The following is a 44,502-nucleotide window of genomic DNA, read 5'->3' on the forward strand; positions in this document are numbered from 1 at the left end:
GCGACCGACGAGGCGGCACGGCGCAAGCACGAGGAGTACCTGTCCTACGCCAGTGTCGAAGGCGGTTTGGTGTTCATGTCCGGCTGGATGGGCATCGACCTGTCCCGCTACGACCTCGACGACCCGATCGGCCAGGTGGAGAGCAACGCGATCCAGTCGGCGGTCGCGGCGTTCCAGGAATTCGACGACGACGGCCGGGAGTGGACCGTCCGCGATATCGGCAAGTGGGCCGGGATAGGCGGCATGGGTCCGGTGTTCGTCGGCTCCGGGGAGACGGTCGCCGATCTGCTCCAGGAGTGGGCCGCCGAGACCGATCTGGACGGATTCAACCTGGCCTACGCGATCACCCCGGGCTCGTTCGAAGACATTGTGCAGCATGTCGTTCCGGTATTGACCGCCCGAGGCGCCTACACCGAGGAATACGTGCCGGGCACCCTGCGCAATGCGCTGTTCGGCGCGGGTGACCGGTTGCCCGCGGAACACCGCGGCGCGAGCTACCGGTTGGGTGGCGCCGGCTCGACCGCTTTGCCGGACGCGGTTTCGCGAGCGGGGGCAACGGCCGAGACGCACTCGTAACGTAGTCGGACGGCGCCGGAAGCCCCCCGGTCCGGCGCTGCCCGGCGACGCGATCAGAGAGCGGCGAGGAATATCCCGGCTACCGCCTCCAGCCCCGCTCGATCGATGTCATCGAAACGGGCCGGCCGCGGACTGTCGAGATCGAAAACCCCGATCAGATCCCCGTCCCGGACCAGCGGCACGACAATTTCCGAACTCGTGTCGGCATCACAGGCGATATGGCCGTCGAACGCGTGCACATCCGGCACGAGTTGGGTGGTCCTGGATTCGGCCGCGGTGCCGCACACGCCTTTTCCGAGCGCGATGCGCACACACGCGGGCTTGCCCTGAAACGGGCCGACCACCAATTCCCGCCCGTCGTAGAAATAGAAACCCACCCAATTCACATCGGGTAGCGCGTGGAATACCAGCGCGGAGAGATTGGCGGCGTTCGCGATGCGGTCGGTCTCGCCCGCGACCAGCGCCTCGGCCTGCGCGGCGAGCTGTCGGTACTGCTCGGGGCGGTCTCCGGTCAGATCGGCGGCGACGAACGACATGGCCCGAATGGTACGCGCTCGGAATTCGCTGTCTGCCCATTCATTCTCGGTGATCGCAACACTCTGCCCGCACCTGGCGGGCATCGCATCATCCCTGCATGACATCGCAGCAATCCGTTTCCCGTTCCACTCGTTCGGCCGCGGTTATCGGCGCCGGACAGACCGGCGTCACTGCGGCGCTAGGACTTCTCGACGCCGGTTTCGACGTCACCATCTACAGCGAGCGCGATCAGCGCTCCTTGCGTGACGATGTGCCCGCCACCGGCACCGCGCTCGAATTCGGTGAGACCCAGCAGGCCGAGGCCGCGCTGGGATTGGACAGCTACACCGCGCGGGCGCCCCGGCACACCGGCCTGAGTGTGCGCATCGCCGGACCCGGACCCGATCGTCCCGAATTGATCCAATTCGACGGTCATTTCGACGGATACGTCGGCGTGGCGGTGGACACCAGGCTCAAGGCCGACGAGCGGCTCACCGCGTTCCTGGAGCGCGGCGGCCGGTTCGTGGTCGAGCAGGTGACGCCGGAGACGCTCGACGGCATCGCCGCCGCCAACGACCTCACGTTGGTCGCGACCGGACGTGGCGGACTGTCGGACCTGTTCCCCGTCGACGCGCGGCGCACCCCCTACGACGCGCCGCAGCGCTCGCTGCTCACCGTCACCGTGACCGGAATCGGGCACGACGAGAACGTCTTCGCCCATCGCAGCGTCGCGGGCGGCGCGCACAGCGGCTTCTCCATCCTCGCCGACCAGGGTGAAGGGTGGTGGGGCCCCTATCTGCACAAGGACGCGGGGCCGAGCTGGGCGTTCCTCGGCTGGGCGCGTCCCGGCAGCGACTGGGAGAAGCGTTTCGCCGCGGCGGACTCCGCCGAGTCGGCGCACCGCATCGTGCAAGACCTCTACCGCGACTACATCGACTGGGATCTGCCGGAGGTGCTGGCCACCAAGACCATCCCCGAGGACCCGCACTCGTGGCTGAAAGGCGCGGTGCGCCCGGTGGTGCGGTCGGGTGTGGGGCGCACCGCGGGCGGGCACGTAGTCGCCGCGCTCGGTGACACCGCCATCGCCTACGACCCGATCGCCGGGCAGGGCGCGCAGAGCGGCCTGATCCAGGCTCAGCGGCTGGTCGCGGCGGCCGCCGTGCACGAAGGGCCGTTCGACGAGGCGTGGATCGAGCGGCAGTACGCGGCGTTCCTGGCCGCGCGCGCGGACGCCGCGAACAAGGTGACCAGGCTGTTTCTGAGTGATCCGGAGCTGGGCGAGATCGGCAACGCGTTCTTCGCGGCGGCGGCCGTCGACCCGGCGTTCGCCTCGGCGCTGGTCGGCCTGCTGCATCGCCCGCAGCCCTTCCTGCCGGTCGACTCGCCGGAAGCGGTCAACGAGTTCATCACGCGGGTCACCGGCGAGGACGCGGCCGCGCTGCTGGGCCGTTTCGCCCCCGCGGGCAAGTTCGCCAGGTCGAACTATTCGCCCGCACTCGCCGACGCCTGATCCGAATCCCACAGATTCAAAATCTCGTACCAACCGGGGACCGGTGCTGGAGTGGAAGGAGCGCCGGACGCCTGCGTGGCGTCCGGCCTCCGATTCCGACGGCTACCCCCGATAACCATGGAGCAGCTATGACCACGGAGCAGATCGCCGAGCAGATCCGGTTCGCCTACTGGGTGCCCAATGTCAGCGGGGGACTGGTCACCAGCGACATCGAACAGCGCACCGGCTGGGATTTCGAGTACAACAAGAAGCTCGCGCGGACCGCGGAGAACAACGGCTTCGACTACGCGCTGTCCCAGGTGCGCTACACCGCCTCCTACGGCGCCGAATACCAGCACGAATCGACCTCGTTCAGTCTCGCGCTGCTCGGCGCGACCGAACGGCTGAAGGTCATCGCGGCCGTGCATCCCGGGCTGTGGCACCCGGCGGTGCTGGCCAAGTTCGGCGCCACCGCCGATCACTTGTCCAACGGACGGTTCGCCATCAACGTCGTCTCCGGCTGGTTCGCCGGAGAATTCACCGCGCTCGGCGAGCCGTGGCTCGAGCACGACGAGCGCTACCGGCGCAGCGCGGAATTCCTCGAGGTGATCCGCAAGATCTGGACCGAGGACAACGTGAACTACGGTGGCGACTTCTACCGCATCCGGGACTTCACCTTGAAGCCCAAGCCGTTGAACACCCCCGAACGCCCCAATCCCGAACTGTTCCAGGGCGGTAACTCGACCGCCGCCCGGCGCAACGGCGGGCGCTACGCCGACTGGTACTTCTCCAACGGCAAGGACTTCGACGGCGTCACCGAACAGCTCGACGACCTGCGCGCCGTCGCCCGCGCCCACGACCGCGAGGTGAAATTCGGGCTCAACGGCTTCATCATCGCCCGCGATACCGAAAAGGAGGCCCGCGATACCCTGCGCGAGATCGTCGCGAAGGCGAACAAGCCCGCGGTGGAGGGTTTCCGGGACGCGGTGCAGCAGGCGGGCGCGTCCACCAAGGACCGCAAGGGCATGTGGGCCGACTCGACGTTCGAAGACCTGGTGCAGTACAACGACGGTTTCCGCACCCAGCTGATCGGTACGCCGGAGCAGGTGGCCGAGCGGATCGTCGCCTACAAGCAGCTCGGTGTCGACCTGATCCTCGGCGGCTTCCTCCACTTCCAGGAGGAGATCGAGTACTTCGGCGCGAAGGTGCTCCCGCTGGTGCGCGAGCTGGAAGCCGCGCAGCGGCCTGTCGCGGCGGTGAACTGATGACCGCGGTCGCCGCCGATCGCATCCTGTCGGCGGCACAGGCGTTCGCGGTCGCACAGCGGCTGGCGGCGGACTTCGCGCCGGGGGCCGCGGACCGCGACCGGGATCGTGTGCTGCCGTACGCGGAGGTCGATCGGCTGGCGGCCAGTGGTTTGCTCGCGATCACCGTGCCCGCGGCCTACGGTGGCGCGGATCTGCCGCCGAGCGCGGTCGCGGAAGTGACGCGCATCCTCGCCACCGCCGACCCCAATATCGCGCAGATCCCGCACAGCCACTTCGTGTATGTGAACCTGCTCCGGCTCGCGGGCACTCCGCAGCAGCAGGAGCGATACTTCGGCCGGGTGCTCGACGGTGGGCGCATCGCCAACGCGCAGTCCGAGCGCGGCGGCGCGACCGTCGCCGACATAGCGACCACGTTGCGGCCGGTCGATGACCGATTCCGGGTCGACGGCGTGAAGTACTACTGCACCGGATCGCTGTTCGCCGACCTGTTCGCGGTGCTGACCCGGCTGGACGATCCCGACGAGCGCAGCGGCCTCGAGCCCGGTGAGTACATCGCCTACCTGCCCGCGAACACTCCCGGTGTGCGCGTGGTGGACGACTGGAACGGGCTCGGGCAGCGCACCACCGGCAGCGGAACAGTGTCCTTCGACGAAGTGCTCGTCGACCGTGACCAGGTGATTCCCCGCTCCGGCGCGGTGCGCGCGCCCACCGGTTACGGCGCTTTCGCGCAGTTGCTGCACGCCGCCATCGATACCGGCATAGCGCGCGGCGCCCTCACCGCGGCAACGGAATTCGTGCGCACGAAGAGTCGTCCATGGTTCGAGGCGGGGGTGGCGAACGCGGTGGACGACCCGCTGTTGATCCAGCGCTTCGGTGAGTTGTCCGTCGCGGTGACCGCCGCGGAGGCGACCCTCTCGTCGGCCGGATGGGCGTTGGACGCGGCCATCGGGATCGATCCGAGCGTCGCGAACATCGCCACGGCGTCGCTGGCCGTCGCGACCGCCAAAGTGCTCGCCGACCGCGCCGCCAACGACGTGTCCGCCGCGTTGTTCGAGGTCAGCGGAACGCGCAGCGCGGCGGCCGATCTCAATCTGCACCATTTCTGGCGCAACGCGCGCACGCACACCCTGCACGATCCGGTGCGTTGGAAGTACCAGCACATCGGCAGGGCTCTGCTGCACGACGCCGCGCCGCCGCTACACGGTGTGATCTGAAAGGAGACGAAATGACAGTCACTGTCGTCGTCGGCAATCCGAAACCCGCCTCCCGCACGCTCACCGCGGCCACCTCGGTCGCCAGGGGACTGCGTCCGGAGGTGGAACCCACCGTGATCGACTTGGTCGAGTTCGGTCCCGCCCTGCTCAGCTGGGGTGACCCGGCCGTGGCCGAGGCGGTGCGCACCGTGGCGGGCTCGGAACTCGTCGTCTTCGCCAGCCCCACCTTCAAGGCGACCTACACCGGTCTGCTCAAGCTGTTCCTCGAACAGTTCGAGGGCGGAACCGGCCTGGAAGGCGTGCTAGCGGTCCCGGTGATGCTCGGCGCCGGACCGGCCCACGCCCTGGCGCCCGACCTGTTGCTCAAGCCCGTGCTCGTGGAAATCGGGGCCACCGCCGCACTGCCCGGGCTCTACCTGTCCGATCGCACATTCGCCGAGGATGGCGTCATCGACCGGTACAGTGGTCGGTGGCGTTCGGTCGCCCAGGCACTGGCCCACAGCTCGAAGGCTGCGAATCATGCATGACCTGTTCGAATTCCCCGCCGACGGAGCCGGTCTGCGTCGCGCGTTCGCGAATTTCCCCAGCGGTGTCGTCGCGGTGTGCGCCGAAATCGACGGAACGCCGCACGGTCTGGCGGTGAGCACGTTCGTTCCCGTCTCGCTGGACCCGCCCCTGGTCTCGTTCTGCGTGCAGAACTCCTCGGCCACCTGGCCCAAGCTCGCCGCCGCGAGCCACCTCGGCCTGAGCCTGCTCGGCACCGACCAGCAGGCCGCCGCCCGCACGCTGGGCACCCGCGACGGCGACCGCTTCCGCGACATCCAACTGCACCGGGGGTCGGGCGACGCCGTGTTCATCGACGGCGCGTCCGCTTGGATCGAGGGCGTTCAGGAGGCGCACGTCCCAGCGGGCGACCACGCGGTCGTCATCCTGCGTATCCACCGCATCGCCACCCGCACCGACGTCGACCCTCTCGTCTTCCACGGCAGCAAGTTCCGGCGGTTGCACGCCGAAACGGCGAACGGGGCGGCCTGAATCGCGGGTGAGAACCGCCCGGCGACCGCTTCCGGGCGCGTAGGGTGATGCTGTAGCGCTGTCGGCGGTTCCCGAGGTGGCCCGTGAAGATCCCCGATCATCCGAGAGCTCTGAGCGAGAGCCGGATTCGGCGCGAACGGGCCGCGGCCGCGATCGAGATGCCGCACGTTCGCGCGCTCAATCAGCTGGTCGATCGCATCGAAGCGGATACCCGTTTCGAAAATCTACCCTACATCGATCCGCTGTTCGGCGGTGTCGAGGCGGAGCTGTTGTTCGTGCTGAAAGCCCCCGAGGGCGACGCTGATCCCGACCTGCTCGACAGAAGGTTTCTCAGCTGGGACAACGATGACGTGGGTGCGGAGAACTTCTTCCGCACAGGTGCCGCGACCGGTCTGGACCGGGCGCGGTGTACCGCCTGGAACGCCTGTCCGTTTCCGATCACGGGTGGCGCCCCCTCCCGTTTCGAACTCGGCAGGGCCGCGCCGTACACGCGCCGAATGCTCGAACTGCTTCCGCGGCTGCGCGTGGTCGTCCTGCTCGGCCGTCCGGCACAGCATGCCTGGCGGAAAATGTCGTTGACCGGCGCGGATATCCACTTGGTGCACGGAGCCTCGCCTTCTCCGCCCGGCATCAACCATCCGGACAATCGCCGCAGCTTCGAAGCGGCGATCCGCACGGCCGTCCGGTTGCTCGGCTGAGGGGCTTTGCTCCGGTAGTCGCCGCTGTGGGAGACTCGTGCGTCTCCCTCGGAAAGGTCCTGGTCGTGACGCTCGGTATGGTTCTCGGTGATTCCTCGCGCACTTCGGCGCGGGTGTAGCCAAACCAGGTGATTCCTGTGCGGTAGCCGCACAGCTCTGTTCGCGACCCTGCGGCGAAGTGCTCGTCGTGCCCATGCACGTTCGATCACGAGGAGTTCGTGGTGTCCACCGTTTCCTGGACCGAAGACGACATCTATACGACCGCCCGCTGGCATTCGGCGAATGGCGCGCCGCCACCTGACCCGGTCGTGGTGGTGAACGACCGCACGACCGCCGCCGCGGCTTGCCGGCTGGCGCGAACGGGAACCGGCCTGCTGTGGCGCGGTGATTTCCACAATGCGCGGCAACTGCTGCGTGCGATGGGCCGACGGGTGGACCGGAAGGTTCCGCCGGGCGATGATTCGGCCGAAGCGTTCCGGCGGTATCGCGCGTCGCGTCGTCGGCGCGCGGAAGTGCTCGGCAAGTTGCTCGTGCTGCTGGAAGACGACTATTCCCTGGCGCTGCGCCGCGCACCCGACGTGCGCCGCGCGTGCACCGAGGCGTACGGCCTGCCGCAGGGGCGTACGGTGGTCGCGCTCACCGAACTGCTCGGCGTGCTCGGTGCGGCGCAATGGCGAGAGAAGGGCGTGTACGTGCCCGCCCTAGGCGACCATATCCATCCGCACTACGGCGTGTTCTCCCCGGTGCGGGGCGAGTACGTCGACCTCGTCGCCACCGCGCCCCTACCCGAACGCGCCGATACCGCCTTCGATCTCGGCACGGGAACCGGCGTGCTCGCCGCGATCCTCGCTCGACGCGGGTGCCTCCGAATCATTGCCACTGACAAGAGTTTTCGCGCACTTACCTGCGCTCGTGCCAATCTCGACCGGCTGGGCCTGTCCTCCGTTGCCGTGAAAGGCCCCGCTCTCTTCCCGGACGGCAAGGCCGACCTCGTGGTGTGCAACCCACCTTGGCTCCCCGGCACACCCACCTCGGCCCTGGAAAGCGGTGTCTACGACGAGAACTCGTCCATGCTGCACGCCTTCCTCTCCGGCCTCCCCGCCCACCTGAACCCAGGCGGCGAAGGCTGGCTGATCCTCTCCGATCTCCCCGAACACCTCGGCCTGCGCACCCGCGAGGAACTACCCACCCGCATCACGGCCGCCGGCCTCCGAATAGTGGCTCAAATGGACACCCGCCCCAGCCACGGCCGGGCCCACGACCCGGATTCCCCGCTCGCCACCGCCCGCGCCGCCGAAACAACGTCCCTCTACCGCCTGGTGCCGCGTTGAGCGGCACATGACGGAGGGGTCTCTCGCGATTCGCCTCAGCCACGTGCGACTCGATAGATGAGTGCCTACCGGTCGAGGTTCCTCTAGCGTGGTTGGGATTTGCCGGGTGATCGCCCGGCGGCCGACACCTCAACGCAGACGATCGAGTGCGCCGCGGCGCACTCGATCGGGTTCTGTCGTTCTCACATGGTTGGGTGATCTGGTTCGTGGTCGCCGTAGCGTCGGGGGCCGGGTGCGGCGGTGGCGAGTTCGGTTGCCGCCTGTTGCAGCGCCACCGCCGCCGGATGCGCAGCACCGAGCAGGGCCGCTACTTCCTCGTAGATCGGTTGGACCTTGTCCCGCAATTCCCGGGACTTGCTCACGTCAAAGTTCGGCACCAGAGATCCTTCTCATCGGCTCGGGCATTGGCTGATCGGTACCTCGCGCGTTCTCGAGTGGTCGCTGAACACGAACGGGTTGCCCTGGATGCGGCCTGTCACGCTCATACTGACACGCCAGGTGCCCGCGTAACAGGCTGCGCTCACCTCGTACCTCCTGGATTTCGGCGGGGTCGCCGGGATCGCGGCATCGGTGATGTGCGCGGCGTTCACCCACCTACCGCCCTGCTGGTATTCCAGCGCCAAAGTCAAGATGTGCTCTTCGGGCGGCCCGTCGCACTGGGCGACACCGTCTCCCGTGATCTTCGGCGGGTACACCGACGGCCGACTGTAGGTGAATTCGAAACCGCAAGATTTGGCAGCGATGAACTGCGGGTGAGCGCTGGTCGTAGCCCCGGCCGGTGCGGTGCCGAGCACCGCAGAGCAGAGGAGCCCGACGAGAATTATTGCGTTGAAGCGAGACAGCATGGGATTCCCTCATTCTTTCTTCTACCTGAGCGACCTGCGCGCTCAGTACTCCCGTGAGGTGTCAGGTTTCATCCGGCCCGCGCTTATCAGGACTTGCCGTGCCGCCGCCTTACGTCGGCACTCGTCTGCGTTGCACCCGCGATGCCGCTGCATTGCCATGTGCGCCTCGTGGATACCGAGATCCCGCTCCGGCGCATCGTTCTGAAATCCCCTAGCCCACACCGTGTTGTCCATTCGCTGCTCAGCGACGCGCGCCTCGGCGGCCTCGCGGTCGGCGGGAGCCTGCCACCACATCGAGGCCGCGACTACCGGCACCATGACCACGAGCGCGGCGCCGAGACCGATTGCGAAGGTGACCCACCCGTTCACTCGGCATCACCCTCGTGCGGCTCCGATGCGCCGAACGTCGGACCGACGCTGAACTCTTCTCCCGGCGTGCCGTCCTCATCGACCAACACCCATGTCTGCGGCTTGTCCACAGCCATCCACAGCGGACCCTCGGTGCGTGCGATAGCGAGCTTCGCCGCGTCGTCGGCCTCGAATGCGGCGCGCACGGCGTCCAACGCGGGCGAATACTCGTACTCCATCGCTCGCCCCTCCGGAGACTGGACGTGACGGGGGATGTTTTGGACGGGCGTAACGACACTGCACACCGCGGTGATCGCGTCGATCACCGGCTCCGCCATGTGGCGCTGGTCCGCGATCACCACTGCCGCGGCACGGTGGCGGTGGATCCGGGCAAGTAACCACGTGGCGGGTTCGGGCTCGACCTCGTCACCGGGCGTGAATATTTCGATGAGCGTGTGGCCCACTCGCTCGGCAAGTTCGCGGATCGTCGTTGCGTCTCGCAGGGGGTCCGTTGCCAAATCCTTTCGCAGGAACCCGATCGCCTTTGCGGTCATACCGTCCTCACTGCTGGGTGCGTTGGTGTGCACCCGGCGCCGGGGCTCTCGCCATCGGCTGGCAGCTCAGTGCTGCCGATGGGCTGGCATCACCCGGCGCCGGATGCATAGATCAAGGACACGTCGAGTGGGCGCCCCGCCATAAGGCGTGCATGCTGGGCGGGCGTGTGCACACGGGGTGTGCACGGGCGCGAATTCATGGCGTGCCAGGCATTTCGCGTGCCACACTCCGGAAATGGGACGGCAGCCCAAGCAGCCCAACACGCAACTTGCCGAACTGCTCGAGGAGACGGGCCTACCGAACAAGGCGCTCGCCCGCAGAGTCGTCGAGCGCGGCCGCGCGGTCGGCGTCGAGTTGCGCTACGACCACACCTCGGTCGGGCGCTGGCTGGCAGGCGAACAACCCAATTCACCAGGGCCCGAGTTGATCGCGGAGTGTCTCACTGAGGTCGCGGGCCGCCGGGTTACCGCTGCCGACTGCGGGATGGCCGGCGGAGGAGAGGGGGCCGATCTCGGACTGGAGTTCTCGTTGAGTCTCGCCGAGGCGACCGCTTCGGCAACAGCGCTGTGGAGGAGCGATGTGGAGCGCAGGCGGTTCCTAGTCGGCGCATCGTACGCAGTCGCGGTCTACCCGGCCGCGTCGATGCGGTGGCTGACCTTGCCGGGACCCGAGCACCCGGTCTCCGCCGGAACTCGTCGTATAGGACAGGGCGACGTCGATGCCGTGCGGACCATGACAACTGCGTTTCGAGACCTCGACAACCGTGTCGGTGGGGGCAAGGTGCGCTCGACGATCGTCCACTACTACCTACACAGTTCCGTTGCCCCACTGCTGCGCGGCAGCTACAACGAGCGCATCGGGCGGCAGCTGTTCGCCACCACTGCCGAGCTCACGAAGCTGGCGGGCTGGGCCGCCTACGATCTCGAGGAACATGGAGTCGCGCAGCGCTACCTCATACAGGCGTTGAGGATGTCGCGCGCCGCGGGCGACGCCGGACTCGGCGCGGAGATCCTTGCAGCGATGAGTCACCAGGCGACGTACGTCGGCCGCCCGGGCGATGCCGTCGACCTCGCCCGCGCCGCGCAGATCGCAGCTCGAAACGCCGGCTTGGCCGCGCTCGAATCCGAGTGCCTGATGGTCGAGGCGCACGGCCACGCCGCGCGATTAGACAAATCGTCTTGCGCAACATCTTTGAACGCAGCTGAACGCGCGTTCGGCCGCGGCGATTCCGGTCGGCCGGAGTGGCTGAACTACTTCGACGGCGCCTACCTGTCGGCCAAGACCGCTCACTGCTTCCGGGACCTGGGAGACCTTGCCCGGGCGGCTCGCTACGCCGAGCAATCCCTCGACATGTCCGACGGCTATCTGCGGGGTCGAGCGTTCAACCTGTGCCTGCTCGCATCTGCCGTCGCGGATGTCGACCCGCATGAGGCGGCGCGCATCGGCGGCGAGGCGCTCGAACTGGCGGGCGGACTCGAGTCGCGACGCAGCTATTCCTACCTTCGCGAAGTCCGGTTCCGACTCGCTCCGTACGACGAACTCGATGGCGTTGCGGAGTTCCGGCGGCGGGTGGTCGCCGCGACTAGAGCGACAGAGTGAGAGCGCGATACAGCGCGACGACTGTTGCTGCGCCGACGATCTCCCCGCTGTCGATCATCGCGATCGCCTCGGATAACGGGATCCAGTCGATCCGTTCGGCCTCGTTGATGTCCGGCGGGTTGTCGGTCAGATCGGCGCCGTGCGCAAGGTAAATCTGCTGCGGTTGGTCGAGCGTGCCGATCGCTGGCTGGTAGGTGACGAGGTGTTCCATGGTGCGCGGACGCCAGCCGGTCTCTTCCTCGACTTCGCGAGCCGCGGCGAGTGCTACGTCCTCGGCACCGTCGACGTAGCCTCCGGGTAGTTCCCACACCCATCGGTCGATGATGAACCGATGCCGGTACATCAGCAGGGCTTCGCGCTTCTCGTTCAAGACCAGTGTCATTGCGCATCGCGGCATCCGGGCGACGTACTGCGTGAACCTCACGCCGTCAGGCAATTCGACGTCAACGGTAGAGAGTCGGATGTGTCGGTTCTCGTCGACGAGGTGCTCGCCGTGGATAGTCCACTGGGTTCGGCTCACATGTCGAAGGTAGCAACCAAAGACCACAGCGGGGATCGCGAGCAACTCTTCCGTGTGCTCTGACCTGGGGTGATTCGACCGATTCCGGTGTGCCGCCACTACCGAATGCCCATTGGGTACAGTGCCCACTCGACCGCTGATCTCAAAAACAAACCCGCCCTGATCAGGGCGGGTTTTGCGGTGGAGCCGATGACGGGAATCGAACCCGCGCTGTCTGCTTGGGAAGCAGAAGTTCTACCATTGAACTACATCGGCAAGGTACCCGAGACTTTAGCAGACGACGAGCGGGTGCGGTAAAGGCCCTGGTAGACGGCTCTGACCTGCGGGGATGTCCTTCCGATACGAGTCGGTGGTGAGGGAGAGCTGATCTTGCGTTGAGCCGCGTTCGGCGGCGTTCGGGCGGGTTCCTTCACAAAATCCCTCCCAAAATCCTCCCAAAAACCAGCTCTGGAGATCCCTGGTCGAAGGGGTCTCGAGCTGTGCGCTATCAACCGGTAGCCAGCCCGTTGCGGAAATTCTTCGCCGGAAATCGGCGTGTTGCGCGGTCGGGCGCGGCGCGGACGCGTGAAAAGCTCGCTCACTCAGGGCCGCTGAGTGCGGTCGAACGCTCCGGCCGCGACACCGTCCGAGGGCGGGTTGATCCGCGTGTGCTCCGAGACGACCGACGATCTCGGGCGCGCGAAAGGGATTGCGGAGGCCGGGATCACGCGCCTGCTCGAAGAGATGGCCGAGCCGCGATGACGCGCGCAATCGGCGGCCTCGGGTCCATCAGCCGGGCCGGGCCGCGCCTATTTCCGGTGTCTGGCCGTTCGATCTCGAATCGGGCTGCTGACGAGCTGCTCGGACCTCAGTACGGCCGCCGGGTAGCTACTCCGGACTAGTCTGCTCGATGGCCGGAGGAGTCACGGTCTTGTCCGTCTCTCTGCTCGAAAGGTGGCTCCTGGACGCGCCCGGCTCGCCGGACATCAAATGCCGATGAACAGTCAGGCAAAGGATGAGCCACAGCGCGCCGAAGCACCAGCCGCCGACGACGTCCGTGGTCCAGTGGACGCCGAGATAGATGCGGGACAGGCCGACCGCGGCGACGAACAAGGCGGCGACGATCGCCGTGCCCGCTCGGAGGGCGGGTCCGTGGATGCCGGGCAGCGCGACCACCAGAACGATGCCGACCACGACGAACGAGCCCAGGCTGTGCCCGGACGGATAGGCCTGGTTGGACACGTTGATCAGGTGTTCCTCGACGGGCGGGCGGTCCCGGTCGGTCAGCCGTTTGCCGCCGCGCACCAGTAACCCACCGCCGAGCCCGGTGATCGCGACGAGCGCCGCCGACGTCCAGCGCCGCCGCCAGGACAGCACCAGGCAGGCGGCGGTGGCCAGGGCCGTCATGGCGAGCGTGCCGCCCAGCACGCTGACGACCACCGCGACCGGGGTGAGTGCGTCGCTGCGGTGCGTGATCGCCCAGTCGGCGATGCCGCGATCGACCTCGCCGGGGCCGCCGCCCCCGACCACGCCTGCCGTGAGAACCGCGGCGCACACCACCAGCAACGCGGTGAGTATCACGATGACGTTCCGGATGCGGGAGGAGGTCACCACTCCACGTTGCCACGCCGGACGCTGCGAGGTAACCCGGTCCGCTTCCCGCCCCGGATGACACCGGCGAGGTCGGCGAACACCAAAGCGATCCGCGCCGGCGCCAAGTGCTTCCTGCGCCGGGGCGACAGCGTTGGGTACGGCGGATGTATCCGAGGCCGACCATCGTCACGTTGTGGCCTGGGCCTCTCGAGGGAGGCGATGACAGGGGTCGGCCATCCTGTGACGACCGCCACTGCCAGTCGACACTCCGAGCGCAGGTCGGCGGATCAAGCGCCGCATCTCCGACGCGGATAGACCTCAGAACTTGCTGTAACCGCCGTCGATCAAGAGAGTATCGCCGGTGTGGTAGGCGCTGGCGGGGCTGGCGAGGTAGACGGCGACGGATTCGAAATCGCTCGGCAGGCCCCAGCGGCGAACCGGGATCCTCGGGTGGACGCGCTCGCGGAAACGGTCCCAGGCGAAGGCCCCCTCGGTCATCGGCGTCTCGACCCAGCCGGGCAGCACCGAGTTCGCGCGGATGCCGTGCTTGGCCAGCTCCACCGCGATCGAGTTGACCATGGCGATCAGCCCCGCCTTGCTGGCCGCGTAGGACTGTCCGCGCGGAACACCCTGCTGGGCGGCGAGGCTCGCGGTGGCGACCAGGCTGCCGCCCTCACCCTGGGCGAGCATGACCTTCGCCGCTTCGCGCAGCGTCACGAACGCGGCGTCGAGGTTGAGGGAGGTGACCCGGCGGAATTCCGCGAGATCGGTCTCCACGAACGGGATGAAACCCTGACTGACACCGGCGTTCACGAAGCAGGAGTCGATGCGGCCGAGTTCGGCGGTCGCGCGCCCGAAGGTGTCGATCACCTGCTGCTCCTCGCCCACGTCGCAGCTCAGCGCCAGCACGCGGCCGCCGAAGGCGGTCAATTCGGCGGCGGCGGCCTCGTTGCGCTCGGCGTTGCGGCCGACCACGCAGACGTCGGCTCCGGCCTGCGCGAGCCCACGGGCGAAGCCGAGACCGATGCCGGAGTTACCTCCGGTGACGACGGCGACGTGGCCGGTCAGGTCGAACAGCGAGCCCTCGGCCATGGTTCATCCCTTCGATCGCGGGCGGCGCCGCCCGAATGAATGCGAGGATATCGCCCTCTCTATATCACTGTGCGGCTGAGGAGCCCCGGCGAGCAGGCGCTACGCTCGTCGCGTGCTGCTTTCCGATCGTGACATCCGCGCGGAGATCGCCGCTGGGCGTCTCGGGGTCGAGCCACTGCTGGAGAACCTGATCCAGCCGTCGAGCATCGACGTGCGCCTGGACCGGATGTTCCGGGTGTTCAACAACACCCGCTATACCCACATCGATCCCGCGAAGCAGCAGGATGAGCTCACCAGTCTGGTCGAGCCGGCCGACGGTGAACCGTTCGTGTTGCACCCCGGCGAGTTCGTGCTCGGCTCCACCCTCGAGGTGTGCACGCTGCCGGACGATCTGGCCGGACGGTTGGAGGGCAAGTCCAGCCTGGGCCGATTGGGCCTGCTGACCCACTCGACCGCGGGCTTCATCGATCCCGGGTTCAGCGGGCACATCACGCTGGAACTGTCCAACGTGGCCAATCTGCCGATCACGCTGTGGCCCGGTATGAAGATCGGCCAGTTGTGCCTGCTCAGGCTGACCAGCCCGGCGGAGCATCCGTACGGCAGCGCCGTGGCGGGTTCGAAGTATCAGGGCCAGCGCGGGCCGACTCCGTCGCGGTCCTATCTCAACTTCCCGATTCCGGCCGCCGCGATCGACGCCGCCGAAACACGCTGACCGCCGGGTCCGCTTCGTCGACTGTGGAGGACAAGCGGACCCGGCGGACGGCAGCGGGGATCTGACCGCGGAGGTGATCAGTCCCCGCCGCCCGCTCCCACCGCGAGCGCCGTAGTGAGGATGACGGACAGCGGTGGAAGCGCGTCGCCGCGGCTCGGTGGGTTGACCCAGAAGCACCCTTCCCGGGTCCAGCGACCGAGACCAGTCGGCAACATCACGGCGCTGCCCACGGCGGGCAGGCCGATATCCAGCCGATTGAGCACCTCGAGCACCTGTGGCCCCGGTCGACTGTCGGGCTCGGCGAGGAAACTCCATCGGATCTGCCTGGCCAACATGGGACCCCTCGTCCCCTGCTGTTCCAATGCGACGCGGACCTTTTCGGCACGCGCGGTCGGCAGGTGGACTACGCAGACGCGACTGGTGACCGGCAGCATGGCGAAACCGCCACGCTCGGTGACCGGCAACCCGAACTCGTGCCGATAGAACGCCACCCAATCGTCCACGGTCCTGAGCTTCTCGACATTCACGGCGAACTCCTTGCCTTCCGACTCAATGTTCGCGGCCCGCAGCGTGATTGGGTATCGCCCGTCAGCCCGCTTACCGCTGCCCTTCCACTGCCATTGATGCCGGTCACATTTCAGCTGTGGCCGTGCTCACAATCCGCTCGTACTCTGGAAGGGGTTCGTTCGGAAGGGATGGCACCGTGGTCAGGCATTGGTCAGGCAAAGAGGCCCGCGCCCTTCGCGATGCCAAGCGGATGAGCATCAGGGAATTCGCCGCCCATCTGGGTGTGCACGAACGCTTGGTGTCGAAGTGGGAAGCCGGGGGCGTCCGGGTTCATCCACGACCGATCAACCAAGCCGCTCTGGATACCTCACTGGCCAGGTCCGACGATGTGGTGCGAGCCCGGTTCGCGGCTTTGATCGATCAGCCCTCGAGCGATCGAGCCGTCCCGCCGGGATTCGACGCGCGCGCCGACGCCTCGGCGCGCGTTGATTATTCGAGTGACGCGGACCTTTTGGCTCTCATAGACGCCGGTGCGATGAGAGGTGTTGCGTTAGCAGCGATTTCGGAGAGGGATCTGATCATGGCGGCTGCCCACGAGGCCAGCGAGCACGCCGGCAAGGCCGAGAGCACCAATGTCGGTGCGAGCACATTGGAACAGCTCGACGCGGATGTGGTGCGCATCGCGAACGACTACGTGCGTATTCCGCCGGTGCCGATGATGGTGGACATGGTGCGGGTGCGACGCCGGGTGTACCGATTGCTGGAAGGCCATCAGCGGCCCGCCGATACCGGTCATCTGTATCTCTTGGCGGGCACGCTCTCGGGTCTGCTCGCCAACGCGAGCACCGACCTGGGCTATTACGACGCGGCCGGGGAGCAGGTCCGTGCCGCCTGGGCCTACGCGGAGCTGTGCGGGCACAACGGGCTTCGCGCCTGGACCCGCGGCATGCACGCGCTGATCGAGTATTGGTCGCAGCGCCCCCGCCGGGCGGTTCAGCTCGCCCAGAGCGGGCAGGAGTTCGCCGAGTCGGCGACCGCACAGGTGCGCCTGCTCAACATCGAGGCGCGCATCTGGTCGGCGCTGGGCAGCGCCGCGGACACCGATCGCTGCGTCCGGGCGGCCGACGACGCCCGCGAGATCGCCGCGACCGACACCTTGCACGACGAAGTCGGCGGGGTCTTCGGGTTCAACGACGCCAAGGCCAATTACTACGCCGGCGCCACCTATATCCACCTCGGTCAGGCGGAACGCGCGCTCGGCGCCACGCAGCGGGCCATCGAGCTGTACTCGAACGGGCCGTCCGAACAGCGCTCCTACGGCGCGGAAGCCTTGGCCAGGGTCGACTGCGCGGCCGCCCACCTGATCAACGGCAGCCTGGACGGCGCGGCCGAGGCGCTGCAACCGGTGCTGGGGCTCGACGAGGACAAACGCATCGCGCAGCTCGAGGAGAGGCTGACCGATATGCGCAGGGGGATCGCGGCCCCGGCCTTCCGCGACTCGGTCGAGGCGCGCCGGTTGGACGAGCGGATCGAGGAATTCTGCGGCTCCACCGCGGCGAAGGGCATCCCGCCGGGGGGCCCGGCCCAGTGAGTGACGTGTCACACTTCGCTGTGCCCGGGACGCCGTCGCGGGCGCGGAGCCCGGGGACCAGCTCGGAGTGACGGTTTATCCGGTTGCGACGGATGGCACCATGGGACGGGTGAGTCCTCATCATCCGCACCGCCCCCCGCGTGTTCTGGAGCAGTCCACGAAGCTCCAGAACGTCGTCTACGAGATCCGTGGACCGGTACACGCGCACGCGGCACGGCTGGAGGCCGAGGGCCACCGCATCCTCAAGCTCAATATCGGCAACCCCGCCCCATTCGGGTTCGAGGCGCCGGATGTGATCATGCGCGACATCATCGCGGCGCTCCCGTACGCCCAGGGTTACTCCGAGTCCAAGGGCATCCTGTCGGCGCGGCGCGCGATCGTGACCCGCTACGAACTCGTGCCCGGCTTCCCCGAACTCGACGTGGACGGCGTCTACCTCGGCAACGGCGTCTCCGAGCTGATCACCATCACCATGCAGGCCCTGCTGGACAACGGCGACGAGGTGCTGATCCCGGCCCCGGACTACCCGCTGTGGACCGCCATGACCAGCCTGGCCGGCGGCACTCCCGTGCACTACCTGTGTGACGAGGCCAACGGCTGGCAGCCCGATATCGCGGACATCGAATCGAAGATCACCGACCGCACCAAGGCGCTGCTGGTGATCAACCCGAACAATCCCACCGGCGCCGTGTACTCCGCCGAAGTGCTCCAGCAGCTCGCCGACCTCGCGCGCAAGCATCAGCTGTTGCTGCTCGCCGACGAGATCTACGACAAGATCCTCTACGACGACGCCAAGCACATCTCACTGGCCACCATGGCGCCCGACCTGCTGTGCCTGACCTTCAACGGGCTGTCCAAGGCCTACCGGGTCGCGGGCTACCGCTCGGGCTGGCTGGCGATCACCGGCCCGAAGGAGCACGCGGCCGGTTTCCTGGAGGGCATCGACCTGCTCGCGTCTTCGCGGTTGTGCCCGAACGTGCCCGCGCAGCACGCGATTCAGGTCGCACTCGGCGGTCATCAGAGCATCGAGGATCTGATCCTGCCCGGCGGCAGGCTGCTCGAACAGCGCGACGTCGCCTGGGAGCGGTTGAACATGATCCCCGGCGTGTCGTGTGTGAAGCCGAAGGGCGCGCTCTACGCGTTCCCGAAGCTGGATCCGAACGTCTACGAGATCTACGACGACTCCAAGCTGATCCTGGATCTGCTACTGCAGGAGAAGATCCTGATGGTGCAGGGCACCGGCTTCAACTGGCCCGATCACGACCATCTGCGGATCGTCACGCTGCCATGGGCCCGGGATCTCGCGGTCGCGATCGAACGCTTCGGCAACTTCCTCGCCAGCTATCGCCAGTAGTGAGAAGTTGGCGGCGAACCATATAATCGCCCGGCTTCTAGTCGGTAAACAAACTCCACGTACGGATACATGTCGGGTTTGGCGACTAACTAGCGCAAAAGAAGTACTTTTGTGTACAGTGGTTCTCGGCACTCTGAGTGCCTGGTCGGATTGCCTACCCCCCCTGGGCACATCCGGCCTCGGGTTAGGCCGCCTACCCCCCTGGGCCGCCTGCCCTGCGGGCGGCGGAGACATCCCCCTGCTCTCCGCCGCCCCCTCTAAAATCCCCTTTCTTTTCGATCGGATCGCTCTGACCGTGTATCCAGTGTGTTCGGTGACGCCGCGACGGTCTTGAAAATGAAATCCTTTAGGCTCGCTCCGGGCAGAACCACATCTGACAGGTAGGAGCGCGGTGAGCGACCACCACCACCATCACCACGATCATTCGGGGCCGATCGCGATCGGCGCGACCGCGGCGCGCGTGGTCGTCGGGCTACTCACCGTGATCGGGGTCGTCGTCGTCATCGCCGCGATCGTGCTGTGGCCGAGCAAGCAGCACATCGACATCCCGCTGCCGATGCAGAACGCGGGCGGCGGCGCGGTGCAGACCGAAGCGGGCACCGTGGTGCTGCAAGATGTCGGTCCGTGCGGCAGTCCGTCGCTGGGCAAGGTGTTCGTCGAGAAGCCCGAACCACCGCGCAGCACCGCCTACACCTGCCAGCGCAGCCTGATCTCGATCGAGTCCGGGCCGCACAAGGGCAACCGCACGTTGCTGGAGATCGCCCCTGGCCCAGGGCAACCCGACCTGCACGCGGGCGACGAACTGCGATTGGTCCGCCAGACCGATCCGAGTGGCACGCCGCTGTACTCGTTCGAGGACTACTCACGCGGTATGCCGCTCACGCTGATCGTCGTGGTCTTCGTGGTGGTGATCATCGCGGTGGCGCGCTGGCGCGGCGTCCGTGCGCTCTTGGGCCTGGTGTTCGCTTTCGCGGTGCTGGTGCTGTTCCTGCTGCCCGCCTTGCTGGACGGCAAACCCGCGATCCCGGTCGCGTTGGTCGCGGGCTCCCTGATCCTCTACGCGGTGCTGTATCTCGCCCACGGGGTGAACCTGCGCACCAGTTCGGCGCTGCTCGGCACGCTGACCTCGATGCTGCTCGCCGCCGCGCTGTCCTGGCTCACCATCGAGATCACTCATCTGACCGGTCTTTCCGAGGAACAGAACACGAACGTCGCGACCTACATCGAGCACGTCAGCATCACCGGCCTGCTGCTGGCCGGGTTCATCATCGGTTCGCTCGGCGTGCTCAACGACGTCACGATCACCCAGGCGTCTGCCGCGTTCGAGCTGGCCGCCCTCGACGAATCGGCGTCCCGGCGCGAGGTTTTCGCCGCCGCCATGCGCGTGGGCCGCGACCACATCGCCAGCACCGTCTACACGCTGGTGCTGGCCTACGCCGGTGGTGCGCTGCCGCTGCTGCTGCTGTTCAGCGTGGCGGGACGGTCGATCCGCGACGTGCTGACCGGTGACGCGGTGGCCATCGAGATCGCGCGCTCGGCGGTCGGCGGTATCGCGCTGGCGCTGTCGGTGCCGTTGACCACGGGCATCGCGGTGCTGCTGGCCCGGCCGTTCAAGGCCAAAGAGCCCACACCGCCCCCGCGTCCGCGCCGAGCCAGGCACGCCAGGGCCTGACTTCGCCCGGCCTCCGCGCGGATTCCGGCGGGTCAGCGCTTGGACTCCGGCGGCGATCCGCATCGGGCGGGCACGTCAGCGCCTGAACCGACCCCGCCGCACGTCGAGGCTTGATATCCACCTTGCCCCGAGTCGCGCGGTTGCCCTCAGCGTGGCGGTGGCGGGGGGAAGGGGAAGACCTCCGGCGGGATCGTGGGGACCACGATCGGTGGAAGTCCGGGCACCACGATGGTGTTCGGGCCGGGCGTCGGCGGCGCCTCGCTGGTGGTCTGCCGCCGGTTCGGCGGCGGCGCGGCGACCGACTCGTGGGCGGGCGACTCCGTAGTACCCGGCGCGACGGCGATCTGCGGATCCAAGCTGGTCGTGCGCGGTGCGGTGGTCGGCGACAACGACGGCGAGCCCTCGCTGGTGTGCGAATCCCGTTCCAGCACCTGCGGTCCGTAGCCGAGGCCGAGTCCGATCGCGGCGACCACGGCCAGCGCGCTGACCGTCAGCACGGCCCCGCTGATCTCGCGTCTGCCACGCTGGGCGGGGGCCGCCAGCCAGGCGGGTGACAGCTCGTCGTCCAGGGCGGCGCTCGCGGCGGGAGTCTCCTTGCGCACCGGTCTGGCCAGCAGCGCGGCGCCGCGGGCCATCACGGTCTCCGGGCTGTCCGGCACGATGACGGGCACGCCCATCCAGCGTTCGAGCACCTTGGCCACCAACGGGATCCGGGCGCAACCGCCGATGGCCAGCACACCGTGCACGGGGCGGTCCGAGCGCACGATCACGTCGCGCGCCATCCGCGCCGAGGACTCGATCGCCAGCATGATCAACGATTCGAAGTTCTCCTGCGCGAGCAGGACCAGCCCCTGCTCGCTGGGCAGCGCCACCGCGGTATTGCTGGTCAGCTGCTCCTTCGCCTCTCGGCACAGCGCGTCCAGGGCGGCCAGGCCCGCGGCGTTCGGCGGATGCGCGATCCGCCCGGAGGCGATCTGCTGCTCACGAATCAACGAGTCGAGATAGTCACCGCTGATGTCGCTGGTGCGCTCGCTGTGGCGCACCTCGCGGGAGTGGGTGTCGACCACGCTCACCGTCAGGCCCGAGCTGCCCAGGTCGTAGACGACCAGCGAGGAGATGCCCCGGATATCGCCGGTGGCCTGCGCGAACTCGAGTGCCGCCGCGATCTCCGGCACGAGTTCGTAATTGGTCAGCTGCTGGCGCGCCATGGCCGCGCGAATGGCGCGGGCGTGCTGCTCACTGCGGTAGGCGATCGCGGTGGCGCCGATGCCCGGCGTGGCTTCCAGGGTGACGCCGATGGCTTCGGCAGCCAGCTCTTCCACGCTCTGGTCGACAACCGGGATGGTCTGCAGATCGAAGGAATGCGGGGAGACATGCCCGTGGGGGTTGTCGGCGTGTGGTCGCGCCATACGGACAGCGCCGGCCCCCACCGAAACTCCCAGTACCGAACTCATCAGCTGCCCATCTCGTTTCACACTGCACGACATGCGAGCCTGCGCCGTCCGTCGGCGGAGGCCCGCTGGACGGACCCTACCGTCGGCGATCAGCTGTGCTTAGGGCGGACTGGTCGTCTGTCTGGCAGTAGCCCGCCTCGCCCCGCAACTCTACGGTGTGCCGAGTCCCGCGTACACCCATCCGGCTGCTCTCCAGGTGGCACGATTGAGACAGTTCCGGCCGTCGATGATCGAGCGGGCGCGCACCACGCCCTCCAGATCACGCGGGCGCAGGGCGGTGAATTCGTCCCACTCGGTGAGCACGAGCACCACGTCGGCGCGTTCGCACGCCTCGGCGACCGAGGTCGCGTAGTTCAGGGTGGGGAACACGCGCCGCGAATTCTCCAGCGCCTTGGGGTCGTAGACGGTCACCACCGCCCCGTGCAGCTGGATCATGCCGGCCACATTCAGCGCGGGGGAGTCGCGGACGTCGTCGGATTCCGGTTTGAACGCCGCGCCGAGCACCGCGACGTTGGCCCCGAGCAGTGAGCCGCCGCAGGCGCGGGCGGCCATGTCGACCACCTTGGTGCGGCGGCGCATATTGATGTTGTCCACCTCGCGCAGGAAGGCGACGGCGTGATCGGCGCCGAGCTCACCGGAGCGGGCCATGAACGCGCGGATGTCCTTCGGCAGACACCCGCCGCCGAAGCCGAGGCCCGCGTTGAGGAATCGGCGGCCGATGCGCGCGTCGTAGCCGAGCGCGTCGGCCAGCATCGTCACGTCGGCGCCGGTCGCTTCGCACACCTCCGACACCGCGTTGATGAACGAAATCTTCGTCGCCAGGAAGGCATTCGCCGAGACCTTCACCAATTCCGCTGTGGCCAGGTCGGTCAGCAAGAACGGCACCTCGGCGGTGATCAGGTCGGCGTATATCTCGCGTACCAGGTCCTCCACCCATCCGGCGGCGGCGCGGTCCCGGTCGACGCCGAGAACCAGCCGGTCCGGCCGCAAGGTGTCCTTGACCGCGAAGCCTTCGCGGAGGAACTCCGGATTCCACGCCACCTCGACGTCGGCGGAACTCAGTGCGCGGGCGCGTGATCCGAGCGCGGCCGCCGTGCCGACCGGGACCGTGGACTTGCCGATGATCACCGAGGGGCGTTCCAGCAGCGGGGCGAGCGTGTCCACCACCGCGTGCACGTACTTCAGGTCGGCGGCGTACTCACCCTTCTTCTGCGGGGTGCCCACGCCGAGGAAGTGCACCTCCGCGTGCGCCGCCGCCTCGGCGTAGGAGGTGGTGAACCGCAGGCGGCCCGCGTCGAGGTTGCGGCGCAGCACACCCTCCAGGCCCGGTTCGTAGAACGGCACAACTCCGTCGGACAGCTTCGCGACCTTGCCCGGGTCCACGTCCACTCCGATGACGTCGTGCCCGAGTTCGGCCATGCACGCCGCGTGCGTGGCCCCGAGATACCCGGTTCCGAAGACTGTGCATCGCATGATCGATTGGTAAGCCCCGCCGGTGGCCACGCCACGTCAGCGAGGCAAGGGTCAAGGCAACAGCAGATGTACATGCGGCGACGGCGCCGGACCGGGTGCCCTGACCTGGCGCAACGGTAGTCGTGGCCCCGCTAGCATCGGCGTGGTGCGACGTCATCGATGGGCCTGGACCGTGCTCGGCGCCGGTCTGGCGGTGGTCGTCGCGACGGTCGCGCTATGGCCGGTGTACGTGCGTCCGCGCACCGACCCGCCCGCTCCGGCTGATGCCGTTCTCGTCTTGGGCGGGGCGCACGACGGCCGCGAGCAGTTGGGCCTGCGCCTGGCGCGCGAGGGGTACGCGCCGCGCGTGGTGTTCTCCGATCCCTACGAGAACAGCGCCGTGCTGAACCGGATCTGCCACGGCGGCTACAGCTTCGAGGTCCTGTGCTTCGACCCGTCGCCGCGCACCACTCGCGGCGAGGGGCGTGAATTGGCCCGCCTCGCCCGCGCCGCCAACTGGCGCCGAGTCATCGTCGTCACCTTCACTCCCCACATCTCCCGCGCCCGATACATCCTGGGGAGGTGCTGGGGCGGAGAACTCCTCTTCACCGACCCCGAACCCGACCTCTCCCTCCCACACTGGGCTTACGACTACGCCTACCAATCCGTGGGCTTCGCGAAGGCCTTCTTCGAGGACTGCTGACCGCTTCGTCCTGCTCCGGCGGTGCCCGCCGCTCTCGCGGCATCGATGCCTCCTCGTGCTCAGGCCTCGCAACCGGAGGCTTCCCGCTATGCCGAACGTCGTGTGCATGAATTTGCAGGATGCGCAGGACGCGATCCAGGCGGCCGGTGTCTTCTTCTCCCGATCCAAGGACGCGACCGGGCGGGGACGCATGCAGGTGCTGGATCGGAATTGGATCGTGGTGGCGCAGGCGCCCGCGCCGGGATCGTTGATCGGCGAAGGTGAGGCGGTGCTGTCGGTGATCAAGATCGGTGAACCGAGTTCCTGCGGCTGACGCTCCAGGTGTGCCCATGGGTAGCCGGGTTCGTGATGTGGGCCCGGCTGTCGGCGGCACTCGCCGCACCGCCACCAGTAATCTGCGGGCGTGTGACGTCAGTTTGACTCGCTGAGAGAAGCGGCCGTACATTCTGTCTCGTGGTGGCGGGATATTCGCCACGGAAGCAACGGTGCACACCCTCTGGGAGGGCAGATGGATTACGACTGGTCAGCGGGGGATCTGGCGTTTCGGGACGAGGTGCGGGAATTCCTCGCCGCGAAGCTGACGCCGGAATTGCGGCGGGCCGGGCGCTTGGCGACGAGCGTGTATCCCGACCACGAGGCGAGCATGGAATGGCAGCACATCCTCCATGAGCGCGGCTGGGCGGCGCCCGCCTGGCCGGTGGAACACGGCGGATGCGACTGGAGCCTGACCCAGCACTACATCTTCCAGCGGGAATCGGCGCTGGCCGGTGCGCCCGCGCTGTCGCCGATGGGCATCAGGATGGTGGCGCCCGCGATCATCGCGTTCGGCACCGAGGAGCAGAAGGCGTTCTATCTGCCGCGCATCCTCACCGGCGAGGTCTTCTTCTGCCAGGGCTACTCCGAGCCCGAGGCCGGATCCGACCTGGCCGCGCTGTCCATGGCCGCCGTCGACGACGGCGAGGATTTCGTGTGCACCGGCAGCAAGATCTGGACCACCCACGCCACCGAGGCGAATTGGATCTTCTGCCTGGTGCGCACCTCGCGCACGGGTAAGAAGCAGCAGGGCATCACGTTCCTGCTGATCGATATGACCGCGCCGGGCATCGAGATCCGGCCGTTGGTGATGACCTCGGGCGAACAGGTGCAGAACCAGGTCTTCTTCGACAACGTGCGCGTGCCCAAGACCAATGTGCTCGGCCGGATCGATGACGGGTGGACCGTCGCGAAGTATCTGCTCGTGCACGAGCGCGGCGGAGCGGCGGCGCCCTGGCTGCAGGTCATGGCCCAGGACATCGCCGTCAACGCCGCGCAGCAGCCCGGCCCGGACGGCAACCCGCTGATCGACGACCGCGCGTTCGCGGCGAAGCTGGCGGACCTGCGAATCCGCACCGAGGTGCTCGAAGTCCTGGAGTACCGCACCCTCTCCGCGATGGCGCAGGGCAAGAATCCGGGGCCGGCGTCCTCCATACTCAAGATCCTCGGCACCGAACTCAGCCAGAAGCTCACCGAGCTGGCGCTGGAAGCCGCGGGACCGCGCGGTCGCGTCTACCAGCCGCACGCCACCGAGCCGGGCGGGCCGATCGCCCAGTTCACGCCGCCTGCCGACGGTTACCGCAGCGGCGCGGACTGGCAGGCCGTCGCGCCGCTGAAGTACTTCAACGACCGAGCGGGCTCGATATACGCGGGCAGCAACGAGATTCAGCGAAACATCCTCGCCAAAGCAGCATTGGGGCTCTGATGGACTTCACGCTTACCGACGAGCAGGAAATGCTCCGCTCCGCGATCGCCGGATACCTCGGCGCCCGCTACGACTTGGAGAAGAGCCGCGCCGCAGCGAAATCGGAGTCGGGCTGGCAGCCCGCCGTCTGGCGCGGATTCGCCGACGAACTGGGCATTCTCGGCGCGACGCTGCCCGAGCGGGTGGACGGCACCGGCGGCGGCCCCGTCGAACTCATGGTGATCGCCGAGGAACTCGGCCGGGCACTGGTTGTCGAGCCGTTCGTGGACACCGTCGTGATCGGCGCCGGACTGCTCGAGCGGGCCGGCGGGGAGCAGGCCGACGCCGTGCTGCGCCGGATCGTGTCCGGTGACGCGCTCATCGCGTTCGCGGCGCTGGAACCGACGTCGGGGCACGCGCTGCACGACGTGTCCACCACCGCCCGTCGCGACGGCGACGCCTGGGTACTCGACGGTGCGAAGACCGTGGTGACCGGCGCCCCACTGGCCACCGATCTGCTGATCACCGCGCGCACCTCCGGTGAACGGCGCGACAAGGCGGGCATCTCGCTGTTCCGGCTCGAATTCGACGCGTCCGATCCGCCCGCCGGAGTCGAGGTGCATTCCTACCGCACCATCGACGACCGGACCGCGTCCGATCTCGTGTTCACCGGCCTGCGCCTGCCCGCCGACGCGTTGCTGGGCACGGAGTCGGACGGTTGGGCCGTCATCGAGCCGACCATCGCGGACGCCACCGCGGCGATCTGCGCCGAGGCGGTCGGCTGCATGCGCAAGGTGCTCGCCGACACCATCGACTACGCCAAACAGCGCGAGCAGTTCGGTCAGCCGATCGGCAGTTTCCAGGCGTTGCAGCACCGCATGGTCGATATGTACATCGAACTCGAACAAGCCGTCGCGGCAGTACATCTGGCCGTCCACTCGCTGCGGGCACCCGCCGACGACCGCGCACGCGCCGTCTCGGCGGCGAAGGTCACCGTCGCCAGGGCGGCGCGTTTCATCGGACAGAACGCGGTGCAACTGCACGGTGCGATGGGCATGACCGAAGAGCTGGCCATCGGCCACTACTTCAAGCGGCTCACCGTGGTCGAGCACGAATTCGGTTCCAGCGACGAACATCTCGCTCGGTACGCCGCACTGACCCGCCCGTAGTCCGGTGCCGGGCCGGGGCTGCCTCCGGCCCGGCACCGACTTCCGTACTGTGCCCGCTGCCCGCTGCCCGCTGCCCGCTGCCCGCTGCCCGCTGCCCGCTGCCCGCTGTACCGGCCGGTCCGCGTCAGCTCGTCCCGAGCCGCCGAAGCGGCTGACCGGTCATGTCGGTAATCATCTGACACCGGCTGTCGACACGCAGGACGGTCGCCCCGGCACCTCGGCGGTCGTCGAGGTCTTGGTGCCATTCGCCTTTCATCGCCTCGGCTGACAGATCCGTCTCACTGGTGCGCAGCTGCTGGAACACCTTCGAGACCGCACGTCGGTTCGCGACCTCCCGCAGTGCGGCGGCGAGCGCGAGAGCATCGTCGTCGATGCCGGTCAGTGTGCGTGACATCGTGAACCCCTGATATGACTCGGCCGGGTCCATTTCTGGACCCGGCCGATGTCGGTGTGGAGCTAGCTCCTGGCTCAGTTCTTCCGGCCCGGCGCCTTCGCACCGGCCTTGAAACCGAGACCGCCGGGCTTGGCGGCGGGCGGCGCGGCTTCGGATGCGCCGTTGCCGGTCACGCCGTTGGACTGCTCCGGTTCGGCAGCGGGTTCGGGCTGCGCCGCGGAAGTCTCCGCGGGAGCCTCCTGCGTCGAAGCCGGTTCGGCGGGAGCCGCGTCCGTCGGGGCCGACGCCGCGGGAGCCGCGGCAGGCTTACCGGGGGCCTTGGCGCCGGGCCGCTTGAAGCCGGACTTCATGGCCAGCCCCTTGGCGGGCACCGTGGGCTTGGTCTCGGTCGGCCCGGTTTCGGTCGCCTTGGTTTCGGCCGGCTGGGCTTCAGCCGGTTCGGCGGTCGTTGCGGGCGCTGCCTCGGCCGCCGGGGCAGCCGACGCCGGAGCCTTCGCGCCGGGCGCCTTGGCCGCACCCTTCATTCCGAGACCGCCACCGGGCGCCTTGGCGCCACCCTTCAAACCGAGCCCCTTGACCGGCTTGGCCGCAGGAGCCTCGGTCTCGGCGGCCGCGGGCGCGGATTCGGCGGCGGGGGCCGCGGACGCCTTGGCGCCGGGCGCCTTGGCCGCACCCTTCATTCCGAGACCACCGGGCGCTTTCGCCGGACCCTTCATGGCCAGCCCCTTGGCCGGAGCGGCGGGCGCCGAGGTGGCCTCGGTCTCCGCAGGTTCCGCGGCGGGAGCCTTCGCGCCGGGCGCTTTCGCCGCGCCCTTCATTCCGAGGCCGCCGCCGGGGGCCTTGGCCGGGCCTTTCATGGCCAGACCACCGCCGCCGGGCGCTTTCGCGGGGCCCTTCATCGCCAGACCGCCGCCGGTAGGCGCGGCCTCGGCCGGTGCGGGCGCTTCGGCGGCCGGGACCGGTTCGGGCTCCGGCTCGGGTTCCGCTTCGGGCGCCTTCGGTTCCTGGATGACAGTCAGGTTCTCGGTCAGCACGGCGGGCTCGACGCGCTCGATGGCGTCCAGCATCAGCTGCGCGACGTCCACCACCTCGACGCCTTCGCCCTCGCCCTTCTCCTGGCGCGCGGTGACGCCGTCGGTGAGCATCACGCGGCAGAACGGGCAGCCGGTCGCGATCTTCCCAGGAGCGGAGCCTGCGGAGCGACCAGAAGGCGCGGCGAGGGTGCTCAATCCCTCCTCCACCCGGTCGATGTTGACGCGCTTGCCGAGTTGCTCTTCCATCCACATCCGCGCGCCACCGGCGCCACAGCACATGGACCGCTCGCCGTGGCGAGGCATCTCGACCAGGTTCGAACCGGCCGCGGCCATCAGCTCACGCGGCGCGTTGTAGATCTTGTTGTGCCTGCCCAGGTAGCAGGGGTCGTGGTAGGTGACGTTCTGCGACACCGACGCCACCGGGATCAGCTGCTTCTGCCGCACCAGGCGGTTGAGCAGCTGGGTGTGGTGCACGACCTCGTAGCTGCCGCCGACCTGCGGGTACTCGTTGTTCAGCGCGTTGAAGCAGTGCGCACAGGTGACGACGATCTTCTTCTTGCGATCCTCGACGCCCTCGAACACCGAGTTCAGCAGCTCGATGTTCTGCTGGGCCAGCTGCTGGAACAGGAACTCGTTGCCCGCGCGGCGAGCGGAGTCACCGGTGCAGGTCTCCTCCGCGCCGAGCACCATGAACTTCACGCCCGCGGTGGCCAGCAACTCGGCGACCGCCTTGGTGGTCTTCTTGGCGCGGTCCTCGTAGGCGCCCGCGCAGCCGACCCAGAACAGGTAGTCGTAGCCGTCGAAGCTGTCGGCGTCCCGGCCGAAGACCGGGACCTCGAAATCGAGCTCGTTGATCCAGTTGAGCCGGTCCTTGGCGTTCTGGCCCCAGGGGTTGCCCTTGTTCTCCAGGTTCTTGAACAGGCCGGCGAGCTCGGACGGGAACTCCGACTCGATCAGCACCTGGTAGCGGCGCATGTCGATGATGTGGTCGACGTGCTCGATGTCCACCGGGCACTGCTCGACGCACGCGCCGCAGGTGGTGCAGCTCCACAGCACCTCGGGATCGATGATGCCGTTCACGTCCGCGCCGCCGACCAGCGGCCGCTCGGCCTCGGCCTTGGCGGCCTCGGAGATCTTGGCCAGCTTGGCCTCGTCCGGGTTGCCCTCGGCGTCGACCAGGCCGACCTCGTCACCGCCCATGTCCTTGCGGCCGCCGGCCAGCAGGTAGGGGGCCTTCGCGTAACCGTGGTCGCGCAGCGACATGATCAGCAGCTTCGGCGACAGCGGCTTGCCGGTGTTCCACGCGGGGCACTGCGACTGGCAGCGACCGCACTCGGTGCAGGTGGTGAAGTCCAGCCAGCCCTTCCAGGAGAAGTCCTCGATCCGGCCCGCCCCGAAGGTGTCGGTATCCGGGTCCGCGGTCTCCATGTCGACCGGCTTGCCCTTCGACATCATCGGCTTGGCCGGGCCGAGCGCGACGCCGCCGTCCTCTTCCCGCTTGAAGTAGATGTTCGGGAAGGCCGAGAAGCGGTGCCAAGCCACGCCCCAGGTGACGTTGCGGCCGACGAAGTACAGGAACGCCATGCCGGACATCAGCTTCACGAAAGCGAACAGCGCCACCATCGTGGTGTTCGCGGGCAGCAGCTTCGCCACCTGCATGGTGAAGAAGTCGGTGGCAGGATCCGAGTGGCCGTAGGCGGCGATCTTGCCCGCCTTCACGAAGATCATGCCCAGGCCCTCGAGCAGCACGATCGCCTCGATGACGTAGGCCGGGGCGAACTTGGAACCGCTGAAGCGGGAAAGCCGCTCGGGCAGCCGGGGGTGGTTGAGCTGGCGCAGGGTGATCAGCGTCAGGATGCCGACCACGGTGCCGATGCCGAGGATCTCGTCCCACAGGTGGTAGATCGCCAGATCGCCGATGATCGGCCAGTGGAACGCCGGGTCGAAGGTCTGCCCGTACGCCTCGAACCACAGCATGGCGCCGCCGATGAAGCCGATCATCACCAGCCAGTGCGCCCAGCCGACGGTGCGGAATTTGTTCATCCGCGTGTGCGCGAGGAACTCCACGATCATCTGCTTGAAGCGCGGGAAGAAGGGCCGCCAACGATCCGGAGCGGGCTGTCCGATCATGATGGCGCGCGCGATATTGCGGACGCCGCCGATGAACGACGCCCAACACAGGAGGCTGAGCGCCGCCCCAATCGTGCCCAGCGTCACTGTCAGGGCATTCATGTCGCGACCTTTCTTTAGAGGCACCCCGAGTCGCGGTTGGTTTCCGCTACCGCCTCGGTTCGCTCGTATCCTAACTGGCAGTAAGTTACCCGCCAGTAACAACCATGTCCATCGTACGATCGGCTTTTCGGCTATAGCCCCATATGCTGGGGCTTGACCCATTATTTACCTGTGATCAATGTCACAGTAATTCGTTCCGATCCGCCTGCCGACCGGTTGTTCACCACCGTAAACGCCGAACCATCCCGTCCAGTCGGTAAGGATTGGCTTAGTCCCCATGGCTGATAAGGGATCTCGCTTAAAACGCGCCCTTCTATTAGGCTCACGACGTTCTGATCACTGCGACCGTCTTCGCACCGCTCGGGGAGGATCCGGAGCCGACACCCGGATGTGCTGGATAGAGCTCTCGCGTGTTGAAGACCAGTGGTGACGTACGACCTGATGATGGATTGGAAACTGAATGAAATTCCGCAGAACCACCGCGGCGGCCGCGATGGTCATCGGTGCGATGACCATCGGACTGGGGACCGCCCATGCCGATGCCGAACCGGCCGCCGCCGACCCCATCCGGTACTCGGTCAAGCTGGTGGAGAAGACCGTCGTGGCGACGCTCAAGGGGGGAACCTTCGAGCTGGCGAAATCCTCCGAGGACGTCAAGGAAGACGACGTCTACCGGGTCAAGGACTCGCAGGGCAACGCGGTCCTCACGCTGCCGATCGCCTTCAAGGTCGCCGACACCGTCGTTCCGGTGAAGCCGGTGGTGAAGGACGACAACACCGTCTTGGAACTGACGCCTGACCAGGGTGTCGCCGTGCCCAAGGACAAGCAGGCCAACGCCGTCAACGTCGTCGCGCAGCCGATCGCCTCGCCGATCGAGAACCAGCGCGCGCAGAACGAGTTCGCCAGCCAGTTCGGCATCGCGACCGCGGTCGGCGGCTTCCTCGGCACCGCGATCGGTGTCATCGGCGGTGCGGTGATCGGCTGCATCCTCGGCCTGCCGTTCCTCGGCGTCGGCTGCATCCCGGCCGCGATCGCGGGCGCGGGCATCGGCGGCATCCTCGGCACCGTGGCGGTCGGTGGCCCCATGCTGGCTGTCGCGGGGATCGACCTGATCAACACGCTGCAGGCGCCGGAGGGCACCACGAAGTGGGCGGACAAGCCGAACTAAGCCTTCGGTCCCACCCCGATCGTCAGATCACGGCGGCCCGCTCTCCTCGGAGGGCGGGCCGCCGCTCGTTCACCCGGTGAGATCGAGCAGGCCGCGGACGACGACCTCGCCCAGTTCCTCGCCCATCCTGCCGAACGAGCGCTCGACCATCTCGAACGTCCCGTCCTCGCCGACCACCAGCACCGTGCTCGCTCTGGTGCCGTGCACGGTGTGCGCGACGAACCTCGCCGAGAGCGCCCGCTCCAGCTCGTGCGGGACCCCGGTCCGCGGCAACCGCTCGTCGGGGGCCTCGATCCGGTCGGCCAGCACCTCGAAGTAGCGGTCCACCGCACCGGGATCGGTTCGCACGATCTCGCGCAGCCCGGTCAGGCCCGCACCGACTTTGGGCCAGATGGGCTGTGGGGCGCTCAGATCCTCTTCCCCCAGGCTCGGACCCCCGGACGTGACGAAGGTGCCGTTGGAGAGCCCGTGGAAGCCCGGAGCGAGTTCGCTCGGTTCCACGGCGCTGCGATTGGAATGCCACCACAGCGTGCGCAGGTCGGACACGACCAAGTTGTAGCCGTTGTAGTCGTCGGGAGCGGCGGCGACGTCGAGGACGTATTTCTCCGGCCCGGGGAACTCCCCGGCCGTACCGCGGTCGGCGGCGCCGCGCAGGAAATCCAGCAGCAGCGCGCCGCGGGAACGGGCATCGAGGCGTTGATCGGCGGGATCGCGCACGTTCGTGACGGTCGCGAAGCGGTTGTTGCCGTGCGGCTGGGTGCTCAAGCCGAGCCAGGTGCCGGGAGGTTCGCCCTCGGCGCGGCCGGGGGCTCCGGTGTCGCGTCCGGCGAGCAGGCCGGGCGTCTCCGGCCACCAGCGCATGGACTCGGTCGGCCGAGTGTAGAACTCGTCCCGGTTGGCGGCCACGATCAACCGGTAATCCGGATGCGCGCGCCAGCCGATCAACACCAAACACATGCGACCAGAATGCCGGACCGCCACCGCGGTCCATGCGGCGTTTCCCGCCCGGGAGGCCGCGCAAGGGCAGTGGAAGGACTCTGAGACGGCGAAAAGGCCGACAGCTCAACAGCTGCCGGCCTTTTCGCGGTCCTGCGGTCAGTTGGTGCGTACGCGCAGCCCCGGGTTGTCCGAGAGCACCACGTGCACCGGCTGTGCGAACAGCTGCGGCACGTTGCCGGTCAGAGCGCCGATCAGATTCGGGATCTCGCAGATCGGGTAGTCCGCCACCGACGACGCGCTGGAGATGCCGAGCGCCAGGCGGCCGGTGACGATCGGGCCGCCGCTGTCGCCGGGCAGCGCGCAGATGTTGGCCGAGAAGCTCTGGGTGAGCTCCCGGTCGCCGACCTGCACGGTCTGGTCGACGGCGTTGACCACGCCGCAGCTGAAGCCGGTGCGCGCACCGGACTTGCACACGGGGGCGCCGACGACGGGAGTCGCCACGCCGTCGACGGCGATCGGAGCCGCGCCGGGCGCACGGACGCCGTTGTTGGCGAACCGGTCCTTGGCCTGGTCGTTGACCCGGATGATCGAGTAGTCCTGCTCGCCGAGCACCGACTTCTGGAAGACGCCGAGCTGCGCGCCGAGGCGGTCGCCGTTCATCTCGTACACGCCCGCGGCGTTGCCGCTGCCCGCGGACGCGATGTCGGGGTTGCAGTGGCCCGCGGTGATGTTCACCGTGTTGCCGTTGCGGTCGGTGCCGTTGAAGCCGAGCGAGCAGCGCAGCGAGCTGCGCCCGGCGACCGAGGCGAAGCCGTCGCCGCCCGCGAGGGCGCCGCGCGCCTCTCCGGCGATCTCACCGGCTTGCAGGGTGCCCTGCTCGCCCGCCACGGGCGGGGCCATCACGATGACACGTGCCGGGTCGATGAAGTTCGGCATCGGCAGGCCCGCCTGGTCGACGCGCACCGCGATCGCGTTGTTCATGGTGTCCACCACCGCGCCGCGCACCAGCGACCGCACCGCCTCGGGCTGGCCCTCCAGCCAGCGCTCGAACGCGCTCTTCTCGCCACGCAGGGCCGCTTCGCTCTTGGCGACGTTGCGGACCTCGAAACCGGCCGACTCGGCCGCCTTCTTCGCATCGTCGGCGCCGGGACCCTGGGCCAGTGCCACGACCGCCTTGCCCGCGTCGTCCAGCCAGGAGCCGGCGAACGCGGCCGGGTACTGCCGCTGGGCGGTGGTGGCGAACGCGGCCACCTGCTGCGCCAGCTCCGCGCGGTGCAGGTACTCGTCGGGCGAGATCTTCAGATCGCGAGTCACCGCGGCGATCAGTTCGGCGGGGAGGCCGGGAGCCTGGTCCGGCTGAGCCGTCGCTACCGCCGCAGTGGGTCCGAACAGCAGTATCGCCGCCGAGGCGGCGATCACTGTCTTTCGGATTACGGTCTGTCGCGCAGTCGAGCGTGGAGGTCCTATACGTGGCAGGAGCATGAGCAGACTATATGGGGTTTGGCGCGGTATGCCTACTCATCTCGAGGTTCTCGACTCCCTCATAGCCCGTCGACCGGGGATATGTGCATTGCCACATAATTCGGGCGCGCGCTCAGCCCGCGTTCGGCCTGGTGCGCACCGCGATCCCGCTGCCGATACCGCCGCCGGAGGAGGCGTCGACATCGGCCAGGATCGCCCGGATCGGGATGCCGAGCGAAGCGGTGCCGCCGTACTGCGCCAGAGCGACATTGGCCTCGTTGCAGTTCGGCGCGTCGGCGGCGTTGGAACCGCTGGTGATGCCCAGCGCCAGTGTGCCGGACACGATCGCGCCGCCGCTGTCGCCGCCGAGGGTGCAGGCCGAGCTGGCGAACCCGCGCACTGTCTTGCTCTCGCCCTCGGCGGTGAAGAGCTGGGTCTCCACCCGGTCGGCCACGACGAAACCGCAGGTGAAGGTGGACGACTGACCGGACTTGCAGACCGGGGCGCCGGTGATCGGGTCGGCGGTGCCGGTGATCGCCAGCGTGGTGCCGTTGGCGCCGCGCACCGAGGGCTGGTCCATGCCCGCCCGCACCGCGCGCTCGTTCAGCTTGATCACCGAGTAGTCCAGCGCGGACTGCCCGCCCAGCGAGGCGCGCACGAAGGTGCCCAGTTCGGGGCTGGCCGGGATGTCCCGGACGTTCGGCAGGTAGACACCCGCCTCCTGGTTGCCCTTGCCCAGATTCGGATCACAGTGGCCCGCACTGATGTTCAGCGCGTTGCCGGACGCGTCGATGCTGTTGAACCCGAACGAGCACACGTCGACGGCGCGCAGCGACGAGTCGGCGAGCGAACCGGGCGCGCTGATGTAGGTGTCACCGCCCATCGGCCTGCGCTCGACCGGGCCTCCGCTGTTCGGCGACAGGATGACCTTGATGTTCGCCAGCAGGGTGGGCAGGTTGAGCATGTGGCCCGCGGGGGTGTTGGCGACGCTGAGGACCAGCTGGCTGTTCAAGAAGTCGATCGCCACGGAGTTGATCGCCTGTGAGATCTCCCGCGGTAGGCCGGTGATCCACTGGTTGAGCTGTACCAGCGAGCCCTCCAGGCTGTCCGCCGAGACGGGGGCGAGCCGGGTCTGATAGCCGTCGGCCGCGACGATCTTGGCGGCGTCCAGCGAGGTGACCGCCATGACGGGCTTGCCGTCGGCGCCGATCCAGGCGCCCGCGAAGGAATCCGGTCGCTCCGAACGGAAATCGCGCGCGTAGTCACGCAGCTGCTGGGCGCGCGCGGCGCGGTCCAGATACTCCGTCGGCGTCATCTGCAGATCCCGGGCGATGGCCTGCACCAATTCCGGGGGGAGGTTGTCCGCGGCGAGCTGCGCGGGGGCTTCGGGAACCGCCGAGGCGGTAGTCGTGCCGAACAAGGGAGCCAAAAGAACGGTCGATGCGATGGCGACAGCTTTGACCGCGGCGCGACGCGCCACCAACTTGCGCATGAAGTCCCTTCGTCGGCACGCACGTGCCAGCTAAATCCGTGGCCACGGCAGAATCCATTGGCGCACAGCCTTCGTCCAGCAACCGACCGGTGCGGAAATTCATCCGACAACACGGTCAGCGCAACACTCTAAGCCACAAACCCGACTAGGACGCTACTAATCACCGACTACCCGGTATTCCCATGCCGGGGATGGTGGGGATCTGCGGCAGCTGCTGCCCGAACGGGTTGGTCGTGGTCGTAGTGGTCCGCGTGCTGGTGGTCCGCGTGGTCGTGGTGGGCGTCGTGCTCGGCGGCTCGGTGGTGGGCGGCGGCGTCGTGGTCGTCGGCTCCGGCGTCGTGGTCTCGGTGATCACCACCGGCGGCTCGGGCTCGGTGGTGGACGTCGTGGTGGTGACGACCGGCGGCGGAGGCGGGGCCGGACTCACCGACGTCGGCTCGGACTTGGCGTCCGGCAGCGGCGGCACCGGTGTCTCGTCGCCGTCGCTGAACAGCATGGCCATCACGATGCCGCCGAGCACGAGACCGATCGCGGCGGCGCACGCGATCAGTAGCGGCGTACGCCTCGGATCCTTCGCGGGAACCGTTGGCGGCGAATGATTCTCGGCCGGTTCCGGTTCGGCGGTCACGACCGGCTCGGAGATCGGGATGGCGGCCGAGTACGCCTGCGGCTGCGCGTCGGCGGCGGGCACCGCGGGGATGACGATGGTGTCCACCGTCGAGTTCTCCGCGGTGGACGGGTCCGGCGGGGTGGCGCCCGCGGGGGTGGCGAGCACGGCCGCCAGCGCCCCTCTGGCCGCGTCGTAGGCGAACGACGTACCGCCTGCTCCGGTCTCGGCGCTGGGCAGCTCACCCTCGCTGACCAGCAGCACCGAGCGCAGACCCAGGTAGTCCAGCGCGTCGCGCAGGGAGCGCACATATTCGGCGGGCCAGTCCGGCGGATAGGTCGCGTAGAACTCGGCCGGACCGCTGAGATGCTCGGCGGCCAGGTTGATCAGGCAGAACATCGCGGTGGCGAAGAGATCTTCGGCGCGATAGGCCTCGCCGTCGTCGACCCGGATGCCCGCGGGGTCGCCCATGGCGGACACGAAACCGGTGATCGAATGGGAGCCGGTGGGCGGGGGACCGCCCAACGCGGCGTCCCCGTCCTCGGACATGTGCAGGATCGACTCGCGGACGATGTACCGCGGCTCCTCGTCACCGTCGGTGACGATGACAGCCGTGCACTCGTCCTCGGCGACGCGCAGGCCCACCCCAGTGGCCATCTCACCTACCTTGCTTCGGCGTTCCCGCTGATGAACCGCGCCCGGTCACACCAGAAGCGAACCGTGTCCCATGGCGCGGAGCATCGACAATAGCTCCGAACGGGAACGGGCACCGACCCGGCGTCGGATGCGCGCTACGTGGTGCTCGACCGTCTTCGCCGAAATGTACAGGCGCGCACCGATCTCGCGATAGGTGAGCCCGAGCAGAACCAGTTCCGCCACTTCGCGTTCCCGTTCGCTGAGGATCGTGGCCTGCGGCGGTGTGGGCGGCGGCGCGGCCTCGCCGTTGGAGGCGGCCGGGGCCTGCGGCCGAGGCTGCGGCTCCTGCGGACGGGCGTCGGCGCGGACCGTGCGGGCCAGCTTCAGCAGCGCGGTGGCCGTCGCGGAGTCGGGCGCCGCGAGCGCCGCCTCGCTGGCCAGCCGGGCGCCGTCCCAGTTCATGCCGATCTCGGTGAGTGCGGCGACCGCCGCGTGGACCGGTGCGGTGGCGACCTGGCCGCGCAGCACGAGCACCCAGGTGCGGCCCGCGTCGGCGAGCACGGCGGCGTGCCGGTCACCCGCCTCGGCCGCGGCCTTCAGCGCTCGCGCGTGCGGCAACAGCGCCTCGGGGCTCTCGTGCGCGATCGCGGCCTGCACGCCGTACCAGTGGAAGGCGTTGGACCACGCGGGCGGATCGTTCAAGCGGTGCAGCAGCGCGAGCGCCGCGTCCACCAGGGGCGTGATGCGGCGTTCGTCGCGCATCCGGATGGCGGCCAGCCACAGTTCGCCGATCGGCAGCAGCGCGAGCAGGTCGGCCTGCACGTCGTCGAACAGCGGATACGCCTCCTGCCATGCGCGCGCCAGCGCGGTGTGATCGCCGCTGCGCCGGGCGAGGCCGACCGCCACGCCGTGCGCCAGCAGCCGGTCGCGCAGATCGAGCCGGTCGTGGTCGAGCGCGGCCACGGTGGCCGCGGCGGCGCGCTCGTCGCCGCCGAGCATCGACGTCCAGGCCGCGAGCACGTCGAGCTGATGGCAGCGCAGCCCGCTCGCGGTGGCCCGCCGCAAGGCGTCCTGGGCGCGGCGGGGCTCGCCGGTGCCCAGCGAGAGCAGCGTGGCGATGGAGGCCGCCGTGCACGGTAGGAAGCGGTCCACGCCCGCGTCCGCGGGCGCGGCTTGCACCAGCGCCGATACCGCCGCCGCGGTGTTGTTGCCCGGTTCGATGGTGTCCGCGAGCGCGGTCGCGATCAGCCGCGCGTGCGCGCCCGCCTCGGTGGGCGGCCACTTCGTCGAGGAGGAGGACATCTCCCTGGCGCCCGGCACGTCGCCCGCCAGACACAACACCGTGGCGCCGACGGCCCAGTCCGGGCCGACGCGGTGCCCGCCGAGCCAGGTGTACAGCTGCGCCGCGCGACCGACCAGGCCGCGTCGGGTGAGCACCGCCGCGCAGATCCGCACCGCCGTGGCCAGTTCCGTGCCGGTGCTGCCCGAGCGCGCCAGCATCGGCTCGGCCAGCCGCATGGCCGTGTCGCCGTCACCGGTCCGTGCCGCGGCCTCGGCCCAGCGCAGCGCGATCAGATCGAGTTCGGCTCCGGCGGCCGCGGCGGCGGCGTAGTAGCGAACCGCGTCGCGGCCCGCCTGCTCCGCTGCGCCGACGAGGAAGTCGGCCAGACGGGGGTCCCGGACGCCGGACTCGGCCAGTTGCAGCGCGGTGCGGTCGCGCAGCAGGCCCGCCTCCAACCGGGCGCCGAGCAACCGGCGCTCGACCGCGACGAACCTGCGGTCGCCGAGCAGCGTGCGCAGGGGCGCGACGGCGGGTTCCAGCAGCAGGTCGGCATCGGTCACCAGGGCGCTGGCCCTGGCTCGGTCGATGAGATCCTGCGCGACGGACTGTTCCACGCCGAGCACCTCGGTGAGCTCGCTGGAATCCAGACCCGTGCCCGTGGTGGCCACCACCAGGGTCTCCAGCAGGTCGGGCTCGAGGTTGTCCAGCAACCCGCGCGCCCACGCGGCGACGGCCGTGTCGACGGCGGAGATGCCCGCGTCCAGGCGCGCCGAGCAGGCGGCGGTGAGCGCGGCCACCACACCGCCGCGGATACCGGCGGTCTGCAGGTGGATGTGCTGAGCGACCTGGCGCGGCACCATCATGCCGAGTTCCCTGGCGAACGGCGCCATGTCCGCGACGCCGAGCGGGCGGAGGTCCACGACGCGACCGCGCCGGGCGACGGCGTCGGCGAGCATCCGCAGACGCGGATCGTGCGGGCGGGGCTGGGCGGCGATCACCATCGTGCGATGCCCGGATTCCACCGCGGCGCAGAGATATTCGAGATCGAGCCGGCCGAGCGTGTGGGCGTTGTCGATGATCAGGGCCGGGCGGGCGGTATCGGTCGTCACGCCTGCCGCGCCGCCCGTGACCGTGGCCGGCGTGCGGGTCAGCGAATGCGCGCCGTTGCGCGCGTGCTGGAAAGCCGTGAGGTCGTCCTGCAGCGGGACGCCCCTGGCGCGCAGGCGAGCCCGGATCTCCGCGAGCAGTGTCGACTTGCCGGTCTGGGACCGGCCGCGGATCAGGTAGACCACCGGCTGGTCGTCGGGGGAATCCAGATCACGGAAGATGTCGCGGGCGCACGGGAGGGTGTCGAAGGCGGTATCAGCCACCGGAGCCTCCCAGGATCTCGCCGGGGGCGCGAAGCACCGTGCCGAGGGTGTCGCCCAGCACGCCGGTCGGCAGGCTCGGCGCGGTGGGCTGGGTGGGCCGCGGCTGCTGCTGGGTGGGCGGCGACGGGTTGGTGGGCGCCGGCGCGGGCGCGGGAGCGGGAGCGGGAGAAGGCTGCTGGGGTTGCGGCTGCGGCGCGGGTTGCGGCGCCGGCGAGTCCGCGGCGGGGGCCGGGGCGGGTTGATCGGGACTCTGCTCGCTGTTCACCACCGCCACGGTGGTGCCCTGGGCCGGGGACGTGGGCGAACCGGCCTGCGACGTCCCGGCGCCAGCCCGCCCGGGCGAACTCGCGGAGTCCGTGGCGGCGACGCCGGACGGTGCGGACGGGTCGCTCGTCCGCGCTCCCGTCGTCGCGGCGACCTGTGCGGCGCCGGTGGAGGACTGCTCGGTCGAGGCGGGAGTGCTCGGGCCGGACTGGATGCCCGTGCCGATGGCCAGGGTGCCGGTGGCCAGCAGGCCGATGGCGGCCGCGGTGCCCGCCACGACCGCGAGACGCTGCCTGCTGGTCAGCGCGCGACGGCGGGCGGGACGATCCTCGGGCAACGCCGCGAGTCCCGCCGAGGGGAGCGCTCTGGGCTGCGGCACGGTCTCGTCCTCGACCACCGGATCGACCATCGGGAGCTGGTCGGTCTCGGCGGCGAGCAGATCGGCGGCCAGCAGCGCGGCGCCGCGGGCGGTGGTGTGCTCCGGATCGGGAGCCGCCACGACGGGCAATCCGAATTCGGTGGAGACGAGCTCGGCGACCAGGGGGATCGCGCCGCCCCCACCGGTGAGCAGGACGCGGCCGACATCGCCGATGTCGAGCCCGGCCCGGTGCACCGCGTCGCGGATCAGGTCCATCGCACTCGACAGCGGTCCACGCAGCAGGTCTTCCAGTTCACCGCGCACCAGCCGCACGGTGCCGTGCGGATCCGCGGGGTCCAGCCGAACCGGAACAACCGTCGCGGTGTTTATGGAAAGCTCTTCTTTCGCTTTTCTGCAGCGCTCACGCAAAGCCGCTAATTCGCGTTCCACCACCGGATCGAACGGATCGAAATCCGCGGCGAGCACCGCATTTGCCAGGACATAGCGCATGGTCAGCAGATCGAATTCGGCGCCGGCGACGTCGGTGTTGCGCAGCGGCGTGCCCAGCAGGCTGGCGTGCTCGCCGGTGCGTACCACAGAGACGGTCGAGCCGGTCGCGCCGAGATCGAAGACGATGACCGCGCCGTCGTCGGCCCAACCGTGCGCGGCGTCGAGCCAGCGGATCGCGGCGGTCGGCTCCGGCACCAGCGTCACCTCGCCGAGCCCGGCCCGCTCCAAAGCGTCGCGCTGGATGTCGACGGTGTGCCGCGACCACCACGCCGGGTGGCAGGCGACCGTCGCCTGGGCGCCGCTTCGTCCCGTCTCGGCGGCGATCTCGTCGACCAGGCATCCGATCGCGGTCGCCACCAGGTCGGGCGCGGAATAAGAGGAGCCGTCCTCGGCCAGGATGCCGACCGGGTCGCCGACCCTGGCGAGAAAGCCCTCCAGCAGGACGTCGCTGGAATGGCGGCCGGTGGAGCGCGCGCCCCCGCCCAGCGTGGGCGCCATGTCCTCCGACAGCCGCAATACGCTCGGATGCGAGCGTAGATAGCCGCCGCCGGACGGGCCGAGGCCGTCGTCGCCCTCTTCCGTTGCCGCCACGGCGACCGAATTCGACGCCCCGACAGTGATGCCGAGCGCCAGGCGCTGTGTCATTCGAGAACCCCGTTCGAAAAACTGTCTGGTCCGGTGTCGCTGCTGTGTGTCCGTGCTGGTGCGCTGGGCGTAGTAGTTGCCGACGCAACCGTTCTGTCGGTTGCTGGCCATCAGCCGTTACCTCGTTAGGGGATCGTTTAGGGAAATTCCCCTAATTCCGCTCCGGCCCCTATCGAGTGCCCCCGGCAGGTCGTAGGGGTTCGCCCCGTTTCGGCGTAACGGGATGCGCTCCTAGCGTGATTTGCATTCCAACGACTGCGGATCAGCGAGGTCCGCCGGGACTCAGGAGAAGATTCTCATGACACCCAATGCGATTCTGGAGTTCATCCTCGATCTGCTGCGGAACCACGAGGCCGCGGTCGCCTACTGCGCCAACCCGACCCAGGCGCTGGCCGCCGCGGGCCTGAGCGCGGTGACGCCGGAGGACATCGCCCTCTGCGCTCCGATGGTCGCGGAGTCGGCGCTGGTGACCGGCGGTTCGCAGTTGCAGTCCATCGTGGCGGTAGGCGCGCAGACCGGTGCCGCCGCCGCGGTCGGCGCTGCGAGCACCGTGGGTGTGGCGGCAGTGGCGGATGCCGGAGTCGACCTGGGTGCTGATCTCGGAGTGGACCTGGGCGCGGGCGGCGGCGTCGACCTGGGTATCGGTACGGGCGTCGACGTCGGTGCGGGCCTGAACACCGCGATCGAGACCGGGCTGGAACTCGGCGCGGGTCTGGGCGCGGGACTTGCCGCGGGGCTCGACACCGTGGTGAACGCGGGTGCCGACTTGTCCGCCGCCGTGGGCGGACTGCTCGGTGCGGGCGCGCAGGTGATCAGTGGCATCGGCGGGGGTATCGACCTGGACACCGACGCGGAAGGCGCGGGAAACATCGGCGCGGGACTCGGCACCGGCCTCTCCACCGGTATCGACGCGGCAGTCGGCGCGGGCGCCGGAATCGGCGCGGGCCTGGAGGGCGCGGTGGACGCGGCGGCGGGCCTGGGCGGCGGGCTGGAGGGTGCGGTGAACGGGGCAGCGGACCTCGGCGCTGGACTCCAGGGCGCGGTGGACGCGGCGACCGGCTTGACCACGGGTGTGGATGCCGTGCTCGGCGCCGGTGCGCAGGCGGGCGCTGGTCTCGGCGCGGGGCTGGGCGGAGTCGTAGACGCGACGACCGGTTTGACGACCGGGCTCGGCGCGAGCCTCGAAGGTGCGGTGGGCGCGGCAACCGACCTGACCGCGGGCCTCGGCGGCGGCGTGCAGACGGGCGCCGACCTCGGCGCCGGTGTGGGGGCGGGCCTCGAAGGCGCTGTCGGCGCGACGACCGGACTCGGTGCCGGTCTGGAAACCGCCATCGGTGGCGCGGCGGACATCACCACGGGTCTCGGCGCCGGCCTGGAAGGCGCGGTAGGAGGCGCGGCGGATATCAGCACCGGTTTGAACGCGGGCCTCGAGAGCGGTCTGGGCGCGGCGACCGACGTGAGCGCGGGCCTCGGCGCGGGTCTGGAAAGCGCTGTCGGTGGTGCGGCGGATCTGGCAACCGGTGTGGGTGCGGGTCTCGAGGGCGCTGTCGATACGGCCGGCGGTTTGACGACGGGTGTGGATGCGGCCCTGGGTGCCGCTGGGGAGGTTGGTGCCGGACTCGGCGCGGGTCTCGGAGGTGCCGTCGATGCGACGACCGGCCTCGGCGCCGGTTTGGAGGGCGCGGTTGGTGGTGCGGCGGACGTCACCACGGGTCTGGACGCAGGTCTCGGAGGTGCCGCCGGTGCGTCGACCGATCTGAGTGCGGGTTTCGAAAGCGCAGTCGGTGGTGCCGGGGACCTCTCCACGGGAGTGGGTGCGGGTCTCGAGGGTGGTTTGGGCGCGACGACCGACGTGACCACAGGACTCGGTGCGGGTCTGGAGGGCGCTGTCGATGCGACGACCGGACTCGGCGCGGGTCTGGGTGGCGCGTTCGGTGGTGCGGCGGAGGCCGCCACGGGTCTGGGGGGCGCCGCGGGTGCGGCGACTGACCTGACCGCGGGATTCGAGAGCGCGGTGGGTGCCGCCGCGGACCTCTCCTCCGGTGTGAGTGCGGGTCTCGGGGGCGCTGTCGACGCGGCGACCGGCTCGGGTGCGAGCCTCGACGGCGCGGTGGGTGGCGCTGCGGATGCGGCGACTGATCTGACGGCTGGTCTCGGTGCCGGTGTGGGTGGCGGCCTGCAAGGCGCTGCCGATGCGGCACTGCATGCGGGCGGCTCGGCTGGTGCCGGTCTCGAGGGCGCTGTGGACGCCGCGAATGGTCTGACCGCAGGCCTCGGTGCCGCTGGGCAGGCCGGTGCCGGGATTTCCACCGGACTGCACGGTGCGGCCGACGCGGGTGCGCAGATCGGTTCCGGTCTGGAGGCCGGTCTGGGCGGCGCGCTCGGCGCGGGCCAGACGACGGCCGGGCTCACCGGCGGAATCGACACCGCGGCACAAGGCTCCGGGAATGCGGCCGCCGGACTCGGAAGCAATTTCTCCTCGGCCGTCGGCGGAGCCGGAAACCTGGGAACGCAAGCGACGGCGGGTCTCGAGACCGGCCTCGCGACGGGTCTTGGCGCGGCCGTGAGCACCGGAGCGGAACTCGGTGGCGGACTGGAGAGCTCGCTGAACACCGGCGGGCAGGTCGGCGCGGGCCTGGAAAGCGGGCTCGGCGGGGCGCTCGATGCCGGGGTCCACGGTGCGACCGGACTGGAGACGGGCCTGTCCACCGGCCTCGGCGGTGGGCTGTCCACCGGCGTGGACGGTGCGGCGCACGCCGGTACCGGCCTGGGAACCGGACTCACCGGCGCCCTCGACGCCGGAGCGCAGGCGGGTGCCGGACTGGGTTCGGGCCTGTCGGCCGGGCTCGATGCCGGTGCGCAGGCAGGTGCGGGTCTCGGTTCGGGCCTGTCGGCCGGGCTCGATGCGGGTGCGCAAGCGGGTGCCGGGCTCGGCTCCGGCTTCTCGACCGGAATCGACAGCGCGGTCGGTGCGGGCGCGGGTTTGGAGAGCGGTTTGTCGACCGGTCTCGGTGCGGCAGGAAGCGCGGGCGCGGGTTTGGAGAGCGGTTTGTCGACCGGTCTCGGTGCGGCAGGAAGCGCGGGCGCGGGTTTGGAGAGCGGTTTGTCGACCGGTCTCGGT

At 69.0% G+C, this 44,502-nt stretch carries 38 protein-coding genes and 1 tRNA gene (1 of these 39 cut by a window edge); 19 read left to right on the forward strand and 20 right to left on the reverse strand.

Translation table 11 applies throughout. The features are described 5' to 3' along the window. On the forward strand, positions 1–576 hold the final stretch of the coding sequence (locus ACZ6DL_RS09860) for an LLM class flavin-dependent oxidoreductase (protein WP_466050163.1). Its footprint begins 858 nt before the window's first position; only the last 576 of its 1,434 coding nucleotides appear in the window; the start codon falls outside the window, past its left edge; its stop codon occupies positions 574–576. A gap of 53 nt (positions 577–629) precedes the next feature. Here ACZ6DL_RS09860 and ACZ6DL_RS09865 read toward each other — a convergent pair whose 3' ends face one another. Beyond that, complete coding sequence (locus ACZ6DL_RS09865) at positions 630–1,112, reverse strand: GAF domain-containing protein (RefSeq protein WP_466050164.1); 483 nt, start codon at positions 1,110–1,112, stop codon at positions 630–632. Positions 1,113–1,210: 98 nt separating this feature from the next. Between ACZ6DL_RS09865 and ACZ6DL_RS09870 the strand changes: the two genes are divergently transcribed. The 7 genes from ACZ6DL_RS09870 (at position 1,211) to ACZ6DL_RS09900 (ending at position 8,127) form a co-directional block, all read left to right on the forward strand. Further along, positions 1,211–2,602: a styrene monooxygenase/indole monooxygenase family protein gene (locus ACZ6DL_RS09870; protein ID WP_466050165.1), complete on the forward strand. Its 1,392-nt coding sequence runs from the start codon at positions 1,211–1,213 to the stop codon at positions 2,600–2,602. A 128-nt stretch (positions 2,603–2,730) separates the two neighbouring features. After that, positions 2,731–3,846 (forward strand): dimethylsulfone monooxygenase SfnG, encoded by a 1,116-nt coding sequence (gene sfnG / locus ACZ6DL_RS09875; RefSeq protein ID WP_062972959.1) that lies wholly within the window; start codon positions 2,731–2,733, stop codon positions 3,844–3,846. Then, positions 3,846–5,063, forward strand: coding sequence for an SfnB family sulfur acquisition oxidoreductase (locus tag ACZ6DL_RS09880; protein ID WP_466050166.1), 1,218 nt, complete (start codon positions 3,846–3,848; stop codon positions 5,061–5,063). Before sfnG ends, ACZ6DL_RS09880 begins: the two co-directional genes overlap by 1 nt. 11 nt (positions 5,064–5,074) lie before the next feature. Next, the gene (locus ACZ6DL_RS09885; protein WP_393232226.1) at positions 5,075–5,590 is read left to right on the forward strand and encodes an NADPH-dependent FMN reductase; all 516 of its coding nucleotides are present in this window, start codon (positions 5,075–5,077) and stop codon (positions 5,588–5,590) included. Beyond that, positions 5,583–6,098 carry a flavin reductase family protein gene (locus ACZ6DL_RS09890; protein WP_063052777.1) on the forward strand — a complete coding sequence of 172 codons (516 nt, stop codon included), beginning with the start codon at positions 5,583–5,585 and terminating at the stop codon, positions 6,096–6,098. Before ACZ6DL_RS09885 ends, ACZ6DL_RS09890 begins: the two co-directional genes overlap by 8 nt. 83 nt (positions 6,099–6,181) lie before the next feature. Further along, entirely contained in the window at positions 6,182–6,796 is a 615-nt protein-coding gene (locus tag ACZ6DL_RS09895) for a uracil-DNA glycosylase family protein (RefSeq protein WP_466050167.1), read from the forward strand. A 221-nt stretch (positions 6,797–7,017) separates the two neighbouring features. After that, positions 7,018–8,127 carry a methyltransferase gene (locus ACZ6DL_RS09900; RefSeq protein WP_466050168.1) on the forward strand — a complete coding sequence of 370 codons (1,110 nt, stop codon included), beginning with the start codon at positions 7,018–7,020 and terminating at the stop codon, positions 8,125–8,127. Between the two features lie 182 nt (positions 8,128–8,309). Here the strand turns inward: ACZ6DL_RS09900 and ACZ6DL_RS09905 are convergent, their stop codons facing one another. From ACZ6DL_RS09905 to ACZ6DL_RS09920, 4 genes are read right to left on the reverse strand one after another with little or no spacing between them, the layout of a single operon-like run. Beyond that, the gene (locus ACZ6DL_RS09905) at positions 8,310–8,504 is read right to left on the reverse strand and encodes a hypothetical protein (protein ID WP_466050169.1); all 195 of its coding nucleotides are present in this window, start codon (positions 8,502–8,504) and stop codon (positions 8,310–8,312) included. A 12-nt stretch (positions 8,505–8,516) separates the two neighbouring features. After that, positions 8,517–8,972, reverse strand: coding sequence for a hypothetical protein (locus ACZ6DL_RS09910; RefSeq protein WP_466050170.1), 456 nt, complete (start codon positions 8,970–8,972; stop codon positions 8,517–8,519). Between the two features lie 42 nt (positions 8,973–9,014). After that, entirely contained in the window at positions 9,015–9,341 is a 327-nt protein-coding gene (locus tag ACZ6DL_RS09915; protein WP_466050171.1) for a hypothetical protein, read from the reverse strand. Beyond that, on the reverse strand, positions 9,338–9,874 hold the full coding sequence (locus ACZ6DL_RS09920) for a hypothetical protein (protein WP_466050172.1): 537 nt from the start codon (positions 9,872–9,874) through the stop codon (positions 9,338–9,340). Before ACZ6DL_RS09920 ends, ACZ6DL_RS09915 begins: the two co-directional genes overlap by 4 nt. Positions 9,875–10,109: 235 nt before the next feature. Between ACZ6DL_RS09920 and ACZ6DL_RS09925 the strand changes: the two genes are divergently transcribed. Next, on the forward strand, positions 10,110–11,474 hold the full coding sequence (locus tag ACZ6DL_RS09925) for a hypothetical protein (RefSeq protein WP_466050173.1): 1,365 nt from the start codon (positions 10,110–10,112) through the stop codon (positions 11,472–11,474). On the opposite strand, the gene ACZ6DL_RS09930 is transcribed toward ACZ6DL_RS09925, so the two are convergent. From ACZ6DL_RS09930 to ACZ6DL_RS09945, 4 genes are all read right to left on the reverse strand, one after another. After that, on the reverse strand, positions 11,458–11,994 hold the full coding sequence (locus ACZ6DL_RS09930; protein WP_466050174.1) for an NUDIX hydrolase: 537 nt from the start codon (positions 11,992–11,994) through the stop codon (positions 11,458–11,460). The genes ACZ6DL_RS09925 and ACZ6DL_RS09930 overlap by 17 nt on opposite strands. Before the next feature lie 181 nt (positions 11,995–12,175). After that, positions 12,176–12,249 (reverse strand) — tRNA-Gly (locus tag ACZ6DL_RS09935). A gap of 612 nt (positions 12,250–12,861) precedes the next feature. Next, entirely contained in the window at positions 12,862–13,584 is a 723-nt protein-coding gene (locus ACZ6DL_RS09940; RefSeq protein ID WP_466050175.1) for a phosphatase PAP2 family protein, read from the reverse strand. Between the two features lie 300 nt (positions 13,585–13,884). Beyond that, the gene (locus ACZ6DL_RS09945) at positions 13,885–14,658 is read right to left on the reverse strand and encodes an SDR family NAD(P)-dependent oxidoreductase (protein WP_466050176.1); all 774 of its coding nucleotides are present in this window, start codon (positions 14,656–14,658) and stop codon (positions 13,885–13,887) included. A 112-nt stretch (positions 14,659–14,770) separates the two neighbouring features. Here ACZ6DL_RS09945 and dcd point away from each other — a divergent pair, with 112 nt between their 5' ends. After that, positions 14,771–15,370, forward strand: coding sequence for a dCTP deaminase (gene dcd / locus ACZ6DL_RS09950; protein ID WP_063052788.1), 600 nt, complete (start codon positions 14,771–14,773; stop codon positions 15,368–15,370). 77 nt (positions 15,371–15,447) lie between these two features. Here the strand turns inward: dcd and ACZ6DL_RS09955 are convergent, their stop codons facing one another. Then, entirely contained in the window at positions 15,448–15,897 is a 450-nt protein-coding gene (locus tag ACZ6DL_RS09955; RefSeq protein WP_466050177.1) for a hypothetical protein, read from the reverse strand. Between the two features lie 560 nt (positions 15,898–16,457). Here ACZ6DL_RS09955 and ACZ6DL_RS09960 point away from each other — a divergent pair. From ACZ6DL_RS09960 to ACZ6DL_RS09970, 3 genes are all read left to right on the forward strand, one after another. After that, the gene (locus ACZ6DL_RS09960; RefSeq protein ID WP_245549136.1) at positions 16,458–17,468 is read left to right on the forward strand and encodes a tetratricopeptide repeat protein; all 1,011 of its coding nucleotides are present in this window, start codon (positions 16,458–16,460) and stop codon (positions 17,466–17,468) included. A gap of 100 nt (positions 17,469–17,568) precedes the next feature. After that, positions 17,569–18,822 carry a pyridoxal phosphate-dependent aminotransferase gene (locus ACZ6DL_RS09965; RefSeq protein WP_040870789.1) on the forward strand — a complete coding sequence of 418 codons (1,254 nt, stop codon included), beginning with the start codon at positions 17,569–17,571 and terminating at the stop codon, positions 18,820–18,822. 391 nt (positions 18,823–19,213) lie between these two features. Then, positions 19,214–20,494 carry a YibE/F family protein gene (locus ACZ6DL_RS09970; RefSeq protein WP_466050178.1) on the forward strand — a complete coding sequence of 427 codons (1,281 nt, stop codon included), beginning with the start codon at positions 19,214–19,216 and terminating at the stop codon, positions 20,492–20,494. 146 nt (positions 20,495–20,640) lie between these two features. Here ACZ6DL_RS09970 and ACZ6DL_RS09975 read toward each other — a convergent pair whose 3' ends face one another. Together ACZ6DL_RS09975 and ACZ6DL_RS09980 are read right to left on the reverse strand one after the other, a co-directional pair. Next, positions 20,641–21,948, reverse strand: a complete 1,308-nt coding sequence (locus tag ACZ6DL_RS09975) for a DUF7159 family protein (RefSeq protein ID WP_357957086.1) — start codon at positions 21,946–21,948, stop codon at positions 20,641–20,643. A gap of 150 nt (positions 21,949–22,098) precedes the next feature. Continuing rightward, entirely contained in the window at positions 22,099–23,421 is a 1,323-nt protein-coding gene (locus ACZ6DL_RS09980; protein ID WP_466050179.1) for a UDP-glucose dehydrogenase family protein, read from the reverse strand. A gap of 145 nt (positions 23,422–23,566) precedes the next feature. Between ACZ6DL_RS09980 and ACZ6DL_RS09985 the strand changes: the two genes are divergently transcribed. The 4 genes from ACZ6DL_RS09985 (at position 23,567) to ACZ6DL_RS10000 (ending at position 26,989) form a co-directional block, all read left to right on the forward strand. Further along, complete coding sequence (locus ACZ6DL_RS09985) at positions 23,567–24,103, forward strand: YdcF family protein (RefSeq protein ID WP_466050180.1); 537 nt, start codon at positions 23,567–23,569, stop codon at positions 24,101–24,103. A gap of 106 nt (positions 24,104–24,209) precedes the next feature. Beyond that, on the forward strand, positions 24,210–24,416 hold the full coding sequence (locus ACZ6DL_RS09990; protein ID WP_466050181.1) for a calcium-binding protein: 207 nt from the start codon (positions 24,210–24,212) through the stop codon (positions 24,414–24,416). A gap of 195 nt (positions 24,417–24,611) precedes the next feature. After that, entirely contained in the window at positions 24,612–25,841 is a 1,230-nt protein-coding gene (locus tag ACZ6DL_RS09995; RefSeq protein ID WP_466050182.1) for an acyl-CoA dehydrogenase family protein, read from the forward strand. Next, positions 25,841–26,989, forward strand: a complete 1,149-nt coding sequence (locus ACZ6DL_RS10000; protein ID WP_466050183.1) for an acyl-CoA dehydrogenase family protein — start codon at positions 25,841–25,843, stop codon at positions 26,987–26,989. Before ACZ6DL_RS09995 ends, ACZ6DL_RS10000 begins: the two co-directional genes overlap by 1 nt. 124 nt (positions 26,990–27,113) lie before the next feature. Here the strand turns inward: ACZ6DL_RS10000 and ACZ6DL_RS10005 are convergent, their stop codons facing one another. After that, the gene (locus tag ACZ6DL_RS10005; RefSeq protein ID WP_466050184.1) at positions 27,114–27,416 is read right to left on the reverse strand and encodes a hypothetical protein; all 303 of its coding nucleotides are present in this window, start codon (positions 27,414–27,416) and stop codon (positions 27,114–27,116) included. A gap of 41 nt (positions 27,417–27,457) precedes the next feature. Next, positions 27,458–30,649 carry a (Fe-S)-binding protein gene (locus ACZ6DL_RS10010; protein ID WP_466050185.1) on the reverse strand — a complete coding sequence of 1,064 codons (3,192 nt, stop codon included), beginning with the start codon at positions 30,647–30,649 and terminating at the stop codon, positions 27,458–27,460. Positions 30,650–31,109: 460 nt separating this feature from the next. On the opposite strand from ACZ6DL_RS10010, the gene ACZ6DL_RS10015 reads away from it, so the two are divergent. Next, positions 31,110–31,817 (forward strand): DUF8020 domain-containing protein, encoded by a 708-nt coding sequence (locus ACZ6DL_RS10015; protein ID WP_466050186.1) that lies wholly within the window; start codon positions 31,110–31,112, stop codon positions 31,815–31,817. Positions 31,818–31,886: 69 nt separating this feature from the next. Here the strand turns inward: ACZ6DL_RS10015 and ACZ6DL_RS10020 are convergent, their stop codons facing one another. From ACZ6DL_RS10020 to ACZ6DL_RS10045, 6 genes are all read right to left on the reverse strand, one after another. After that, complete coding sequence (locus ACZ6DL_RS10020; RefSeq protein WP_466050187.1) at positions 31,887–32,774, reverse strand: NRDE family protein; 888 nt, start codon at positions 32,772–32,774, stop codon at positions 31,887–31,889. Positions 32,775–32,912: 138 nt separating this feature from the next. Beyond that, on the reverse strand, positions 32,913–34,175 hold the full coding sequence (locus tag ACZ6DL_RS10025; protein WP_466050188.1) for a S1 family peptidase: 1,263 nt from the start codon (positions 34,173–34,175) through the stop codon (positions 32,913–32,915). Between the two features lie 175 nt (positions 34,176–34,350). Then, a complete protein-coding gene (locus ACZ6DL_RS10030; RefSeq protein WP_062977969.1) occupies positions 34,351–35,709 on the reverse strand; it encodes a S1 family peptidase in 1,359 nt (452 codons plus the stop codon). 160 nt (positions 35,710–35,869) lie between these two features. After that, entirely contained in the window at positions 35,870–36,973 is a 1,104-nt protein-coding gene (locus tag ACZ6DL_RS10035) for a hypothetical protein (RefSeq protein ID WP_466050189.1), read from the reverse strand. 45 nt (positions 36,974–37,018) lie between these two features. After that, complete coding sequence (locus ACZ6DL_RS10040) at positions 37,019–39,604, reverse strand: LuxR C-terminal-related transcriptional regulator (RefSeq protein WP_466050190.1); 2,586 nt, start codon at positions 39,602–39,604, stop codon at positions 37,019–37,021. Then, the gene (locus ACZ6DL_RS10045; protein WP_466050191.1) at positions 39,597–41,381 is read right to left on the reverse strand and encodes an Hsp70 family protein; all 1,785 of its coding nucleotides are present in this window, start codon (positions 41,379–41,381) and stop codon (positions 39,597–39,599) included. Before ACZ6DL_RS10045 ends, ACZ6DL_RS10040 begins: the two co-directional genes overlap by 8 nt. Positions 41,382–41,679: 298 nt before the next feature. On the opposite strand from ACZ6DL_RS10045, the gene ACZ6DL_RS10050 reads away from it, so the two are divergent. Continuing rightward, positions 41,680–44,502 (forward strand): IniB N-terminal domain-containing protein (locus ACZ6DL_RS10050; protein WP_466050192.1); only part of this gene is annotated, 2,823 nt, incomplete at its 3' end.

The organism is Nocardia sp. NPDC041819 (assembly GCF_055590505.1).

What these genes read in the sequence shown, in the direction of transcription:
- ACZ6DL_RS09960 (WP_245549136.1), top strand. Translation starts at nt 16,458, where the DNA reads ATGGCGGCTGCCCACGAGGCCAGCGAGCACGCCGGCAAGGCCGAGAGC.
- ACZ6DL_RS09980 (WP_466050179.1), bottom strand. Translation starts at nt 23,421, where the DNA reads ATGCGATGCACAGTCTTCGGAACCGGGTATCTCGGGGCCACGCACGCG.
- ACZ6DL_RS10020 (WP_466050187.1), bottom strand. Translation starts at nt 32,774, where the DNA reads ATGTGTTTGGTGTTGATCGGCTGGCGCGCGCATCCGGATTACCGGTTG.
- ACZ6DL_RS10000 (WP_466050183.1), top strand. Translation starts at nt 25,841, where the DNA reads ATGGACTTCACGCTTACCGACGAGCAGGAAATGCTCCGCTCCGCGATC.
- ACZ6DL_RS09920 (WP_466050172.1), bottom strand. Translation starts at nt 9,874, where the DNA reads ATGACCGCAAAGGCGATCGGGTTCCTGCGAAAGGATTTGGCAACGGAC.
- ACZ6DL_RS09870 (WP_466050165.1), top strand. Translation starts at nt 1,211, where the DNA reads ATGACATCGCAGCAATCCGTTTCCCGTTCCACTCGTTCGGCCGCGGTT.
- ACZ6DL_RS09945 (WP_466050176.1), bottom strand. Translation starts at nt 14,658, where the DNA reads ATGGCCGAGGGCTCGCTGTTCGACCTGACCGGCCACGTCGCCGTCGTC.
- ACZ6DL_RS10010 (WP_466050185.1), bottom strand. Translation starts at nt 30,649, where the DNA reads ATGAATGCCCTGACAGTGACGCTGGGCACGATTGGGGCGGCGCTCAGC.
- ACZ6DL_RS10030 (WP_062977969.1), bottom strand. Translation starts at nt 35,709, where the DNA reads ATGCGCAAGTTGGTGGCGCGTCGCGCCGCGGTCAAAGCTGTCGCCATC.
- ACZ6DL_RS09865 (WP_466050164.1), bottom strand. Translation starts at nt 1,112, where the DNA reads ATGTCGTTCGTCGCCGCCGATCTGACCGGAGACCGCCCCGAGCAGTAC.
- ACZ6DL_RS09925 (WP_466050173.1), top strand. Translation starts at nt 10,110, where the DNA reads ATGGGACGGCAGCCCAAGCAGCCCAACACGCAACTTGCCGAACTGCTC.
- ACZ6DL_RS09885 (WP_393232226.1), top strand. Translation starts at nt 5,075, where the DNA reads ATGACAGTCACTGTCGTCGTCGGCAATCCGAAACCCGCCTCCCGCACG.
- sfnG (WP_062972959.1), top strand. Translation starts at nt 2,731, where the DNA reads ATGACCACGGAGCAGATCGCCGAGCAGATCCGGTTCGCCTACTGGGTG.
- ACZ6DL_RS10015 (WP_466050186.1), top strand. Translation starts at nt 31,110, where the DNA reads ATGAAATTCCGCAGAACCACCGCGGCGGCCGCGATGGTCATCGGTGCG.
- ACZ6DL_RS09880 (WP_466050166.1), top strand. Translation starts at nt 3,846, where the DNA reads ATGACCGCGGTCGCCGCCGATCGCATCCTGTCGGCGGCACAGGCGTTC.
- ACZ6DL_RS09965 (WP_040870789.1), top strand. Translation starts at nt 17,569, where the DNA reads ATGGGACGGGTGAGTCCTCATCATCCGCACCGCCCCCCGCGTGTTCTG.
- ACZ6DL_RS09910 (WP_466050170.1), bottom strand. Translation starts at nt 8,972, where the DNA reads ATGCTGTCTCGCTTCAACGCAATAATTCTCGTCGGGCTCCTCTGCTCT.
- ACZ6DL_RS09990 (WP_466050181.1), top strand. Translation starts at nt 24,210, where the DNA reads ATGAATTTGCAGGATGCGCAGGACGCGATCCAGGCGGCCGGTGTCTTC.
- ACZ6DL_RS09975 (WP_357957086.1), bottom strand. Translation starts at nt 21,948, where the DNA reads ATGAGTTCGGTACTGGGAGTTTCGGTGGGGGCCGGCGCTGTCCGTATG.
- ACZ6DL_RS09995 (WP_466050182.1), top strand. Translation starts at nt 24,612, where the DNA reads ATGGATTACGACTGGTCAGCGGGGGATCTGGCGTTTCGGGACGAGGTG.
- ACZ6DL_RS09890 (WP_063052777.1), top strand. Translation starts at nt 5,583, where the DNA reads ATGCATGACCTGTTCGAATTCCCCGCCGACGGAGCCGGTCTGCGTCGC.
- ACZ6DL_RS10005 (WP_466050184.1), bottom strand. Translation starts at nt 27,416, where the DNA reads ATGGACCCGGCCGAGTCATATCAGGGGTTCACGATGTCACGCACACTG.
- ACZ6DL_RS10035 (WP_466050189.1), bottom strand. Translation starts at nt 36,973, where the DNA reads ATGGCCACTGGGGTGGGCCTGCGCGTCGCCGAGGACGAGTGCACGGCT.
- ACZ6DL_RS10045 (WP_466050191.1), bottom strand. Translation starts at nt 41,381, where the DNA reads ATGACACAGCGCCTGGCGCTCGGCATCACTGTCGGGGCGTCGAATTCG.